General features: G+C 39.6%; 52 protein-coding genes, 4 tRNA genes and 1 rRNA gene (1 of these 57 running past the window's edge). 19 read left to right on the top strand and 38 right to left on the bottom strand.

The genetic code is table 11. The features are described 5' to 3' along the window. Positions 1-413: the 5' portion of a cation diffusion facilitator family transporter gene (locus BQ4443_RS05800; protein ID WP_023951797.1), read on the bottom strand. Its footprint begins 325 nt before the window's first position; 413 of the gene's 738 nt are visible here — the first part of the coding sequence; the start codon lies at positions 411-413; the stop codon falls past the left edge of the window. 81 nt (positions 414-494) lie between these two features. On the opposite strand from BQ4443_RS05800, the gene BQ4443_RS05795 reads away from it, so the two are divergent. From BQ4443_RS05795 to BQ4443_RS05775, 5 genes are all read left to right on the top strand, one after another. Beyond that, positions 495-755: a metal/formaldehyde-sensitive transcriptional repressor gene (locus BQ4443_RS05795; RefSeq protein WP_023951795.1), complete on the top strand. Its 261-nt coding sequence runs from the start codon at positions 495-497 to the stop codon at positions 753-755. A 296-nt stretch (positions 756-1,051) separates the two neighbouring features. Beyond that, positions 1,052-1,127, top strand: a tRNA-Glu gene (locus BQ4443_RS05790). Positions 1,128-1,167: 40 nt separating this feature from the next. After that, positions 1,168-1,244: transfer RNA gene (locus tag BQ4443_RS05785), tRNA-Asp, on the top strand. A gap of 11 nt (positions 1,245-1,255) precedes the next feature. Further along, positions 1,256-1,331: transfer RNA gene (locus tag BQ4443_RS05780), tRNA-Glu, on the top strand. Between the two features lie 40 nt (positions 1,332-1,371). Next, positions 1,372-1,448 (top strand) — tRNA-Asp (locus BQ4443_RS05775). Between the two features lie 179 nt (positions 1,449-1,627). Here BQ4443_RS05775 and BQ4443_RS05770 read toward each other — a convergent pair. The 3 genes from BQ4443_RS05770 to BQ4443_RS05760 form a co-directional block, all read right to left on the bottom strand. Next, positions 1,628-2,884, bottom strand: coding sequence for an MFS transporter (locus BQ4443_RS05770; protein ID WP_071058345.1), 1,257 nt, complete (start codon positions 2,882-2,884; stop codon positions 1,628-1,630). Between the two features lie 148 nt (positions 2,885-3,032). After that, positions 3,033-3,674, bottom strand: coding sequence for a hypothetical protein (locus tag BQ4443_RS05765; protein ID WP_023951791.1), 642 nt, complete (start codon positions 3,672-3,674; stop codon positions 3,033-3,035). Between the two features lie 77 nt (positions 3,675-3,751). After that, positions 3,752-4,432: an SH3 domain-containing protein gene (locus BQ4443_RS05760; RefSeq protein ID WP_071058344.1), complete on the bottom strand. Its 681-nt coding sequence runs from the start codon at positions 4,430-4,432 to the stop codon at positions 3,752-3,754. A gap of 230 nt (positions 4,433-4,662) precedes the next feature. On the opposite strand from BQ4443_RS05760, the gene BQ4443_RS05755 reads away from it, so the two are divergent. Continuing rightward, entirely contained in the window at positions 4,663-5,211 is a 549-nt protein-coding gene (locus BQ4443_RS05755) for an NUDIX hydrolase (protein WP_071058343.1), read from the top strand. 160 nt (positions 5,212-5,371) lie between these two features. On the opposite strand, the gene BQ4443_RS05750 is transcribed toward BQ4443_RS05755, so the two are convergent. Genes BQ4443_RS05750 through BQ4443_RS05740 form a run of 3 tightly spaced genes read right to left on the bottom strand, consistent with a single transcriptional unit; the run spans position 5,372 to position 7,967 of the window. After that, positions 5,372-6,496 carry a succinylglutamate desuccinylase/aspartoacylase family protein gene (locus BQ4443_RS05750; RefSeq protein WP_071058342.1) on the bottom strand — a complete coding sequence of 375 codons (1,125 nt, stop codon included), beginning with the start codon at positions 6,494-6,496 and terminating at the stop codon, positions 5,372-5,374. 57 nt (positions 6,497-6,553) lie between these two features. Next, on the bottom strand, positions 6,554-7,267 hold the full coding sequence (locus BQ4443_RS05745) for an ABC transporter permease (RefSeq protein WP_023951785.1): 714 nt from the start codon (positions 7,265-7,267) through the stop codon (positions 6,554-6,556). Continuing rightward, a complete protein-coding gene (locus BQ4443_RS05740) occupies positions 7,260-7,967 on the bottom strand; it encodes an ABC transporter permease (RefSeq protein ID WP_023951783.1) in 708 nt (235 codons plus the stop codon). The genes BQ4443_RS05745 and BQ4443_RS05740 overlap by 8 nt, the downstream gene beginning before the upstream one ends. 288 nt (positions 7,968-8,255) lie before the next feature. Between BQ4443_RS05740 and BQ4443_RS05735 the strand changes: the two genes are divergently transcribed. Next, complete coding sequence (locus BQ4443_RS05735) at positions 8,256-9,038, top strand: transporter substrate-binding domain-containing protein (RefSeq protein WP_023951781.1); 783 nt, start codon at positions 8,256-8,258, stop codon at positions 9,036-9,038. A 248-nt stretch (positions 9,039-9,286) separates the two neighbouring features. After that, positions 9,287-10,426 (top strand): DUF2827 family protein, encoded by a 1,140-nt coding sequence (locus BQ4443_RS05730; protein WP_071058341.1) that lies wholly within the window; start codon positions 9,287-9,289, stop codon positions 10,424-10,426. 92 nt (positions 10,427-10,518) lie between these two features. On the opposite strand, the gene BQ4443_RS05720 is transcribed toward BQ4443_RS05730, so the two are convergent. From BQ4443_RS05720 to BQ4443_RS05710, 3 genes are all read right to left on the bottom strand, one after another. Further along, a complete protein-coding gene (locus tag BQ4443_RS05720) occupies positions 10,519-13,749 on the bottom strand; it encodes a YadA family autotransporter adhesin (protein ID WP_176752455.1) in 3,231 nt (1,076 codons plus the stop codon). Positions 13,750-14,009: 260 nt separating this feature from the next. Beyond that, the gene (locus BQ4443_RS05715; protein ID WP_083331880.1) at positions 14,010-14,597 is read right to left on the bottom strand and encodes an ESPR-type extended signal peptide-containing protein; all 588 of its coding nucleotides are present in this window, start codon (positions 14,595-14,597) and stop codon (positions 14,010-14,012) included. Positions 14,598-15,048: 451 nt separating this feature from the next. After that, entirely contained in the window at positions 15,049-16,011 is a 963-nt protein-coding gene (locus BQ4443_RS05710; RefSeq protein ID WP_071058338.1) for a YoaK family protein, read from the bottom strand. 181 nt (positions 16,012-16,192) lie between these two features. On the opposite strand from BQ4443_RS05710, the gene bioB reads away from it, so the two are divergent. Continuing rightward, on the top strand, positions 16,193-17,155 hold the full coding sequence (gene bioB / locus BQ4443_RS05705) for a biotin synthase BioB (protein WP_071058337.1): 963 nt from the start codon (positions 16,193-16,195) through the stop codon (positions 17,153-17,155). A gap of 199 nt (positions 17,156-17,354) precedes the next feature. Then, a complete protein-coding gene (locus BQ4443_RS05700) occupies positions 17,355-18,170 on the top strand; it encodes a DMT family transporter (RefSeq protein WP_256330915.1) in 816 nt (271 codons plus the stop codon). A gap of 46 nt (positions 18,171-18,216) precedes the next feature. Here BQ4443_RS05700 and BQ4443_RS05695 read toward each other — a convergent pair whose 3' ends face one another. Next, on the bottom strand, positions 18,217-19,608 hold the full coding sequence (locus BQ4443_RS05695) for an MFS transporter (protein ID WP_071058335.1): 1,392 nt from the start codon (positions 19,606-19,608) through the stop codon (positions 18,217-18,219). Between the two features lie 235 nt (positions 19,609-19,843). Next, positions 19,844-20,311 (bottom strand): universal stress protein, encoded by a 468-nt coding sequence (locus BQ4443_RS05690; RefSeq protein ID WP_023949489.1) that lies wholly within the window; start codon positions 20,309-20,311, stop codon positions 19,844-19,846. 130 nt (positions 20,312-20,441) lie between these two features. Here BQ4443_RS05690 and BQ4443_RS05685 point away from each other — a divergent pair, with 130 nt between their 5' ends. Continuing rightward, positions 20,442-20,996: a GNAT family N-acetyltransferase gene (locus BQ4443_RS05685; RefSeq protein ID WP_071058334.1), complete on the top strand. Its 555-nt coding sequence runs from the start codon at positions 20,442-20,444 to the stop codon at positions 20,994-20,996. 12 nt (positions 20,997-21,008) lie between these two features. Here BQ4443_RS05685 and dnaQ read toward each other — a convergent pair whose 3' ends face one another. The 9 genes from dnaQ to BQ4443_RS05640 all read right to left on the bottom strand — a co-directional run bounded on the left by dnaQ (position 21,009) and on the right by BQ4443_RS05640 (position 30,196). After that, on the bottom strand, positions 21,009-21,728 hold the full coding sequence (gene dnaQ / locus BQ4443_RS05680; RefSeq protein WP_071058333.1) for a DNA polymerase III subunit epsilon: 720 nt from the start codon (positions 21,726-21,728) through the stop codon (positions 21,009-21,011). 16 nt (positions 21,729-21,744) lie between these two features. Next, on the bottom strand, positions 21,745-22,527 hold the full coding sequence (gene fabI / locus BQ4443_RS05675; protein ID WP_071058332.1) for an enoyl-ACP reductase FabI: 783 nt from the start codon (positions 22,525-22,527) through the stop codon (positions 21,745-21,747). Positions 22,528-22,659: 132 nt separating this feature from the next. Beyond that, positions 22,660-24,555 (bottom strand): LTA synthase family protein, encoded by a 1,896-nt coding sequence (locus tag BQ4443_RS05670; protein ID WP_023949497.1) that lies wholly within the window; start codon positions 24,553-24,555, stop codon positions 22,660-22,662. A 62-nt stretch (positions 24,556-24,617) separates the two neighbouring features. Beyond that, positions 24,618-25,820: a sensor histidine kinase gene (locus BQ4443_RS05665; RefSeq protein WP_176752454.1), complete on the bottom strand. Its 1,203-nt coding sequence runs from the start codon at positions 25,818-25,820 to the stop codon at positions 24,618-24,620. A 131-nt stretch (positions 25,821-25,951) separates the two neighbouring features. Then, positions 25,952-26,656 (bottom strand): response regulator transcription factor, encoded by a 705-nt coding sequence (locus BQ4443_RS05660; protein WP_071058330.1) that lies wholly within the window; start codon positions 26,654-26,656, stop codon positions 25,952-25,954. Between the two features lie 129 nt (positions 26,657-26,785). Further along, positions 26,786-28,252, bottom strand: coding sequence for an ArnT family glycosyltransferase (locus tag BQ4443_RS05655; protein ID WP_023949503.1), 1,467 nt, complete (start codon positions 28,250-28,252; stop codon positions 26,786-26,788). Between the two features lie 20 nt (positions 28,253-28,272). Then, complete coding sequence (locus tag BQ4443_RS05650; RefSeq protein ID WP_023949505.1) at positions 28,273-29,325, bottom strand: glycosyltransferase family 2 protein; 1,053 nt, start codon at positions 29,323-29,325, stop codon at positions 28,273-28,275. Continuing rightward, positions 29,315-29,686, bottom strand: a complete 372-nt coding sequence (locus BQ4443_RS05645; RefSeq protein WP_023949507.1) for a GtrA family protein — start codon at positions 29,684-29,686, stop codon at positions 29,315-29,317. The genes BQ4443_RS05650 and BQ4443_RS05645 overlap by 11 nt, the downstream gene beginning before the upstream one ends. A gap of 96 nt (positions 29,687-29,782) precedes the next feature. Then, a complete protein-coding gene (locus tag BQ4443_RS05640) occupies positions 29,783-30,196 on the bottom strand; it encodes a PaaI family thioesterase (protein WP_023949509.1) in 414 nt (137 codons plus the stop codon). A 423-nt stretch (positions 30,197-30,619) separates the two neighbouring features. Between BQ4443_RS05640 and BQ4443_RS12420 the strand changes: the two genes are divergently transcribed. Next, positions 30,620-30,784, top strand: coding sequence for a hypothetical protein (locus tag BQ4443_RS12420; protein WP_023949511.1), 165 nt, complete (start codon positions 30,620-30,622; stop codon positions 30,782-30,784). 139 nt (positions 30,785-30,923) lie between these two features. Here the strand turns inward: BQ4443_RS12420 and tenA are convergent, their stop codons facing one another. From tenA to metH, 9 genes are all read right to left on the bottom strand, one after another. Then, positions 30,924-31,586, bottom strand: coding sequence for a thiaminase II (gene tenA / locus BQ4443_RS05635; RefSeq protein ID WP_031274119.1), 663 nt, complete (start codon positions 31,584-31,586; stop codon positions 30,924-30,926). An 18-nt stretch (positions 31,587-31,604) separates the two neighbouring features. After that, positions 31,605-32,552 carry an ABC transporter substrate-binding protein gene (locus BQ4443_RS05630; RefSeq protein WP_071058328.1) on the bottom strand — a complete coding sequence of 316 codons (948 nt, stop codon included), beginning with the start codon at positions 32,550-32,552 and terminating at the stop codon, positions 31,605-31,607. An 11-nt stretch (positions 32,553-32,563) separates the two neighbouring features. Continuing rightward, positions 32,564-33,316, bottom strand: a complete 753-nt coding sequence (locus BQ4443_RS05625; RefSeq protein WP_071058327.1) for an ABC transporter permease — start codon at positions 33,314-33,316, stop codon at positions 32,564-32,566. Between the two features lie 16 nt (positions 33,317-33,332). Further along, positions 33,333-34,076 carry an ABC transporter ATP-binding protein gene (locus BQ4443_RS05620; protein WP_071058326.1) on the bottom strand — a complete coding sequence of 248 codons (744 nt, stop codon included), beginning with the start codon at positions 34,074-34,076 and terminating at the stop codon, positions 33,333-33,335. 6 nt (positions 34,077-34,082) lie between these two features. After that, complete coding sequence (locus tag BQ4443_RS05615) at positions 34,083-35,561, bottom strand: DASS family sodium-coupled anion symporter (RefSeq protein WP_071058325.1); 1,479 nt, start codon at positions 35,559-35,561, stop codon at positions 34,083-34,085. 288 nt (positions 35,562-35,849) lie between these two features. Next, positions 35,850-36,884: an IS481 family transposase gene (locus tag BQ4443_RS05610; protein WP_071058324.1), complete on the bottom strand. Its 1,035-nt coding sequence runs from the start codon at positions 36,882-36,884 to the stop codon at positions 35,850-35,852. 373 nt (positions 36,885-37,257) lie between these two features. Continuing rightward, positions 37,258-37,890 (bottom strand): YiaD family glycine zipper/OmpA-like lipoprotein, encoded by a 633-nt coding sequence (locus BQ4443_RS05605; protein ID WP_023953160.1) that lies wholly within the window; start codon positions 37,888-37,890, stop codon positions 37,258-37,260. A 140-nt stretch (positions 37,891-38,030) separates the two neighbouring features. Further along, positions 38,031-38,825 carry a helix-turn-helix transcriptional regulator gene (locus tag BQ4443_RS05600; RefSeq protein WP_023953158.1) on the bottom strand — a complete coding sequence of 265 codons (795 nt, stop codon included), beginning with the start codon at positions 38,823-38,825 and terminating at the stop codon, positions 38,031-38,033. Further along, complete coding sequence (metH, locus tag BQ4443_RS05595) at positions 38,826-42,602, bottom strand: methionine synthase (RefSeq protein WP_023953156.1); 3,777 nt, start codon at positions 42,600-42,602, stop codon at positions 38,826-38,828. A gap of 444 nt (positions 42,603-43,046) precedes the next feature. Between metH and BQ4443_RS05590 the strand changes: the two genes are divergently transcribed. Beyond that, positions 43,047-44,900, top strand: a complete 1,854-nt coding sequence (locus tag BQ4443_RS05590; protein WP_023953154.1) for a TonB-dependent receptor domain-containing protein — start codon at positions 43,047-43,049, stop codon at positions 44,898-44,900. Beyond that, a complete protein-coding gene (locus BQ4443_RS05585; RefSeq protein WP_023953152.1) occupies positions 44,900-45,751 on the top strand; it encodes an ABC transporter substrate-binding protein in 852 nt (283 codons plus the stop codon). Before BQ4443_RS05590 ends, BQ4443_RS05585 begins: the two co-directional genes overlap by 1 nt. Positions 45,752-45,794: 43 nt before the next feature. Here the strand turns inward: BQ4443_RS05585 and BQ4443_RS05580 are convergent, their stop codons facing one another. Beyond that, on the bottom strand, positions 45,795-46,697 hold the full coding sequence (locus BQ4443_RS05580) for an NAD(P)/FAD-dependent oxidoreductase (protein WP_023953150.1): 903 nt from the start codon (positions 46,695-46,697) through the stop codon (positions 45,795-45,797). A 107-nt stretch (positions 46,698-46,804) separates the two neighbouring features. Between BQ4443_RS05580 and folB the strand changes: the two genes are divergently transcribed. From folB to queF, 3 genes are read left to right on the top strand one after another with little or no spacing between them, the layout of a single operon-like run. Then, a complete protein-coding gene (folB, locus tag BQ4443_RS05575) occupies positions 46,805-47,164 on the top strand; it encodes a dihydroneopterin aldolase (protein ID WP_071058925.1) in 360 nt (119 codons plus the stop codon). 49 nt (positions 47,165-47,213) lie between these two features. Further along, positions 47,214-48,203, top strand: a complete 990-nt coding sequence (gene ttcA, locus BQ4443_RS05570; RefSeq protein WP_071058323.1) for a tRNA 2-thiocytidine(32) synthetase TtcA — start codon at positions 47,214-47,216, stop codon at positions 48,201-48,203. A gap of 46 nt (positions 48,204-48,249) precedes the next feature. Beyond that, complete coding sequence (queF, locus tag BQ4443_RS05565; RefSeq protein ID WP_023953143.1) at positions 48,250-49,125, top strand: NADPH-dependent 7-cyano-7-deazaguanine reductase QueF; 876 nt, start codon at positions 48,250-48,252, stop codon at positions 49,123-49,125. Positions 49,126-49,231: 106 nt separating this feature from the next. Here queF and dld read toward each other — a convergent pair whose 3' ends face one another. From dld to lldP, 4 genes are all read right to left on the bottom strand, one after another. Continuing rightward, positions 49,232-50,944, bottom strand: a complete 1,713-nt coding sequence (gene dld / locus BQ4443_RS05560; RefSeq protein ID WP_023953141.1) for a D-lactate dehydrogenase — start codon at positions 50,942-50,944, stop codon at positions 49,232-49,234. A 61-nt stretch (positions 50,945-51,005) separates the two neighbouring features. After that, positions 51,006-52,160 (bottom strand): FMN-dependent L-lactate dehydrogenase LldD, encoded by a 1,155-nt coding sequence (gene lldD / locus BQ4443_RS05555; RefSeq protein WP_071058322.1) that lies wholly within the window; start codon positions 52,158-52,160, stop codon positions 51,006-51,008. Positions 52,161-52,168: 8 nt separating this feature from the next. Further along, positions 52,169-52,912, bottom strand: coding sequence for an FCD domain-containing protein (locus BQ4443_RS05550; RefSeq protein ID WP_023953137.1), 744 nt, complete (start codon positions 52,910-52,912; stop codon positions 52,169-52,171). 20 nt (positions 52,913-52,932) lie between these two features. Then, positions 52,933-54,582: an L-lactate permease gene (gene lldP / locus BQ4443_RS05545; protein ID WP_031274879.1), complete on the bottom strand. Its 1,650-nt coding sequence runs from the start codon at positions 54,580-54,582 to the stop codon at positions 52,933-52,935. Between the two features lie 343 nt (positions 54,583-54,925). Between lldP and BQ4443_RS05540 the strand changes: the two genes are divergently transcribed. Beyond that, positions 54,926-55,468 (top strand): transporter substrate-binding domain-containing protein, encoded by a 543-nt coding sequence (locus BQ4443_RS05540; protein WP_071058321.1) that lies wholly within the window; start codon positions 54,926-54,928, stop codon positions 55,466-55,468. On the opposite strand, the gene BQ4443_RS05535 is transcribed toward BQ4443_RS05540, so the two are convergent. Then, entirely contained in the window at positions 55,405-56,478 is a 1,074-nt protein-coding gene (locus tag BQ4443_RS05535) for an IS66 family transposase (protein WP_256330913.1), read from the bottom strand. The genes BQ4443_RS05540 and BQ4443_RS05535 overlap by 64 nt on opposite strands. Positions 56,479-56,564: 86 nt before the next feature. Further along, positions 56,565-56,957 carry an IS66 family insertion sequence element accessory protein TnpB gene (gene tnpB, locus BQ4443_RS05530; RefSeq protein ID WP_083331814.1) on the bottom strand — a complete coding sequence of 131 codons (393 nt, stop codon included), beginning with the start codon at positions 56,955-56,957 and terminating at the stop codon, positions 56,565-56,567. Positions 56,958-57,007: 50 nt separating this feature from the next. On the opposite strand from tnpB, the gene BQ4443_RS12770 reads away from it, so the two are divergent. Continuing rightward, positions 57,008-57,226 (top strand): type 2 periplasmic-binding domain-containing protein, encoded by a 219-nt coding sequence (locus tag BQ4443_RS12770; protein WP_071058272.1) that lies wholly within the window; start codon positions 57,008-57,010, stop codon positions 57,224-57,226. 319 nt (positions 57,227-57,545) lie between these two features. On the opposite strand, the gene rrf is transcribed toward BQ4443_RS12770, so the two are convergent. Further along, a 5S ribosomal RNA gene (rrf, locus tag BQ4443_RS05520) occupies positions 57,546-57,658 on the bottom strand. Between the last annotated feature and the right edge of the window lie 13 nt (positions 57,659-57,671).

The following is a 57,671-nucleotide window of genomic DNA, read 5'->3' as shown; positions in this document are numbered from 1 at the left end:
TGCCATCGTACAACAGCCTCTCTCATTATCATCATAGCCACAACAATTAATGATAAGCCATTTAAACCTGCTAAATAATATTGTTTACGCGTAGATAAAAACAGGGCTAACAAAGCAATTAATAAAGACAAACTATCATTTGCCATATGACCCGCATCAGCTAGTAAAGCTAAACTATTAAAACGCCAGCCTCCCCAAAACTCTACTGCCATAAAAAAAGTAATACACATAAAGCTTACTGTCAGAATCTTTTTATCACTTGGCAATGAATGTTGATGATGATTACCATGTTCATGCCGATGAAAGTCATCCTTATATAACTCACCAGTTTTTTGCTGAGATGCCGACTCAACATTATGGTGATTACACAAAGGATCCAAATGATGTTGGCATTGATGTTTATCCTCAGTCATGTAAAATACTCCCTAGTAGTATATTTAATAATATACTCCCTCCCAGTATATTTAGCAAGAGAAAATTAGTGAGAGATTAGTATGAGTCATTTACAGCACAACAAAAAAATTCTAAATCGCATCAAACGATTACAAGGTCAATTAAATGCCGTTGAAACCACGGTTATAGAAGGTAAATCATCATGTATGGATATACTTCAGCAAGTAGCTGCTATCAAAGGCGCCATTACTGGACTGACAAATGAACTAATTGAGGAACAATTGACTCAACATGTATTACCAGCAGACTACAATGCCCAAGAATTAGAAAAATTCTTAGGATTATTAAAAAAGTATAACTAATGAATCATGATAAGCAACAACGACAACTTATCTGCTATCAACTAATCCATATTTAGGCAGGAGGATAGCATTCTTTAAATACGATTGCTGCTTAAACGATATTTATTGATATTGAGGAGCTATTTATAAGCGTATAAGCCATTTTTAAAAGTATCTTTTACGCAACAAAATGATGTAATCTATTATTTATCCATTCATTAACTATAAATTTAATTTGTAGTTTTATAGTTTTATGTTATAGTTATGTTCTTGATGTCAAAAACCAACCTGATATCAAGGTTTTATAGTACAGTCCTGTCCCCTTCGTCTAGAGGCCTAGGACACCACCCTTTCACGGTGGGTACAGGGGTTCGAATCCCCTAGGGGACGCCACTCTTGACACGAGTGTGTATATCTGTAAAGTTTACCGTGTGGAGCGGTAGTTCAGTTGGTTAGAATACCGGCCTGTCACGCCGGGGGTCGCGGGTTCGAGCCCCGTCCGCTCCGCCACAATTTGTCCTGTCCCCTTCGTCTAGAGGCCTAGGACACCACCCTTTCACGGTGGGTACAGGGGTTCGAATCCCCTAGGGGACGCCACTCTTGACACGAGTGTGTATATCTGTAAAGTTTACCGTGTGGAGCGGTAGTTCAGTTGGTTAGAATACCGGCCTGTCACGCCGGGGGTCGCGGGTTCGAGCCCCGTCCGCTCCGCCAGTTTTAAAAAATTAAATCTATATTGAATACCTCAAATTAGCACTATTGTTAGTTTGAGGTTTTGTTTTTATACTTGCTGTACTGCGTGAAGCGTAACACTCACCACTACTACTAGCATATATTTGCTTACTTTACATTAGCCATTTCCGTTATATTCGTTATATGGCCTTGCTCACTAGTTAGGCATGAATATTTTTTTGATTCTGTACACCAGCTTCCGCAAAGGTATTCACATTAACTAGCGATTTGAATTTTAATTGCATAAAGAAAACAACCGCTAACGTCATTAAACTTCCCGTCACCGCCGTTGGTACAGTACCAATGAAATGCGCCGTACTTCCTGCCCTGAATTCACCTAGCTCATTAGATGAGCTGATAAATAACATATTTACTGCGCTAACACGTCCACGCAAAGAATCTGGGGTCGAAAGCTGAATTAATGAACTTCTGACATTGACACTTACCATATCACAAATTCCAGCAATCATTAACGCAGCCACACTGAGCCAAAACCAAGTCGATAATGCAAATACCAAATTAGCCATCCCAAACAGGGCTACAGCTACTAGCATGACCTTACCAACTGCTTTTTTGATTGGGAAAGCTGTTAAATAAATCCCTGCTAAAATTTCTCCTACCGACATCGAGCTTCTCAATATGCCCAACCCTTGTGCACCAACATGCAATACCTCGCTCGCATAAATTGGCAATAAAGTAACAACCCCTCCAAGTAATACAGCGAATAAATCAAGCGAAATCGCACCTAGCACAATAGGACGTTGTCGAATAAAAAGAATTCCCTCCACAAAGCGTTGCCAAACAGCACTCAATTGAAAAGCCTCCGTCACTGGCGTTTGGTTAGCATACAAAAGCTTTACCCATACTAATGGAATCACCGCTAGCAGGAAGAATAATGTACATGCTAGATAAGAAAACTCACTACTGACACTATACAAAATACCACCACTAACAGGCCCTAGTATAGTGGCCAGCTTCATCAACGTACTGTTTGTGGCAAGTGATTGTGGTAACTTATCCCTAGCAACAATTTGTGGCAATAAACTTTGTAGTACAGGATTAATAAATGAACGTGTCATGCCAAAAATAATCAATATCGCATAGGTCCAATAGATATAATCCTTCCCTTCTATGGCAATTATCATTAATGATGCACTACATAAGCAAGCAATAATTAAGCCAATCGCTAATATAATTTTGCGATTATAACGGTCAGCCACATCACCAGCTATAGGCAAACAAAACACCATGGGAATAAATTGTGCTAACCCAACATATGCCAATGCCATCGGATCACGTAAGGTATCATACAAATGCCATCCCACGATAATGGACTGGATTTGAATCGCAAACATAGTGAATAGACGAGTAATTAAAAAGGGTAAAAATCCAGTTTGCCCAATAATGGTAAAACGCATTGCTGATGGCTCTAAAATAGTATGGAAAAGAGCTATTATCTTACTATTTACCAAGATAGAAAAGCCTAAAATCCATAAATACTCAAGATACTCTACTTATCACGCTATAAACTAAATAGCTACAATGAAGCATATAGATATATATGCCTTACTCTACGATATTTAAGCTATTTTTCATCTCTACAACCTGATCCCCTACTTGCTTTAATAACGCCTCCATTTTCTTTAATTCTTTAACAAAATAGGCACTATTCAAACTCAGTTGCCAAGCTTTTTCCTTCTCACTATTTCCCTCAAAAGTAATAACGGTTGGCTGACCTCCAAATTGCCAATAAATTTCCTCTGCTTTGGGACAATAGGTTTGCAGAAGATCAGGTAATTTATGAAAAATAAGCGTTAACTTCTCATAAGTAGGCTGTGAACTTTGAATAAAAAAATTCATCTTAGGCTGACACCAACTTTCTTTATCAACCTTTTCACCATATACATAAATACCCATACGTTCCTTAGCTGAATACGCAATTCGTATCAGATTATGCTTACCAATTCCTCTCTCAGGCACCAAGAGATTATCTCCTTTACCAGCCAGCTGGTTTACTACCTCCTCCTGATTAACACTATCACTGCTGTTAGCCTGTTTATCATCTCCCTCATCTTGTTGTTCTATCACATTATTCTGCTGCGCTTGTATTGTTTTGGATTGATCTTTAGCTAGAGCGAATACTGATGAGACATAAAATAACCCCACACATAGCCCCATAATATAACGGCGATAATATTTTTGACTCATTTTAGCCTCATACTTATTTTAAATATGAAATAATTTTTATATTGCTTATATTAACCATGGTAATCTTTTCATCCATATCAACCTCCAACACCATCCAAATCAATTTCTCCCCTACCTCCTATCCTATTATCTTTCTCAATAGATAAACGATCCAAGTCGATATAGTTTCTTGTTTGTGTCCCCTCCTCTTTTCTTATAGTAGATTTATCTGCTTGCTGACTAAGACTATGCTGATTCTCTCGTTGCTGTGATTGTTTGGGTTTACCACTTTCTGTAACTTGTGGTGATAAAGTGGCGGTATTTGATACTCTTCCCGCACTACTAACTTTAGTCTGGCTAACTAGGTCAGCAAAAACATAACCAATTACTGCACCGTCTCTCCCTACGGCTATCCATCCTGTACCTGTATGACCCAATGCATAAATACTAGTTCCTCTATTAACATAGCCTAAACTAGCAGATGCTTTGTCTGGTGCTGAACGTAAATGAGCTGTTTTTTTGAGGTAATACGTTTGATTGATGGGGTATAACTCTACCTCATTCACTGCCTGATGAGCAGCATTCTCTTCTGATATGGTGCTACACGCAGATAATACACAGAATAGCCCAATCATAGACAAATAGCGCCCACAATATGACATAAGTGACATTATTGGCGCTATAGTAATTGATGTTTTATGAAGATTTCTATACTGATCACGAGAAGAACGATAATAGTTATTACCTCTATAATCACCTTGTGTTTCGAACATACCCATTGTTAATACCCCACACTAATGTCTCTCTAATAAGAACAGTATAAGGATTTCAACACCCTACCACCCACAATGGATAAAAAAGTCATGGCATGTCGTTTTATGCCATAATAGTTCCTGTGAAATAGGCATGAGTATAGTGAGCGAATAGAATATACATATTAAAATAATTAACCATTCAAAAACCACTATTTCCATAGCCAATAACCTCTTTTACTCGGATATCTATACTTATGCAAAACCAAAACCTTACCGAAAAACTAATTAGCTCAAATCATATTTTTACTGGCAAAGTTATTAGTTTACAAGTGGATACCATTGAACTACCCAATGGCAAATCAGCGACAAGAGAATTAGTTAAACACCCCGGTGCAGTAGCTATTCTAGCGATTACTCAAGATAATACCGTTATATTAGTCGAGCAATATCGTCACCCTTGTGGAAAAATCATGCTTGAGATTCCTGCGGGTAAATTAGATGTTCAAGGGGAGTCTCCCGAGCAATGTGCTTTTCGTGAGTTAGCTGAAGAAACACCATACACGGCCCAACGTATGACACTGCTCTATACTTTTTATACTGCAGCTGGTTTTTGTAACGAAAAAATGTACTTATATCAAGCACATGATTTGCTTAAAAATAGTCAATCAGAGACAGATGAGGATGAGTTTGTTCGTCAAGTCTATCTAAGTAAAGAAGACGTAAAAAAAGCGTTAAAGAATCAAGAAATTCAAGACTCCAAAACGCTTATTGCACTACAACACTGGTTAGCTCAAGAGGATTGACACTTAGTAAGGAAACTTAATAAAGCACTGAGGAAAGCACATACTTTATATTTCAAAGCTACGCTTTCCTCTAGTTATTTACTTATGCATCCTTTATTCAATCGAATATATCAACACAATAACGTTAATCAGTGATGTACCTTTAAAATAACATTAAAGATTAAGGCGATAGGTTATGATTACCAATATCAAATGGTGAAGAAATACTCATTAATTTTCGCTCACCCATCGCTACTCTAGAGCCACTTAATGCAAAAACAAATCCATAATGAGGACTAGTCACCGTTGTACATTCACCTGTGATTGGGTTAAGAATATCAGCTACTTCTTGACCAGCAGACACCCACTCTCCCTCTTTCACGCGATAAACAACTATCCCTGTCGTTGGTGTTGGTAAATAATAGAGTCCTTCAAGAGGGTGCGGCTCATTCACTAGATCAGGCAAAGGCTTTTGATCAGCTAGGTCTATATAGCCACGATAGCCTAGATATTGAATAATACCGTCGGCATCTTTTTGGCCGTTTTCATGACTTAAATCATATTCACCTCGGAATTCCACCGTGCTGCTGATTGTAGCTTGTTCAAGTGCTTCATTTGGATAACGCTGTATCAACGATGCCCATAACGTTGAAAAGATTTCATCAAAAGAATTTGCATTTGAATTTGCCGACAATAACTGACATTCAGACTGTAAATAACGTGCTAATGGCTCCAAAGGCTCCCACGTACTAGGCATAGTGTACATATGTAGTCGCGCAAAATTATCGCAGTGTAGGTCTAATACAATATCCGCATCATGACTTAATGACAATAAGTTTAAATGCATAGAATGCACATTACTACTAGGCTTCATATCATCTAATACACGTTTAATCACCTCTCGCATTTTTTTAGTGTTTTCTTTGGCATCTTTAGAAAACACAAAAGGATTTTTGTCTAACTCTGCAAATAATGCCTCTTTCATTGGCACGGTAAATAAGCGATTAAAATTTTGTCCCGTTGGTAAATGAAAACGACCTATATGCATATAGTTAATACTTTGTGCCAGACCTAAAGGATTACACATAGGCACCAATACGATATGCGCTTTTAGACGTCCTTCTTGTTCTAGTTTTAATAACTTCTTATGCAAATAAAAAGCAGCTACCGAACCAGGCATCTCATCGGCATGTAAACTTGACTGCATATAAATCTTTGGCAACGATTCATCACCAAAATGCAAGGCTGTCACATGGGCTTGCATACCTGGCGTCATATAGTCAATAGGTAATAATTCTGTACGCATTTTTTACTTCCTTTTGTTCCAAGAGGAACTTTTATTTGAGTTGTTTTGTGCTATCACTTAAGTCGCTGACATACGACTCTTTAGATGAACTAAATATTTTTTCTCAATCATTCTAAAGCCTAATACAAGCAGAGTATTCAAAATTAGATATAACACAGCTGCTGCTGCATAGGCGATAAATGGTTCATAATAAGTACTATTAAAAAAGCTAGCTGCTCCCGTAATTTCCATAATTGTCACTGAGGAGGCTAAGGCAGTCGCATGCATAGTCATAATGACCTCATTACTATAGGCAGGTAAGGCTCTTCGTAAACTTGACGGCAAAATAACCCTTCGCATAGCCTTCGCTGGCGACATACCATAAGCATAAGCTGCCTCAATTTCTCCCCTATCGGTATTCTTGATAGCCCCTGAGAAAATGACGGTAGAATAAGCAGCTGTATTTAACGCTAAAGCTGCTAACACATATATATAACTACCTTTAAGAAAACCAAATCCAGGTTGCTGCATTAGATGATTCACAAAATCAAGACTTGGAATACCAAAATAAAAGATATAAAGTTGAATCAATAGTGGTGTACCTGTAAAAAAGTACACAAAACCATTAATTAATCGAGCAACCAGAGTATGCTTTTTTTGAAGAAGGACCGCAAAAGGCACAGCCATTAACAATCCACACAACACTGACACGACAGTTAAGAAAATTGTAATCGGCAAGGCATGTATGCAATCCATGAATGCCGTTAAAAATAAATCCCAAGATTCACTCATAACTTTCCTCTTGTCTAACACCGCGTTGGTAATGTCTTTCTAGCCAAGCAAAAATACGTAAAGAAACAAAGGTAATAAGCAAGAACAAACAGGCTGATACCATGTTAAATAAGAAGGGTAAATGTGTAGCACTACCACCTTGATGCGCAATCCTCGTCATATCATCCAATCCAATGATTGATACCAATGCTGTTGCTTTAGTTAACACTAACCAGTTATTACGAACCCCTGGTAGAGCATAACGCATCATTAACGGAAACGTGATCCTTCTTAACACAGAAAAACTACTAAAACCATACGCATAACCAGCCTCAATTTGCCCATATGGGACAGCTAAAATTGCGCCCCTAAAGGTTTCAGTAAAATAAGCTCCAAAAATAAAACTTAGCGTGAACACTCCCGCCAAAAACGGGCTAATTTCAAACGTAGGCAATCCTAACCATTCTGTCAAAGAGTTAAGTCCTATCTGGGCACTGTAATAAACCATCAACATCCAAATGAGGTCTGGCACACCTCGTACAATCGTAGAGTATGCCGTAGCAACACCAGCTAACACAGGATTCTTAGATAATCGCATTATCGCACCAATTAAACCTATAATGACGGACAATAATAGCGATAATAAAGCAATCTCTAATGTCAATACAGCGCCGCTTAAAATGCGAGGCATATATTCAGCAATAATAGAAATATTAACCATTTTTCTTATTTAAAAATTAACCGTTCGATTTTACCCGAAATTGTCGTTTACAGCCTAGAGAACCATACTCAACAAGAAAGATTGTAGCAGGTACCTGTTGACTCATATATAAGGGTTTTTCTATAATTCACTACCATTCACCCACATAATCCTCTTACGAATCGCTTAATTTGTCTAATTTTTGTCATAAAAAACAAACATTACGGGTATTTATCAGTAGTTTTTTTAAGCTAAACACGTTATAGTAAATTTCCAAGACTACTTTTTATTTCTCAAGGAAGTTTCTCTATGCTATTAAAGAAAAAATTTATCAGCCTTTCGGTTTTAGCAATGATTGCGATGAGTGGTGCTGCAAACGCTGAGGAGCGCTTAATTCGTTTTGGTAACGATGCTACTTACCCTCCATTTGAATATACAACACCATCAGGTGAGATTGTAGGTTTTGATATTGACCTTGCTAAAGCAATGTGTGAAAAACTACAAGCCAAATGTACATTCCAAAACCAAGCATGGGACGGCATTATTCCTGCGCTACGTGCGAAGAAATTTGATGTAATTGCTTCTTCAATGAGCATTACAGAAGAGCGTAAAAAAGCAGTTGCTTTTACCCAAAAAATTTGGACAACACCAAATCCTATTTTTGGTAAAAAAGGAACAAAAGCAGATCCTTCAAAAGAAGGTACAAAAGGTCTTGACCTAGGTGTACAACAAGGTACTATTCAAGACAAATATGCAACAAAATACTTTACTGATGCCAATATCAAACGCTACAAAACATTTGAAGATGCTGTAAAAGACTTGGTAACAGGTCGTGTTCAAATTGTTTTTGCTGATAATGGTGTAACAGATGAATTCTTAAAAAGTGATTCAGGTAAAGATTTTGCTATCTTAGGTGAACCATTACCATCTTCAGCAGATAAAGAAATCTTTGGCGAAGGTACAGGATTTGCTGTTCGCAAAGAAGATAAGCAATTACTTGATGACTTAAATAAAGCCTTTGAAGCAATCCGTGCAGACGGCACTTATGACAAAATTGCTAAGAAATATTTCACGTATGACGTTTATAACTGATAAACATTCTCTTGTGATTTTCAGCGCTATCATTCTAAGATAACGAATAAATAATTACTATCATTCCCTGCCTTCATCATTTTCCATCTATAGCCAGAATTCATGATGAAGGCAGGATGTAGAAATATACCAATACTCTACAGGTATAATAAAACGCTACTCTCTTTATCAAAAACTCTTTCACTCTAGCGCCTGTAACTTAGGTTTAACTTTCCACGCTAACCCTCGTAGGACTCAGGAATTTCCGTATGTGTAAAAAATATAGAATTGGCATTACCTTCAATTTAGAAACTGACAAAGCTGATATTTGGGCGAATGGTGCAAATCAAAACGTAATCTTTCTGTACCAGTTATTTAGACAGGCTGAGATTGTTGAAAGCGTCGTGCTAGTTTCATGGGGGCCAGAAAAACGCAAAGAGCCTCCAGAGGGTTTTATGCTAGACGATTTGGCGTTAAATTTTGCCTATGTAGATGAAGTCCTTGATGAGTTAGATGTACTCATCGAAGGAACTCTGGTGATTGATCATCAATATGCCACTAGAATGCACGAACATGGCGGTAAAATCGTGGCATATAAAATGGGCAATGACTACATCATGGACATGGAATATTTTTTATTTGACCGTCCTGCTGGACGATTACCTAATGGAGTTAAGTTTGATGCTGTGTGGGTAACTCCGCAACATCAAAATACAGGGATGGCATACTACTCAACCATTTATCATGCTCCAGCCTACGTTGTTCCATTTATTTGGGGAACAATATTCTGTGATAAAGTGATTGCTAGAATAAAAAAAGAACATAACCTAGATTTCGGCTATCAGCCTACTAACGATGGCGCAGCAAAACGGGTTGCTTCTTTTGAGCCAAACATCAATGTACTCAAAACTTGCTTTACCCCTATCCTCATCTGTGAGCATGCTTATCGCACAGACCCAAATAAAATTAAGCATTACTATGTTTGCAATACGTATGAAAAACGTAATAATCCCACATTACATAACTTTATTGGCTATACAGATATAGTACGAGATGGAATTTTAACTGTTGAGGGTCGCTATCAAATGCCAGATTTTCTGGCTCGCTATGTGGATATTGTAGTCAGCCATCAATGGGAAAATGGCTTAAACTATGCTTATAATGATGCACTGTACGGCGGATATCCTTTTATTCATAATTCTACATTACTCCCAAAAGGCGTAGGCTACTATTATGATCAGTTTGATGCGTTTGATGGGGCAAACGTATTACTAGATGTTATTGAAAATCATGACAAACATCATAGTGCCTATGTAAAAAGAGCCAACGAATACTTAGATTCATTATTGCCTACAAACCCTGTCAACACTTATTTCTACGAAAAAGAAATCAAACGTTTATTTGAATAAATTTATGTTGTCACACATGGCATATCCTCAATACTAGATATACCTTCTAGCATTGAGGAAACTTGTCGTTATAGCATCCAATCTCTTTTTCTTTAAGGAAAGAAAAATGTTGCTGAGGCAGCTACACCATGCTTAGAACGATTATTGGTTGTGATCGCTCCCTTAAGCATAAACTTACCATTCTCTGAGAGTCGACTACCACCCAGTGCCACCCCTGTTCCACCGTTATAATGTGCTACTCCCATAGAAAGAGAAGATTGACCTGGACGATAAGCTTGGCCTAAGTTAGCCACTGCCATTGCACTAGCAATTCCTGCATTCGCATCCTTATTAAAACTATTAATATTACGTTCAACTCCATCAATACGTTGATTAATCCGAGCTTCACTTTCTCCAACCAAACGTTTCACATCCCCAATATTAGCAGCATTGGTATTAACGCTACCACCACTCGCTACATTAACAATTTGACGTTCATTACCAACAGTACCAACAGATACTGTATTTTCCTGATCAGCTATAGAGCCTTGACCAAGCGCCACTGAGTTTTTTGCCGTTGCTTTTGCGCCTTGACCAACTGCTGTGGCATTTTTCTTCGTCGCCTTTGCACCTTGACCAATAGCTGTGGTATTTTTTGCCGACGCTGTTGATCCGTGACCAACCGCTGTAGCATTTTTCTTCGTCGCCTTTGCCCCACTACCCAAAGCAGAGGCATTCTCAGCTGACGCAACAGAACTCTCACCTGCTGCAGTGGCATTAATACCCGTTGCGCTGGCTGTATTTCCCATACGAAGCGAACCTACCCCTGTATTCTTACCTGCAACATATGAATCAGTAAAGTCATTACCAATTAACATTCGTGTACTTTGAGCAGAACTTTCTGCTAATTTTGCAGAGTTCGCTGCTGCTGACGCACTTGAACCAGCGCTAGAGGCTGAAGTCGAGGCCGATGAGGCACTGCTTGAGGCGGCTGAGGCACTTGAACCAGCACTAGAGGCTGAAGTTGACGCCGATGACGCACTGCTCGACGCGGCTGAGGCACTTGAGCCAGCACTAGACGCTGAAGTCGAGGCCGATGACGCACTCGCTGAGGCGGCTGACGCACTTGAACCAGCACTAGAGGCTGACGTTGACGCCGATGACGCACTCGTTGAGGCAGCTGAGGCACTGCTTGAGGCAGCTGTCGCACTTGAACTAGCACTAGAGGCTGACGTTGACGCCGATGACGCACTCGTTGAGGCAGCTGAGGCACTTGAGCCAGCACTAGAGGCTGACGTTGACGCCGATGACGCACTCGTTGAGGCAGCTGTCGCACTTGAGCCAGCACTAGAGGCTGAAGTTGACGCCGATGACGCACTGCTCGACGCGGCTGAGGCACTTGAGCCAGCACTAGACGCTGACGTTGACGCCGATGAGGCACTGCTTGAGGCGGCTGTCGCACTTGAACTAGCACTAGACGCTGAAGTCGAGGCCGATGACGCACTGCTTGAGGCAGCTGTCGCACTTGAGCCAGCACTAGAGGCTGAAGTTGACGCCGATGACGCACTGCTCGACGCGGCTGAGGCACTTGAGCCAGCACTAGACGCTGAAGTCGAGGCCGATGACGCACTGCTTGAGGCAGCTGTCGCACTTGAGCCAGCACTAGAGGCTGAAGTTGACGCCGATGACGCACTGCTCGACGCGGCTGAGGCACTTGAGCCAGCACTAGACGCTGACGTTGACGCCGATGAGGCACTGCTTGAGGCAGCTGTCGCACTTGAACTAGCACTAGAGGCTGAAGTTGACGCCGATGACGCACTCGTTGAGGCGGCTGAGGCACTTGAGCCAGCACTAGACGCTGAAGTCGATGCAGCTGAGGCACTCGTTGAGGCAGCTGAGGCACTTGAGCCAGCACTAGAGGCTGACGTTGAGGCCGATGACGCACTGCTTGACGCGGCTGAGGCACTTGAGCCAGCACTAGACGCTGAAGTCGAGGCTGATGAAGCACTGCTTGACGCGGCTGAGGCACTTGAGCCAGCACTAGAGGCTGAAGTTGACGCCGATGACGCACTGCTTGACGCGGCTGAGGCACTTGAGCCAGCACTAGACGCTGAAGTTGACGCCGATGACGCACTCGTTGAGGCGGCTGACGCACTTGAACCAGCACTAGAGGCTGACGTTGACGCCGATGACGCACTCGTTGAGGCAGCGGAGGCTCTTGAGCCAGCACTAGAGGCTGACGTTGACGCCGATGACGCACTGCTCGACGCGGATGAGGCACTTGAACCAGCGCTAGAGGCTGAAGTTGACGCCGATGACGCACTGCTTGAGGCGGCTGACGCACTTGAACCGGCGCTAGACGCTGAAGTTGACGCCGATGAGGCACTCGTTGAGGCGGCTGAGGCACTTGAGCCGGCGCTAGACGCTGACGTTGACGCCGATGACGCACTGCTCGACGCGGATGAGGCACTTGAACCAGCGCTAGAGGCTGAAGCTGACGCTGATGACGCACTGCTTGAGGCGGCTGAGGCACTTGAGCCAGCACTAGACGCTGAAGTCGATGCAGCTGAGGCACTCGTTGAGGCAGCTGAGGCACTTGAGCCAGCACTAGAGGCTGACGTTGAGGCCGATGACGCACTGCTTGACGCGGCTGAGGCACTTGAACCAGCGCTAGACGCTGACGTCGAGGCTGATGACGCACTCGCTGAGGCGGCTGAGGCACTTGAACTAGCACTAGACGCTGACGTTGACGCCGATGACGCACTCGTTGAGGCAGCTGTCGCACTTGAACTAGCACTAGAGGCTGACGTTGACGCTGATGACGCACTGCTTGAGGCGGCTGACGCACTCGAACCAGCACTAGACGCTGACGTCGAGGCCGATGACGCACTGCTTGAGGCAGCTGAGGCACTTGAGCCAGCACTAGAGGCTGACGTTGACGCCGATGACGCACTGCTCGACGCAGCTGAGGCACTTGAGCCAGCACTAGAGGCTGACGTTGACGCCGATGACGCACTCGTTGAGGCAGCTGTCGCACTTGAACTAGCACTAGACGCTGACGTTGACGCCGATGAGGCACTGCTTGAGGCAGCTGTCGCACTTGAACTAGCACTAGAGGCTGACGTTGACGCTGATGACGCACTGCTTGACGCGGCTGAGGCACTTGAACCAGCACTAGACGCTGAAGTTGACGCCGATGACGCACTCGCTGAGGCGGCTGTCGCACTCGTTGAGGCACTACTAGCAGCACTTTGTGCGATCAATGCACTAGATATAGCGCTAGAAGATACACTCGAAATTGCATCATGAATCGTCGTCTTACCAGTACCACCAATATTTGTCATGCTAATAGTGCCATCAGAATTAACTCTTGCACCTCCACCCAATAATGAAGCTATACTGGTTGCTGTCTGAGCGACACTTAATGCTACCGCATACAGCTGTGAACCATTAATGGCATCAGTTGATGATACACTAACAGCGCCAGGTGCGACATTTTTGATTTGACGCTCTGCTCCTTGAGCCCCTACACTTACTTGTGAACCAGCAGCAATATTTTGAGCGCCAGCAAAGGTACCATAAGTTAATGACCCTGTTACTGTACCTACTGTACTAGAATTGTTGCATTAGTTATTTTTGTCGCATCAGCATCTGTTTTTGAACCCTTCCCTAAAGCAACACTCCCAGCCTTATCAGCAGAGGCCTTAGTACCCACAGCGATAGAATCTACTCCACTTGCTTTAGCCTCCGAACCAAATGCCACAGCTCCATCAGCACCTGCTGTAGTATCACTACCTATAGCAAGCGCCTTTCCTCCAGTAGCTTTTACATTAACCCCTATAGCAATAGAATTATTTCCTTTGGCAATGGCGTACTCATTTTTATCTGAAATACATCTACCAGAACCGATAGCTAACTCACCCGTAGTTCCTACTTCAATTCTCTGTGCGAGATCTTTACATGCTTGTACTTGCGCCACCACATTATTTTGCATCCCTGCAAACATACCAATAACCGTGACTAATAAACTACTTAAAGTAGAAACGGTAAATTTACCACCCACTGGTATTCTTGAGTCTATTTCACCTGATGAAACGGAGGAACTAGACTTGGCTTGACCTTTTGCTAATTCTGACGTTACAACCAATTGGTTATATCGTTTGCTCCAAATAACTTTAAATATTTTGTTCATATTTTTTATTTAGACTATAAAAAGAAAGAAGAGAGTTATCTTGCTATCTACTGTATAATATCACCTTTTAAAGCAGCGTGATTAATATTAAATAACTATTTTTCTACAGCAACCACTCAAAAGAAATTATTTTCTTTAAATTCAGTGTTCTAACAAATAAGCATCCTTATAAAGCCTATGAATTGACGCCATGCTTGGGGATTTTCTCACTCTTCTAGAAAATTATTTTTTTAAATTCCCCATAACGCTGTTTTAATCAATAAGTGCTAAGAACACAACATTAAGGGTATCATTTTGCCCTCCATCCCCTAATGGTAATATCCTAAATCGCCCATATATCAGACTAATCAATAAACAGCATTGCTGATGCAATGGCTATCCAGAATAATTTTTGATAACAATCATCAGTCCTCGAAAAAAACGCTTTGATAACCTATTCCACTCTTTTGAGCTAACTCAACGATTTATCAGCAGCGGAATGCAACTCCTCAATATCTTGCTGAGTAGCCAATGGTTCAATATGAGCTTGACTCAACTGCCGCTGTTGATCCATCTCTATTTCCTCTGCTTCTGCCAATTCTGCAGATGAAATAACCATTTCTTTTTCATCAGCCAACGTACTTAAGATATTTTGTTCAATAATAACCGCTGGCTCATTGAATCGATGCCATATGGTTTTAATATCATCAAATAACGGACCACTAGATAAGTACGCCAGCACTGAAGCAAGAAAACATGTGAATAAAAAGCCAAAAGTTTTAAACCCATAAGCACCCGCAATGCCACCAAGGAAAAACAAAAACAACACTTGTACTAAAAGTTTTAATTTTTTAATATTGGCATGAACAGGAGGTACATTTATATCTTTTTTACTGGCTCTATTCCAATAAAGCATTTTACCTATTTCCATCCCCATGTCCGTCACCGTACCCGTCACATGTGTGGTCCTTAATGCATATTGCGAGATATCCGTACTAATCGCATTTTGTAGACCCATGATATAACAAAGCGTGGCTACAGTTAAAGAGGTCCATAGCCAGGAGATTTCCCAGCGTATGCCATCTAATAAACCAAAAAACATCAGCGCACATGCTTCAATAAAAATTGGCAACGCATATTCACTTTGTAAATGCAAATGACGCATTAAATTGATAATAACGGCGGTTGTAGCTGATCCTGCAATAAACGCTAATAAAGCACCAAAGCCCCATAACACTAAACTAACTTCACCGAGAGCAATCATATCAGACATATGCGACACAATGCCTGACATATGTGATGTATATTGCTGTACCGCTAAAAATCCTCCTGCATTAATTGCTCCTGCCACAAAGGATAAAAAACAGACTAATTCTGTATTAGCAGAATATGTTCGTGCTTTACCTGTCAAACGCTTTGAATATGCCAACAACATTTTGCTCTCAGTCAAACATTAAATTAAATAAAATTCACTATTTATACGTTAGTTTTCATTAACTTTCAATTAAATGCAGATTAAAAACATTAAAAATTAAAATTGAAAAAGCGATATTCTTTTATTATGATAACTAAATTATTAAGTTTTTATCTTTCTTTAATTTAGTCAAACAAACACCATGGATACTTTAGTCGTTTCACGTAAAAATACCAGCACTTGGTCAACAAAAAAAGTTCTAGAGCTATTTCAGTTACCCTTTATGGACTTATTATACCAAGCACAACAAGTTCATCGCGCGAATCATGATCCAAATAAAATTCAATTATCTAGTCTTTTATCGATCAAAACAGGTGGCTGCCCTGAAGATTGTAAATATTGTCCACAATCAGCACGTTATGAGACTGAGGTTGAGCGTGAACGTTTATTAGCACTACAAGAGGTATTAAAATCAGCTCAAGCAGCCAAGGAAAATGGTGCAACACGATTCTGTATGGGTGCAGCATGGCGAGGCCCTAAAGAGCATCAACTTGAAGATGTCATGGAAATGATTCGCCAGGTCAAAGCAATGGGTATGGAAACCTGTGTCACACTTGGTATGCTAAAAGAGGGGCAAGCAGAAAAATTAAAAGAAGCTGGTCTAGACTACTACAATCATAATTTAGATACCTCACCAGAGTTTTATGGTGAAATTATTACTACCCGTACTTACCAAGATCGTTTAGATACGCTAGAGCGTGTACGTAATGCTGGCATTAATATTTGCTGTGGTGGTATTGTGGGGTTGGGCGAATCACGCGCTCAACGTGCCGGATTATTAAGCCAACTAGCTAACTTAAATCCACCACCAGAATCAGTGCCTATTAATCAATTAGTCAAGGTTTCTGGCACTCCATTAGAAGAAGTAGACGACTTAGATCCTTTTGAGTTTATTCGTACTATTGCCGTAGCAAGAATTATTATGCCCAAGTCTCACGTACGCCTATCAGCAGGTCGTGAACAAATGCCTGAAAGTACGCAAGCATTGTGCTTTATGGCAGGTGCTAACTCTATCTTCTACGGAGAAGAATTACTCACAACAGCCAACCCTAGGATTGAAGCAGATAAAGCCTTGATGAGCAAATTAGACCTAAGTTCAAAATAACATTCTATTCAATTTCAGATAATTAGCTTGCTTTATTTTTTTGACAAGTAGGTTTTCATAATTAATCATAATTTATTGATTGATTTTTATGACATAGATTTAAAACCTACGCGTCAACGATTTTAAGCATTGTTTGGTTAACTTTTTTGTTTAAAACATTATGCACTTTCTAATTTTTAGCATCCTATGTAGCGTTATTGTGTCTGTTTTGTTAAAAATCTCTCGCAAAAACCACGTAGATATTCGACAAGCGATTGCTTTTAACTATCTAACAGCGATTACCCTTACCTGGTTCTTCTTAAAACCTAACTTACCACATCAAGTAGATAATCAACCATGGCTATTATTCATCGCCCTAGGCGTATTATTACCCACCATCTTTATCATGATGTTTAAGTCGGTAGAGGCTGCAGGCATTGTTCGCTCAGATGCCGCACAACGATTATCGCTATTCATCCCGATTCTGGCCTCATTCACCATTTTAGGAGAAGTGGTTTCGACTCCTCGCTTAATTAGTCTGGGCGTCGCCTTTTTAGCCTTATTTTGCTTATTACACAAACCACTTAATAACAATCAATCATCACACAAACAGGCTGCTCTATTTTTAAGCTTGGTATGGGTTGGTTATGGTGTCATAGATATTTTATTTAAACAATTAGCGAAAACAGGCACTGCATTTCCGACGGGTTTATTTATTACATTTGCCTTAGCTGGACTACTAATGTTTGTGTACCTATTACTTAACCGAGTATCGTTCAACAAACAATCGATCATCGCTGGCTTAATTTTAGGATTATTTAATTTTGGTAATATTCTGTTTTATATCCGTGCCCATCAAGCCTTCAAGGAAAACCCAACTCTCGTATTTACCACGATGAATATTGGTGTTATCAGCTTAGGCACCATTATTGGGGCATTAGTATTTAAAGAAAAAATATCACCTATCAATGCCTTGGGGATTCTATTAGCCATCAGTGCTGTTGGATTATTATATTTTTGGGCATTAAAAGCCTAATCCTAAAATCTTAATAAGGTATGTAGAACACAATCCATCTAAACATCTAATTAGACGTTGAATTATCACTAGACTTCCTGTGATTCGTCCACTCAAAATCTTGTTCATCAACCAATAAATTGGGAATGATTGGACTCACAGGATGCTCTGTATTAAGCACCAAATCTTTGACTTGCTCCATCACTTGTGCATCTGTAGAAATATCTTTTTCCACATCAATACGAGGGTCTAACTCATGGACTACAGGAGCGGGAGATACATCCACTGCCATCGGCACATATTGTGCATTTTCAATATTAGGGTGATAGTTAGCATGTGACTTACTTACAAACAATCCCATCACAATTGCGCAGCCCATCACGTAAACAATATACATATTTGCACCACCATAATCCATTAAGCGCCCAGCTACGATAGGTCCTAAAGTAGCTCCGATACTAAATGCTAATAACAAGGCACCACTAAGACCCACCCGCATTGCTTGTGAAACATGCTCATTGGCTAATGCAACAGATAAGGGATAAAAGGTGAATTGTAAACATCCCATACATGCAATAATGACTAGCATCATACCTAAACTTGGTGAGTCTAAGAGTAATAAGGGTGAGCCAGCAAGGGCCAAACCGAACGAACTAACGCGTAACATTCGTAAGCGATTAAAACGATCACTTAAATACCCCATAGGCCATTGCGCTAATAATCCTGCTGTCACACTTACAGATAAAAATAACGCTGACTGATTAGCTGTTAAACCATTTTTGTTGGCATAGACTGCAGCTAAACTATAAAAGGCACTGGTAATACAACCACCAAGAAACAATACCACTAGCGGCACAGGTACCATTCGGATATACATTCGCATATTTAAAGGTGCCTGTGATTGCAATTGAGGAGATGCTCTTTTGGTCAATGCCATAGGGATTAAGCAAAGGGAGCTAGAAATGGCAACAGCATTCAGAACAGAAATCTCTAACTCAGGAAAAAATCTAATCGACATCTGACCAACTACAATCCCTAAGCTACTCATAATCATGTAAAAAGAAAATACTACGCCACGATTATGCACATCAGATTGATCACTCAACCAACTCTCTAGCACCATATACTGTGTTACCATCGCGATACCCACAACCACACGCAATAATAGCCAAACCTCTTTAACAGGAATCAACGATTGGGCTAAAACCATAACCACCACTACTGCCGCACTCGCTACATACGCTCTAATATGTCCAACATTACCAATTAATTTATGTCCAAATCTAACACCTAATACTAGGCCAAAATAATAGGCGGCAATCAGCAACCCCACCCAAGATTGAGATATGCCATCTTGGGTCAATCGCAACGACATATAAGTGTTATATAACCCAGTACCAGAGGATAATAAAAATATGGCAAAATATAATGAGCCAAAAGAGGATAAAATCTTAATCATGGTTATCTAGCTGCTTAATCAATACTCCAATGCTATTTAACAACAGTGAATACCATGTCACTAGAGAATAGCCCTTTCATAGCTACACCACTCTCTATACAGTTAGTATGTCCAAAACATGTGCATTGGATAAATCTTTTGGATAAATAATAATAACCTGATTTAATTGAACTATAAAAAAAATCGGGTAATGACAATATCAAAACCCGATTTTTTCATTGATGTCTAAGAATACTTATGCTGCTGAGCTATCAGGCATACGATATACTAGCACTGAAACAGGAGCTAATGAAATCACTTTGGTTGTTACACTACCTAGCAATAAACGAGACAAACCACTACGTCCATGGGTAGCAATATAAATTAAATCACATCCATGCTCTTTCGCTGCATCAACAACACCGTCAGCCACATTGTAATTTGACACAATCACTGACGTTGCTTTTACACCTGCTGCATTAGCTCTTTCCAATACAGGTTTTAAATATTCTTCGGCTTCTTTTTTAGCCGCCTCTTCATAATCACCATCAGAAATCGCATAAGATGCCGCCATTCCATCAAAACCAATTAACGTAGAAAATGGTTGTGTCACATTAATCGCCACAATTTCAGCACCCACTTGGCGAGCAAAAGTAATACCAGCATTAGCGGCTAAGGCAGAAGTCTCTGAGCCATCAACTGGGAGAAGGATTTTCTTATACATACAAAATAACTCCTAAAAACATTAGTATTCATAAATGGTCGTTTATAATAACGGCTCTACTGCTTATCTTTATTTTAAGCCAATATTTTTAAAATATCATTGATTTACATCACTCTTTCGTGTTTTTTTTATGACTCTTACCGATGTCCCCTCTGCCTTTACTATTCGTAAAGCTACCCTTAATGATGTTCCCAGAATTCTTGAGATATATTCTCATCATGTGTTACGTGGTACAGCTACCTTTGAAGAAGAAGTACCCACGCTAGCAGATATGCAACAGCGTATGCAAAAAACATTGGATGCTGGGTTTCCATATATTGTGGCAATAGACGATCAAGGAAAAGTCTGTGCTTATGCTTATTTAGGTTCTTATCGTCCTCGAAAAGCCTATCGTTTTACCTTAGAGGACTCAATTTATTTAGACAAAGACTATACAGGAAAAGGGTTAGGTTCGATACTATTATCCGAATTACTTAGCCTGGCAGAGCAAGGCCCTTGGCATTTAATCATTGCTGTAATTGGTGATAGTGAAAACCTGCCATCTATCAAGTTACATGAAAAATTAGGCTTTACGCTTGTTGGTATTGAACCTGGAACTGGCTTTAAATTTGGTCGCTGGCTTGATACTGTTATTATGTACAAAGCAATTAACGGGGGAAAAGACTCTCTTCCCGAAACAATATAATCTTACAAACAACTATTCAATGGACTCAGATGGGGACCACAGGGTTGGTCCCCCAGACGCTTTTTCTAAAACACCAACATAGGCGTTATGCTCTGCAAGCTCTTGTTCATTGGCATAAATAATAGGAAGGCTTTTTGCTATGTCCTGATCTACACTGCGTGTAACTTGCTCTGTCGTACTCTCAATATCCTCAAATGACAAGCCAAGACCAAACTGAACACGGGTCATTGCCACGTACACATCAGCCAATAACTCTGCATCCAGTAAGGCGCCATGTAGCACGCGATGTTCGTTAGAGATATCAAAACGTGTACATAGTGCATCTAGACTCAACATACGTACACCGGGCAATAGCTCTTTCGCTAAGGCATAAGTATCGACTACATTAGCAATATATTCCCTTACTGGTTTGTACCCGGCCAAAGCAAATTCGTGATTTAAAAAACCAATATCGAATTCAGCATTATGAGCAACTAACTCAGCCCCTCGAATAAACTCAATAATACTTTCCATCTGAGTTTCAAATGGAGGATATTGAGACAAAAATTCTGTGGTCAAACCATGTACTTCTAGGGCACCAGGCTCACTATCTCGCCCAGGATTGAAATAGAGATGGAGATTATTGCCGGTGACTTTGCGGTCAATAAGCTCCACACCCCCTAATTCAATCACCCGATTACCGTCAGCGACTTTAAGACCTGTCGTTTCGGTATCAAATACGATTTGACGCATAAATAAATGCCTTCAATTAAGCCATACCAGGGACAACCACTGAGAAACCGCCATCGACATGGATAATTTCACCAGTAATACCCGAAGCTAACTGAGATAATAAAAAGGCTGCTGTATTACCTACATCTTCAATCGTTACATTACGACGTAACGGAGCATGCTTTTCAACAAAATTAAAGATTTCCGAAAAATCTTTAATTCCTGCTGCGGCTAATGTTTTGATTGGGCCAGCAGAAATCCCATTTACCCGGATACCTTTACCACCCAAATTACCTGCCAAATAGCGTACACTTGCTTCTAACGAAGCTTTGGCTAGTCCCATTGTGTTGTAATGAGGAACAACTTTTTCTGCCCCTAAATAAGTCAATGTTAATAATGACCCTTGATTTTTCTCTAGCAAAGGTAATGCGGCTTTTGCTAACGCTGGGAAACTATAGGCAGAGATATCATGTGCTATACGGAAATTTTCTCGGCTAATACCATCTAAAAACTCACCTGCAATAGCTTCTCTTGGCGCAAAACCAATTGAATGCACTAGACCGTCTAACCCATCCCAATGCTTGGCTAACTCCGCCACAGCATTTTCGATTTCTTCGTCACTACCCACATCACAAGGTATCACGATATCACTACCAAATTCATTGGCAAACTTAGTCACTCGCTCTTGGAAGCGCTCACCCACATAAGTAAATGCTAATTCAGCACCTTGCTCATGACAGGCTTTGGCAATACCATAAGCAATTGAACGATCAGAAATAACACCCGTAATTAATATTTTTTTGTTTGCTAAAAAACCCATTTTCTCATCCCGTATAACTGTATAAATGACAAGGGCGATACCCTATATCACCCCACTCATTAGCTATCTAATGCTATTCTTAATTGCTGTAATGTTAGCATATTCTTTGTACAAATGCCCTCTCCACACAACTTACTTTTTTAAGGAAGGCAAGGTATATAAGCCTTTTTCATATAAAAGCGTTGGCCAAATCGCATGGGCTTTAGCGATTTCTATCAGTTTTTGGTCTGCATTTGCTATTTCCTGATACGTTTCTGGAACGCTATATTTCAACTGTTTTGCCTCAAGCCCTGGCTGTAAGACCGTTAATACATCACCTTTTAAATAGCCATAATTATCATTATATTGCATCATCGCCCGCCCACCACCTTCAGTATGAGTCAGGTCATGACCAATCATAGGGTGTGCAGCAGTAATACCTGCTAATGAAAGTAAGGTAACGGGTAAATCTAACTGACTCATAATTCGTTCGTCTTCCTTTACTGGCACATCAGCCCCTAAGATTAAGGCAGGGATATGGAAATGTTTGAGAGGTACTAACGTCTGCCCCCAAACTCGAGAATCATGATCAGCTACGATCAAAAATAAAGTATTTTCCCAATAAGGTGATTGTTTAGCTTTTTCAAAAAACTGTCCCATACACCAGTCAACATAACGTACTGAGTTCTCAACGCTAGCCACTTCTCCGACAGGATTAATTCTACCTTCTGGGTATTCCCAAGGCGTATGGTTCGTCACTGTAAATGCCAAAGAAAGTTTAGGTGTTTCTAAATCTTCGCTAAGAATAGTATGTAATTTATTAAACATATCTTCATCAGATACTCCCCAAGTCCCCTCAAAAACAGGATTATCAAAACTAGCACGATCATAGAGCTCGTTGAAACCATTACCTAAAAAGAAAGAACGCATATTATCAAAATGAGCCTCTCCACCGTAGATAAAGCTAGTTCTATAACCCATAGGTTTTAATAATTGTGCAAGCGTAAAAAACTGTGATTGCGATTTTCCCAGTCTCAATACAGCATCAGATAACGTAGGCGCAAATCCACTACTTATAGCCTCTAACCCGCGTACTGACCGAGTTCCTGTGGCATAGCATCGTTTAAATGCCCAACCTTGTTTCATCAACGCATCAAAATGAGGAGACAAATCTTGCCCACCTAAACCTCCAATATATTGAGCACCCAAACTTTCTTGCACAATAAGCACAATATTTTTCGGTCTATTAATTTCTTGAGTCGCTATTTGTGTATGCCAAGACGGAATGTTAGCGTCATTTCTCTCTGCTTGAATACCTGCTGCCTCATTAACCAATTGATATACCTGTTGCTCATCCATTTTGCCATAAGCTTGTTTTGCAGAGCGCTCATTCTTAATGCTGTAAATGGCATAATAGACACTGTAAAATGAATTAAGTGGCAGTGTATTCACCATACTATCTCCAGCATAAGCCACAGTAGCAGGATTAATTGGTCGATGTTGCAAAGTACCTCTAATCATCAGCACAACCACTGCTGCACCAAGTAAAAACTGAATGAGTTGAAATACAAAATGATCACTACCAATATGCGCTTTAGGTCCTTGGAAAAGTAAATAGACTCCAATAACAAGTACAATTACGCCTATAGTGCCACTGATTAAAATCCCCTTGAATCCTTTCCATAACATCCCAAACACCTCTTGTGGATGCTTTAAATAGTCCACGAACAAGCGGTTGGGACGAGTATCATATTCCATGATAAATTGAGCCGTCGATACCTCAGGAATTAATAGTAATAAACTCGCGATACATAACCATATGGCATGAATTTGTTGTGCCACCACACTACCATCAAACCAAGGTGCAAACAGTAAAGAAGGAATCATCAGCATTCCTAGGCTACTCAAATCAATTCTTAACCCTCCAATAAATAATGGCGCGAGAGGATAGTTTTTAACACGAGAAAACTGCCATAATACTAATGCCATGCGAGACAAGGTTAGCAATAACAGAAAAGCCAGAAAAAAGTATAAAAGCTGTAAATACATGAGAAGAAATACTATTAAAAAACTAGGCTTGATGATACACGAAATACTACCGTACTTTTTGTCTAAACAAGTGTTACTGTTACCAGACTTAACCGAAAATCTAATCGCAATATAGTGCCATTAGCATCGGTTTTCACAATGGATAATGGCCAATTCACTCGCTCACTTAATAGACGCACTATATAGAGACCTAACCCATCTAGCCCTGCAATTTGAGTATCTTGTAATAGCCGGTTTTGCTGCTCTTTGCTAAGTCCCTGACCTTCATCCACGATATCAATAGAGTTCTCATTAAGCAAAATAGCAATCTTTCCGCGCGTATGATGAAGGGCGTTTTGTACTAAATTCCTAATTAACATTTTAACCATTGTGATATCACTATTCACAACAATATTTTTATCACCTTGCAATGAAATACGCTCTTCGGGATATATATTGCTCAAATCCTCTTTTACTTGTGCCAATAACTCATTCAATACAAATACCTCATTGACCGTATTGGCTTGATGTTTATTCCTAGCTAGCTTTAAAAGCACATCAATATTCATGCCCATTTCATCACTAGCCGCTCGAATTCTGGCAACAGTAATTTTATCTTTTTCCGTTAATTGGTCTCTAGATTCAATAATATCTAATGCTCCAGCAATAACCGCTATAGGCGTCCTCAACTCATGGCTTGCTAAACTCAGCATAGCGTTCTCACGCTTAACGTAAGCATTAAGCTCCGACGTAAAATGATTAAAATTAACAGCAATTTCATGCAATTCTTTTTCTTCATATGCTTCGTTAATGCTGGGAATTTCTTTCCCAATAGGAGTACTCGCAATGGATTGTGTCATTTGTTGCCATGGCTTCGCCAGACGTCCACTAGCAAGATAAGCAAGGAATGCACTAAAAATAACCATTAGCAAACCAATACCCCATAATAATCTCGCAAATAACGTTTCTTTATTTTCAAAAACAGTAATATTTTTAGCATAAAACAACTGCCCCCCCTCTAGCTGTTGCATACGCCCAATATATGTCTCACCATCAATAACAACTTCTTTAAAAACCCCTTCATCAAAGTCAATAAATAATGTCGGAAAACTCTCTGGACGATCAATACCTGTAGGAATATAGGCAATTTTTTGTAATTTCTCATCCATAATAAAGAGGCCTTTATCCGTGAAATTACTTTGTATTAAGCGATTTTCTTCAATAAAACTAATATCTACAATCGTTTTCTCTAAATCCTCACCGACAAAATGAACAAGTAAAACCATCGTTCCTATCAATAAAACACTCAGTAAAATAATCGTCTTATACAGTTTTGAAGAAAAAGATTGCATAAAAATAATTAGGCGCTACGCACCTCTCCTGTTCATAGCTCTTTGGACATTTTGACGTGCAGGTTTTAAGAGCCCTGCACCTCTCCTTTTCCAAGTAATCGATATCCTTTGCCATGATATGTTTTAATCACACCATAACCAAAGGCTTCTTGAAGTTGTTTGCGTAAGCCATAGACATGAGTTCGTATGGTATTCATATCAACTTCTTTTTCATTCCAAACATTATCGACTAATTGCTCATAGCTTATCATCTTAGGATAATAAGATAACAATTCTTTAAATATATCTGCGGCTAGCCCTATCAAAATAGTAGATCCACCGTCTTCATGCTTCACCATACCAGTATCTACATCAAACAAAAAACCTGCTATTGAGTGAGTCTCACCAAAAGCTATTTTCTGTACTCGTTTGCTTAAAGCATCAATCCGCAACTGAAGCTCTCGTAGATGAAACGGCTTAACCAAATAATCATCTGCTCCAGCAGCAAACCCTTCTTCTTTATCTATAAGTTGGTCTTTAGCTGTCATAAAAATCAATGGCGTAGATTTCCCCAAATCTCTACGTAAACGTTTACACAACTCAACCCCCGAAATACCAGGCAACATCACATCCATCACAATGACATCATAGTCATGAGTACTCATAAGATGCAGTGCGGTAAGGCCATCTGATGCGAAGTCCAACTGATAATGTGTATCATCAAAAAATTCAGCGAGATTATTAGCTAATGCACTATGATCTTCTACAATCAACACTCGTATATATTGCACACTAGAATCCTTTTATCCTCTATTTTTGCCTTTTACAGGCAACCCGTTCTACTCAATTACCTATTGAATCACTACTATATCAATTCAGTATAAAAGCCCATATATCGACAATTCTGACTCTTAATAATATTAATTTACTTTAAATAAAATAAAATGTTTACTACGATATACTTCTTGCAAATTCCCAACAGAAAATTGTTTAAATTCATCGATACTACCTTTATTCACGGCTATATAGGCAGCTTGATTACTTAACGTAGGATTTTTAAAATAATCACTCATCTGCTCATCATCCATAGACTTTACGGTACGCTTAGAATAATAAGTAGCTGAAAAAGGGACTTTTCGAAAATACATAAATGGTAATTGTGGCGAATTTTCCTCTGTATATTGCACAATACCTTTTTCTGTTCGTAGCATAGAAGGATAGACTATAGCGACGCAAGAAAATAGCACCACAAATACAGGCACGAGGAATCCCACTCTTTGCAACCAAGTCAATGAAATCACCATTTGTGGATTATTGCCTTCTGATTGCGCATCAACAAACCATGCCACAATTAAAGCAAACCCTACCATTGACGGTAATAAATAAGTCCACAAAATATTCCCTGAGAAGGTAAAAAATACACCACACCAGAGCGACCATGCCAATACAAAACTAAACAAAGGCTTTTTTTTAATAGTCGCTAGTTTCTGCTCCAGTACATGATTCTTTTTAAACTTAACTAAAAGAACCACCAGTACAGGCCACCAAGGTAATGATGATACTAGCCAATGTAGCCAAATTTTACCGTAGAACTCTTTATGTGCAGTACCATATAAATCACCAGTCCAACCCGGATCAATATAACGAAGAATATGTTCACCAACGATAAAATAGTTTAGAAACCCTGGTGTTTTAATTTCTGCCATGATATACCAGGGCAACACTAAAACTAACATCAGGACAAAACCTTTTTTCCATGGAAAGGATTGTTTAAATACAGTAAATGTTGACCAATTTAAACCTAAATAAATAGCAATAGGTATTCCCACTAAAACAATAACAAGTGGCCCCTTAGATAACAGACCTATTGATAAGCCAATAAAAAATAAGTAACCCCATTTTTTACTCGGGACATCACTACTCATGCACACGATAAAACTACCAAAACATAATGTAGTGCCAAACGTTAAAAAAGGATCTGTCAATACGCCACCAGAGTTTAAATATACTAGTGCAAACGAGGACAATATAAACACAGCCCATTGCGATACTTTTTCATTGTAAACCCGATGAAGTGCTAAACGTAAAACAACTAATCCCAAGCAAGTCACAAGCCACGAAGGTAATCTAACAGCCCATTCAGCTGTCCCAAACATCTTGATAGACAACGCTTGCGCCCAAAAAGAAAGGGGAGGTTTTCCCCAAAAAGGCACACCGGGCTCAAACCATGGCGTAATCCAGTCATTTGTACTCGCCATTAACCTAGAAATTTCGGCATAACGAGGTTCCGTGGTATCTTGAAAAGGTAATAATACCATCGGAATCCAACCAATTAACATGACTACTATAGTCATTAAATCAAGTTGTTTAAATTTAAAGTTATTCATTATCTATCTCAATGTTCTTATTATTCAGAAATTTGTTCTTTTATTAATGTCTGACTATATTTTTCATTAATCATTAGAGGGCGACTTTCCGTTACATCTCGCAAAAGAAAAACAGGACGCTGTTTCGCTTCAAAATACGTTTTACCCACATATTCTCCTAACAATCCTATACTGATTAGTTGCACGCCCCCTAAGACGGTCATTAATGAAATAATTGAAGGATAACCCGGAACAATTTCTCCCAAAAAGATTGTTTTAATAGCAATCCACGCTGCAAATAATAAACCAACTAATGCTGTCAGCACACCGATACCCATTGTTAAGCGCAGAGGAGTAACCGAAAATGAGGTAATCCCCTCAAGAGCTAGTCCAACTAGCCCACCATAATTCCATTTCGTCGTACCCGCCACCCTCGCTTCACGATGATACGTAATTTCTTTTGTCGGTAACCCAATCCAGGCAAACAAGCCTTTCATATAACGTTTTCGTTCACCCAATTGATTAATTGCCTCTACCGCTTTTTTACTCATTAATCGGAAATCACCTGTATCTGCAGGGATATCTACATCACTTACGCGATTAAGTAATCGATAAAAACTATGCGCACTGAATTTTTTGAACCATGTCTCACCTTCACGTGTAATTCTACGCATAGTGACCACATCGTATCCTTCTTTCCATGCGGCTAACATGTCAGGAATTAATTCTGGTGGATCTTGCAAATCTGCATCCATGATAATAGTGGCATCGCCACTTACGTAATGCAGACCGGCTGTTAATGCTGCTTCTTTACCAAAATTACGACTTAAACGAACTACTTTTAAGTAAGGTAGCGTTTTACACATGTCTACCATAGCATCGCCAGAGCTGTCTTTTGAACCATCATCAACCAGTACAATTTCATAGGAAATTGCTAATGGATTAAGTACTTTAACTAAGCGTTTATATAAAATCGTTAATACCTGACGTTCATTGTAAACGGGAATTAATAAAGATAAAGTTGGGCCCTTAGGCTTAGTCTGATTCGCCTCGTACCATGAATAATTTGATAAAGGATTAGCATTAGCGATCATGAAATACAACCTTTTTATAAAGTATAAAATTAATTACTGTCACTACCATTGACGTTAATATCTGTACTACCATTAACTCATTAGGTAATATTTTCTCAAGCCCCATAAAAATTAAGCCATTGAGAAAAAAACTAAATCCAACTGCTATCAAATAAGTAGGTAATGTTTTTATATGTTTCTGCTGGCTTTTAAAAGTGACATAAAACTGTAAATAGTAATTCACAATAGCACCTGTAATCGCACCTATGGTACTAGCAAGAACTGCCACAATGCCTATATGTGCTAATAAAGCAAATACCACCCAATGTATAATTGTCGCTAAGCCACCACTAATTAAAAATCGCACAAACAAAAACGCCACAACCCTTTCCTTACTATAAATGGAGTTGGAATAGGCGCTAGTATAAAATTTTAGTTATCAATAAATTATCAAAAATTTATCAAGCAAATATCAAATTTATCCTTTATTTGATGGGGCAATATATGTCCCAATAGCATGAGCCACAGGATCAGGGTGATGTTCAGAATAAATAAAAACCTCACCATAAAGCAATGTTTTCCCTTGTTTGATTAGTGTTGCCTGAGCCAAGAGATTAGCCTTCGCTATTGGCTTACGTAAAAAATTAATGGTCATTTGTGAAGTAACAGCCAAAGGAACAATTCCTATCTTAGACAATACTGCTACATATAGGGCAACATCGGCTGCAAAAAACATGGCGGGACCAGAGACAGTACCACCAGGTCTTAAGGCATCCTCATTAATGGGATAACGGACCAAACAAAAATCTTCATTAACCTCTAACACTTCACAAGGGTTTTGTGGAAAATCTGTCGCTAAAAAACTTTCTATTTCTTGTTTACTTGCTTCCATATTCTCTCCAAATATGTTAATATGACCTAGTTAAGTCAAGCCTAGCATTATTTTTAATCTAAATTTGTCATATAGTTGACACTAGGTAACTCTTAGTCACTAGCCCTTTTTACATTTTTAGTGGTCGTATTTAATCCGTGCTATTTAAGGTGATTAAGTTGTGTTATTGCGCTTAGCTACTGATTATAGACATTTCATCTCACGAATCGCGTCTATATTTAATTTTTTCTACGTGACTGTAGGAAATAAGCGTTCAGTCATTCCTAACATTATTTACCACTGAACAAATTGCAGTTCTTCATATTTCTGCAATATAAATTGTTTAATCTATTGTCTATAAAACAGTGCTTATCGTGCTACATTTAACCCAATAAACATAGATTAACTATTCCAATAATTATTATTCATAAAAAGGAAAATATCATGAAATTATTAAATCGTTTACGTCATGAATTCTCGACTCAAGTTAGTGTTCGTACTCAAAAACAAGAGTCACGCAAACAATCACACGCTACCAAAGCTGGTTTAGCCTTATTGCCTAAAAAAGACTCAGCTATTATTCCTACTCTAAAAACAAGCTTACGTTAATAAAATTTAGCTCACACTGATTGAATCATTTTTCGTAAGTTTTAATCATAAAAAAAGCCAATGACTTTTTACAGAGAAATCCATTCTATCTCTCAATAACGTAAAATAGTCACTGGCTTTTTGTTTACCTAGTTGTTTTTTACCACAACTGATTTAAACCCATATCCCAAAAAGCAACTTCCATCCGAGTAGCTGTACTAAAGATCTTATTTAATTGCTGACCCTGCTCCTTCGTCATACCAGTAGCTAGCTTTTCAAGGTGTTCTTTGGCATACCCCACTACTTCTCTATATTCAGCGCTAGCGTACATATCAATCCAAGGGCGATAAGGATTACCCTCCAACACTGTAAAAGGTTGAGCTAATAGCCAATCTACCGACTCAGCATACCCTACTAAGCAAGGCATCAGTGCCACGTGCAAGCTCAATAAATCGTTACTTAAGCCACAATCAAGTACATAACGCGTATAGGCAACACAAGCACTTGCTTCTGGCTCCTCTAATAGTGCCTCTTCACTAATTCCCCATTCTCTACAATAATCAATATGTAAGGCAATTTCCGTATCCAACATAGCATTCACACCTGCCTGAGCATAACGCATGTCGGCAAAGTTTTGACTTTTATAAACAGCCAATCCCCACGCACGAGTAAATTGCAACAAAAATAAATAATCTTGTTTTAGATAGTGTTGGAAACTCTCTTTACTTAAGGTTCCCATCGCCAATTGACGCAGAAATTCATGTTGTGTATAGGCTACCCACTCTTTATGAGCTGCATTTTTTAAATTTTCAAAAAAACTCATCTTTGCTTTATTTCTCACTTATTGTTCAATTGCATAATCATCAACATCGCTCTTGTTTTTAATTAATTTTTTATCTAACATAAATTGAGCAAACTCTTCATACCGTTGCTTATTTAGCTTACCCGGCTGCTTTGCTAGATACGGTAAGGTATCTTTCCATGCACGACGATTTAATTCATTATCTAGTTCTTTTGGCTTATAGCTAACAAAATCTGTCCAAGCCTTCTCTGGCTCTGCATTGATATAAGTCACGGCTTTACTTAAGGCTTCATTAAACTTTTTCCACTTTTCGTTATTACGATCCTTATTATTGACCACTAAAATTAACTCATCATAGGAAGGAACACCATGATCCTCAACAAAAAAGGCTTTCCCTTGTTGGTTTTCAAGCTGCATTTGGTTTAATTCAAAATTACGGAAAGCGCCAATAACAGCATCAGTTTTCTTCGTTAATAATGATGGGGATAACGACCAATTGACATTAACCAACTCTACATCTTTTAGACTTAAACCATGATGCTCTAACATCGCGCCTAGTAATACATCTTCAAATCCAGCAACAGAAAAACCCACCTTTTTACCTTTCAGATCCTGAATATCATTAATCCCACTATCCGCTAAAACAACGACTGAATTTAACGGGTTATCTACGATAGAACTTACTCTTGTTAATGGCAAACCTTCATCAATTTGCATATGTAATTGTGGTTGATAAGTTACTGCCATATCTGCTTTACCCGCAGCAACTAGTTTAGGGGGTGTTGACGGGTCAGCAGGCTCCACAATCTCTACCTCTAAGCCTTGCTCCTTAAAATACCCCTTTTGTTGTGCAATGATTACTGATGCATGATCTGGATTAACAAACCAATCTAATACTAAATTTATTTTTTCTTGAGCATTTACTGAACCAACAAATGCCAATGTGAGTAATCCTGCTAAGGTGCTTTTAATCATACTATCTTTCATCTTATCTCCTTTCATTGATAATTTACCCAAGGAAGTATTTTTCTTAACATAACATCAATACCAAAATAAAGCATCAATGCCATTAACGCTAATACAAATAGACTAGCAAACATTAAATCTATTTGCATTCTTGCATTTGCATGCAACATTAAATAACCAAGTCCCTCACTAGAACCAACCCATTCCCCAACTACCGCTCCAATAGGGGCTACCGAGGCTGCCACTCGCAACCCAGATGCTAATGAAGGGAGAGATGCTGGTAAGCGAATATAACGCAATTGCTGCCATGTATTGGCTTGCATCGTTTGTGCCAAGTCTAACCATCCCTGAGGTGTTTGCCTTAAGCCGTCATAACAAGACGCGGCGACAGGAAAAAAAATAATCAAACTCGCCATAATAATTTTGGAGCTCATCCCATAGCCAAACCAAACCATTAACAATGGGGCAACCGCAAAAACAGGGATGGCTTGGCTAATCACCAGTAGAGGTAATAACCAAGGACGTATAGGTTTAAACATTTGTAAGCTTAATGCACTTAAGAATCCTGCCAAGCAACCACATAACATGCCTAATAAAATTTCCAATGCTGTGATGCTAGCATGCTCTGCAATTAAATCAATACGCTGATTAAGCGTTTGAAAAACTTGTAAGGGACTAGGTAAAATAAATTTAGGAAGCCCTGTTATCGTCACAACCAATTGCCACAGCACAATTGTTCCAAATGCAATCAACAATAAACGCCCCAAAAGAGAAATTTTTTGCATTTTTATCTTCCTCTTTTTAAACGGTTGAAAGTTGATTTAATAACACACTCTGCCATTTTAATACGTCAGAATCATCAATTGATCTTGGGGTATCTGATGATAAATTTACCATATGTACTAATGACGCAGGTTGTTGATTTTTGGCTTGCATGACCCAAATATGCTGGCTTAATCGAAGCGCTTCTAATGGATCATGCGTAATTAAGATAACCGTTTTATCTCGAAACAGTTTAATAAACAATGTCTGTAACTGTAGTCTAGTGGCAAAATCTAGTGCTGAAAATGGCTCATCCATCAAGACAATAGGCTTATCTTCCAAGAGTGTTCTAGCCAAGGCTACCCGCTGTCGTTGACCACCCGAAAGTAGATACGGCTTTCTATCCCCCAATCCTGATAGCCCTACTTGATTAAGTAATTGCATTGCAGACTCTTGTACAGATGGTGTTAAATCACCTCTTAACTGGAACCCTAAGCAAATATTTTCCAATACGGATAGCCATGGCATTAATAAATCATCTTGTGCCATCCACGCAATGCGAGAAAATAATGGTAACCCATCATCAGCCATTACCTCACCCTGCCAGGTTTGATGTGAAAGTAGTCCTGCCATTATTTTAATCAGACTACTTTTCCCCACTCCTGAACTACCTAAAATACTATGCCATTGACCTGCCTGAAAATGTGCCGAGACCCCTGTAAACAGGGGGCTTTGATCATAGTCAAAATGAAGGGATTTAATAATAATTCCAGGCGCTTGCATATAGGTCTATAAGATTCCTAACCATTTCCAATAGGTGGCAGCAAATAGCACCATTAATAAATAGCCAATCACAGTAACCACGATACCCACTTTAGCAAATTGTTTTGCATTAAACGTTTCTGTACCAAGACAAACCATATTTTGTGGCGCATTAATCGGTAAAATAAACCCATAACTGACCACAAAGCCTAAAATCATGGTCATACCTAAACGATTAATGTCACCCGGAAGATTTTGCAATAACGCAATCATAATGGGAATCATCGAAGAAGATAAGGCCGTAGCACTCGCAAAACCTAAGTGGATAATAATCAGAAAGGCGGCCAATACAGCAAATATCATTGTTGGACTAAATGTATCTAGCCCTGTATTAGCTACAATCTGTGTTCCTAGCCATTCCCCCGCTTTAGTTTGAAGCAGAGCAGTTCCCAAACTAATACCCACCCCGAAAACAATGACTGTTCCCCAAGGTACTCTAGCTTGAATATCTTTCCAGTTAATCACGCCAATTTTCGGTAGCAATAACACAGCTAAAGCTACTGTAGTCGTCGCTGTTGTATTGAATTTATGTAATTTACCTTCTGTCGCCCAGAAACCGATCAAAATCAATGTTACTAATAACAAACGTTTCTGAGCAGAAGACATTGGACCAAGCTCTTCTTTTTGCTTCCTAACAGTTTCTCGTCCACCTTGTAAACCGTCAACTTCAGCAGGTAATAATTTTAATACCACTACTACCAATACAACAGACATGATTAATGACCATGGTAAGGCAGCGATTAACCAGTCTACCCAAGCGACTCGTTCACCTAGCATCTTTTCCATAAAACCGACTGTTAACAAATTCTGCGCAGCTGCCGTCTGAATACCTATATTCCAGACACTAATACCTTCAGCGACAACAATCATAAGACCCGCCGCTAAATTAGAGCGCTTATCAACGCCAAATGCCGCAATAATCCCCATAATAATGGGTAACATTGCCGCTCCCCTAGCTGTAGCACTTGGTACGACTAGACTTAACACAATAATAACGAGGATAGTTCCGACAAAAATTGATTTCGTACTCGTTCCCACCAAATTTAAGGTGCTCAACGCAATCCGTTTATCTAAGCCAGTAAATGTCATACATGCAGCTAAAAATAATGCTGCCGTCACCAATGCTAACGCAGAATTACCAAACCCAGTTAAAGCGAGATTCATTGATGCAGACGTACCCCAATCCTTTGCAGGATTGTCCATACTTGGTGATAAGCCAACGAGAAAAACAATTAATCCCAAGATAATAATGGAACTAGTTTCATAAGAAACAGCTTCACTCACCCAGACAATAATAGCAAATACCAAGATAGCCAAAACGCGGTGTCCTGCAACAGGCAAGCCTTCTGGCGTAGGTATTAATAAAATACCTATCAGCGCCAACACACCAATAATTAATCCGAGTGGGAATTTCCCTGGTGCCAAAAAACTCTCTTTTGTAGGCATAATAAAACCCCTTTTTGCAACTCCAAACAACTACATTACCTTAGTGTGCCAAATCAATCTGTTAAATCAGATGATATAAAACACCTATATATCCACTATTATAAAACACAAACTATTATTCCAATATGAACTCGTTTGAATTTATTGGAGAGATTAATTAGATAAAAAAATCCCAATCACACTTTTCAAGTGGATTGGGATTAGATGTATTATGATTAGTTAATCTGTAGAAGTTCAGACTTCATCTGACAGTTCCCCGTTTGACAAGCGGTGTCTGTCAGATTAGATTTAGCTCAGCTTTTTGCTGTTCCAAATCTGTTTACCATCAATCAATGTTTCTATGGGTGTTCGCCCACAGCACATCTTTCCTTGATGAGTTCGTTCATTATTATAGAAATCAAGCCATTCGTCTAGGTCTTTTTGCAAACTATCTAAATCAGCATAGAGTTTTTTGCGGAACGTTACTTGATAAAACTCCTGCAAAATGGTCTTATGGAAGCGCTCGCAAATACCATTGGTTTGAGGTGATCGAGCCTTAGTCTTTGTATGCTCAATTTCATTAATAACTAGATAAAGCTCATAATCATGATGCTCTACCTTACCGCAGAACTCTGTTCCTCTATCTGTCAGAATGCGTAATACAGGTAAATCATGCTCTGCATAAAAAGGTAATACACGATCATTAAGTAAGTCTGCAGAAGTAATAGGGGTTTTAGAGGTGTATAGCTTACAATGCGCTACTTTACTGTAAGTATCGACATATGTTTGCTGATAAATACGTCCTACCCCTTTTAAATGCCCCACATAAAAGGTATCTTGTGAACCCAAATAGCCAGGATGCGCGGTTTCAATCTCACCCATGGCTTGCTCTTCATCTTTCTTGCGTTCAAGAGCTTGTATTTGTTGCTCATTCAGAATAATTCCTTCTTGCTGTACTTTCGCCTCTAAGGCGTTTAGACGTTTGGTAAAGTTCTCCAAGTTGTGCCGCAACCAAACGGAACGAACACCACTAGGTGATACAAATATTCCCTGTTTACGCAACTCATTGCTAATTCTTAGTTGACCATAGGCAGGATAATGAATCGCCTTCTCTATCACCGCTAACTCAGTGGCTTCGTCCACTCTATTTTTAAGGTTAGGCACCCGTCTATTACGATCAATGAGTGCCTCTATACCGCCTTCTTCAACCAATTCTTTATAGCGATAAAATGTATCCCTCGATACGCCCATAATTTTGCATGCTTGCGACACATTTTTTAATTGCTCTGCTAAATTAAGCAGTCCTGCTTTATGTTTAATCACATTATTGGTAGTATGTAACATGAGAGTTTCCTTTTGTTTGTTTAAAAGATTCGCACCTCTTATTCAAACGGGAAACTCTCTTTTTTGCAACTCATTTGTCAGATTTGGTCTGAACTTCTACAGTTAATCTTCAAATAAAGATTCACTAATCTTCAAATAAAGATTAACTAATCTTCAAATAAAGATTAACTAATCTTCTTTTGATTTTGACGTGCAGGTTTTTTCAAATTAATTCTCCAAAATATATCTATGTAGAACTCATGATAAAACCTGCACGCCGAAAGTACCTCTGTATCTACAAACTAAAATCCCAATCACACTTTTCAAGTGGATTGGGATTAGATGTATTATGCTGTGAGTTTAGAAATGTTTCTCACAACTTTTACAAAAAAAATTATTGTTGTACTGCGTATAAGTACACTTCGACTCGGCGATTTTGTGCACGACCTTCTTCTGTACCATTATCAGCGATTGGGTCATTGAAACCACGGCCTTCTGTCATTGCACGTGAGCCATCAACACCTTTAGTAGCTAAATAACTAACAACACTTTGAGCACGGCTTTCAGATAATTTTTGGTTAAGTTTAGCTGTGCCTTTATTATCTGTATGACCAATTACTTTTACACGTAATGTTGGCGCTGCAGTCATTTCTGATGCTAAAGCGTCTAACACAGGATACGCTGTAGATTTCAATTGTGCGCTACCTGTATCAAATGTTGCACCCTCTGGGAAATTAACTTTTAGGCTACCGTCAGGCATTTTTGTAGTTGAAACACCAATTTTTGAACCTGTTTCATCCACTTTTCCTACGATACGATCCCAGTTATAACCAGTGATTGCACCAGCTACAGCACCAATACCAGCGCCGATAGCAGCTGATTTCGAGTTATCACCAATTAATGCACCAACACCAGCTCCAAGAGCAGCACCGATACCAGTTCCTGCGGCAGTATTACCTGCAGTAGAAGCACAACCAGCAAATACAGAACCTGCTAAAACAACAGCGGCTAAACGAGTATATTTCATAAATGACTCCTAATAGATATTTAACGGAGATTAACCAAATTAATCATTAATCCTATTCTAAAAACAATTTCGCTAGATGACTAGCTCTATTATTGCCTTTTTTAACATTATTAACGATTAGTTTGTAAAACATTGTAAAACTATGGCGCTTTAGCTAACAGCATTACCAGCTTATAGTCTAAATGGGTTGCTAATCGAAACGTTATCTGCTCAAACTCAATATAACCTTGTTGAGGGTGATTAAATTCTCGTACCCCTCCCTCACGAGCGAGTACTGTTTGTCTATCCCAACAAAGTTTAAATAGCTCACTTTTTGACGATAAGTCTTCGACAAAACTTGCCATTTCTAATTGCTCAATACTAGCAGCCACATCAGCACGAAACTCTGCTACAGCACGAACAGCTCTATTTTCCCATCCTATCACGATATCACGTGCTTTAGGCTCTTGGAAAATAAATTGTAATAAATTTGGTGATGTTGTCTTTGCTATCCAACCATCGAATAATTCATTAATTAAGTTATTGAAATACAATATATTCCACGATTTATCAAGTATATAAGCAGGGCTAGCAATTGCATCAACACACTCTTGTAAATAACTTGATAAACTACCATGCTCAGCCTTAGTCACGTCAGGATCAATAGCATCAGCCAGCTCAAATAAATAAGCTCTCTCAGCAGAGTTTAAGTGTAGTGCATCAGCCAGTTTCGACCATACTTGCGCTGATACAGAAACATCTCTACCTTGTTCAATCCATGTGTACCACGTCACACTAATATCACACAATAAGGCAACTTCCTCTCGGCGTAAGCCGGGCGTGCGTCGCCTCAGACCAGGTGATATACCTGCTACTTGTGGACTGACTCTAGATCTAGCTTCCCGGACAAACTCACCGAGAAGCTGTTTTTTACGTGACGGTGATTTACTCTGCATCTATTCTATTACCGAATGTAAGGCTTTTTTGGCTTTAGCCTCTTCAAACCCTGTGCGTCTACGATAATCATCAAATTGGTCTTGACCAATATTACCAATACTAAAATAATCCGCTAAAGGATGACTAAAATAAAAGCCTGAGACACTTGATGCCGGATACATCGCATAACTTTCAGTAAGCTTCATGCCAATATCTTCAGGTTTCATCACACGGAACATATCTGCTTTGACGGTATGCTCTGGACAAGATGGATAGCCAGGAGCAGGACGAATACCGACATATTTTTCCTCAATGATTTCTTCATTGCTGAGGTTTTCCTCATGTACATACCCCCATAAGTCTGTACGAACACGATGATGCAAACATTCAGCAAATCCTTCTGCCAAACGATCAGCAATTGCTTTAATCATAATCAAGGAATAGTCATCCAACTCTTTTTCAAAATGCTCTTCATGCACTTCAATCCCTAAACCATTGGTGACAGCAAACATACCAATATAATCTTTAACCCCAGAGGATTTAGGCGCAATATAATCTGCTAAACATTTGTTACGAACATCTTCTCGTTTTTTATTTTGCTGACGTACCAGATGCCACGTAAAAAGCACTTCTTCTCGTGACTCATCTGCATACACCTCGATATCTTCTTCATTCACACTATTTGCTGGATAAAACGCTACCACACCACTCGCTGTTAGCCATCTTCCCTCAATAATTTTGTGCAACATCTCTTGACCGTCAGCATATAGTTTTCGTGCTTGCTCACCCACTATTTCATCGTCTAAAATTTTTGGGAAACCACCTGCTAAACCCCATGTCATAAAGAATGGACCCCAGTCAAAAAATTTCACAATTTCTTTTAAATCATAGGATTCAAATAAGCGTCGGCCAATAAATTTTGGTTTAGGAGGAGTATAGTGTTGCCAATCTATCTGTTCTTTATTTGCTCGAGCTTCCTCTAGAGGAATAACGGGATTCGCTCGTCTATTAGCATGACGTACTCGCACTTGCTCATATTCTTCCGCTAAATCTCTTAAAAAGGCGTCTTTGTTATCCGACACTAAATGAGTACAAACACCCACAGAACGACTAGCATCAGGGACATAGATGACTGGACCTTCATAATTAGGAGCAATCTTAACAGCAGTATGCACGCGACTTGTTGTGGCTCCACCAATCATCAGTGGTATTTTTTTCTCTCTAAAATAAGGATCACGTTGCATTTCAGACGCCACATAGGCCATTTCTTCTAAACTCGGTGTAATTAAGCCTGACAAGCCAATAATATCGGCATTTTCTTCTTTTGCTTTAGCCAAAATATCCGCACATGGAACCATTACACCCATATTAACGACTTCAAAGTTATTACACTGTAATACTACGGATACAATATTTTTCCCAATATCGTGTACATCCCCTTTAACAGTAGCAATAACTATCTTCCCTTTAGCTCGCACATCCCCACCTGCTGCCTCAATTTGACGCTTTTCTTCTTCAATAAACGGCACCAAATGTGCGACCGCTTGTTTCATTACCCTAGCAGACTTAACTACTTGTGGTAGGAACATTTTACCTTCACCAAATAAGTCACCCACCACATTCATACCATCCATCAAGGGTCCTTCAATCACCTCAATTGGACGACCACCTTTAGACGCAATAATTTGCCTAATTTCTTCCGTATCCTCAACAATAAATTGTGTAATACCATTAACTAAGCCATGTGTTAAACGTTGCTCTACAGGTAAATTACGCCATTCCAAGTTTTCTTCTTTTTTCTGTCCAGAACCTTTAACTTGTTCTGCAAACTCAACTAAACGTTCAGTGGATGTTCGCTCATCATTTTCATCTGTTTTGCCTACGGGATACTGACGATTTAGAATTACATCTTCTACCAAGTCACGTGTTTTTGGATCTAAATCTGCATATACCCCTAACATCCCAGCATTAACGATCCCCATCGTTAAACCTTCTTTAATTGCGTAGTATAAAAAGACCGTATGGATCGCTTCACGCATCACCTCATTGCCACGGAATGAGAAACTGACGTTAGAAATACCGCCTGACATACGTGCATAAGGCAAATTCTCATGAATCCATTTAACCCCTTGGATAAAGTCAAGGGCATAGTTGTCATGTTCCTCAATCCCTGTAGCGACAGCAAATACGTTAGGGTCAAAAATAATATCTTCTGGAGGGAAATTTAATTCATTCACTAAAAGATGATAGGCTTTACCACAAATTTCTTTACGGCGCTCTAAATTATCAGCCTGCCCTAACTCATCAAAAGCCATTACAACAATAGCTGCACCATATTTACGGCATAACCGTGCATGAGCTAAAAATGGTTCAACACCCTCTTTCATAGAGATAGAATTAACGACTGGCTTGCCTTGTACACATTTAAGACCTTCCTCTATGACTTCCCATTTAGATGAGTCAATCATGATAGGTACGCGCGAAATATCAGGTTCAGAGGCAATCAAATTCAAGAAACGACGCATACTAGCTTTTGCATCTAGCATAGCCTCATCCATATTCACGTCAATTATTTGTGCCCCATTCTCCACTTGTTGACGGGCAACAGCGAGTGCCTCATCAAATTTTTCCTCTTTAATCAAGCGCAAGAACATTTTCGAGCCGGTGACATTAGTTCTTTCACCGACATTAATAAATAAGGTACTGTCATCAATATTTAGTGGCTCTAACCCTGATAAGCGAGTTTTTACGTCTACTTCTGGTACTACACGTGCAGGCAATGCATGTACGGCTTCTGCTATTGCTTTTATATGTTCAGGGGTAGTTCCACAACACCCCCCCACCATATTGACAAAACCTGCTTGAGCAAATTCTTTGAGCAAAGAGGACGTATCTGTAGGCGTTTCATCAAAACCAGTATCACTCATAGGATTCGGTAGTCCAGCATTCGGATACACACATAAGTAGGTGTCACAGATTTTTGATAACTCTGCCACATAAGGACGCATGAGTGCTGCCCCTAAAGCGCAATTTAACCCTATCGTAATGGGTCGCGCATGGCGAATTGAATTCCAAAAAGCTTCCACTGTTTGCCCAGACAAAATCCTACCTGAAGCATCCGTAACCGTCCCTGAAATCATGACAGGTAGACGAATACCTCTTTGTTCAAAGACTGTTTCAACAGCAAAAATCGCTGCTTTAGCATTTAAGGTGTCAAAAATGGTTTCAATCAATACAATATCAATGCCACCATCTAACAAGCCATTTAATTGCTCAGTATACGTCGCCACCAACTCATCAAAGGTAATATTACGAGCACCTGGGTCGTTCACGTCAGGCGAAATGGAAGCTGTTTTGGGTTGTGGACCAAGAGCACCTGCGACAAAGCGAGGATGTGTCGGTGTGGAATATTTCTCACAAGCTTGTCTGGCTAACTTCGCTGACGCAAGGTTCAATTCATAAGCAAGATGGGGTAAATCATAATCACTTTGAGCTACTGATGTCGCACCAAAGGTATTCGTTTCAATCACATCAGCACCCGCTGCCAAATATTTCTCATGAATTTCTAAAATAATATCAGGGCGAACTAAGCTTAAAAGCTCATTGTCCCCTTTTACATCCTGAGCATGATCAATAAAACGACTACCTCTAAAATCTTCCTCAGTTAATTTATACTGCTGAATCATCGTCCCCATAGCTCCGTCAAGAATCAGAATTTTTCCCTTGCTAAGTTGACGTGCAAAATCTGCTCCATGAGTATATGCCTCAATAGGGTAAGGTAATGTTGGGTATGCCACTGTAGACCTTTAAAAAAATGATAATCAAAGAAGCAAATTTTAACACTTCCAGACTCGTAAAAAACCTATCTTTTAAGGAATGATAATTTTCCAAACAGACAAAATTGTTAATTTCCTGATACCTCCATAGTCTATTGATTACTTTTTTATCCCTATAATGTTTACTTTAAACATGAAATTTATTTAAAAAAACAACAATTTTCATTAATTATTTTCATAAACAAACAACTTATCGTAAAATAACGTTAGCTTTTATCAAGGTGCTTTTGGCATTTCTCCCTTGCAGAAATGAGGCAAAAGTAAATGGGAAACAGTAGATAAATTGAACTTATCCAAGCTGTGCTGCCCCCGCAACGGTACCACTCTTTAGTCAAGCCCGATCTCAGCCTTTTTAAACATCCCTTAATTTTTGTGCGGGGACGCACACTTTTTAGGCTCATTCACATGAAATTTTCTCCTTTGAAAACAGCTCTTGCGGTTGCTTTTTTTCCTGCTGCTGTACTCGCACAAGAGTCCAGCGTTCCTTCTTTAGAACCTATCGTTGTAACAGCTTCTCGTACGCCCCAACCTATCAGTAATGTCATAGGTGATATAACGGTGATCGATAGTGCCCAATTAAAACGCGAAACTAGTCCGACATTACTTGACCTATTCGCTCGTACACCCGGATTACAAGTGTACGACTCAGGCGGACCACAAACTGTTAGTGGCATTTACACACGAGGAGCAAATCCACAAGCTACCTTAGTTATGTTCAATGGTTTACGTATTAACGATACGACGGCTGGCAGCACTTTCTGGAATCTTATTAACCCAGCCTTATTCAACCGCATAGAAATTATTCGTGGCGCAGCAAGTGGCTTATATGGTTCAAACGCAATGGGTGGAGTGATAAATCTTATGACAACACCAACAGAGACGGGACCTCGCGATTTAAGCTTAATCGCTAATATAGGTGGAGGCTCTAACGGTACCTTCCGTACTAATGCAGCGATTTCTGGTGCGACAGAAAAATTTGATTATTACTTAGCAGGAGCATATGCTACAAGCGAAGGCTTTAATGCAAGCAATACAAAAAACACTTATGTCTATAACCCCGATAGAGATGGTTATAACCAAGCATCTATGACAGGTAGTTTAGGCTATACATTTGCTCCCGGTCATCGCCTCGGGGTGAACTTCTTAAATGCGGTAAGCCGTAATGAGTTTGATGCGGGTAATGACCCTTGGAGCGTACAAAATGCTTATGGCTATTCACGTCAGAAAGCCTATAGTATCACTAGCAATAATCAAATAAGCCATTGGTGGGAAAGCGTTGTACAACTTTCTTATGGAAAATTGCATTCAGATGATCGTGCTTACGGATCAACTTTTGACTCTCGCACTAATTTCTACAGCTGGCAGAATAATTTTAGTCTAGATGAGAATCAAACATTATCTGTTGTATACGAACATACCAAAGAGCGTGCGTTTAATAGTAATGGCTTAACCCAACAAAAACGCCATACAAATTCAATAGCTGCTCTTTATAAGGGTGATTTTGATCGTCATCATATTCAAGCAAATATCCGTAGAGATAAAGTCTCAGGAGTCAAAGGTAGTACAACGGGTGGTTTAACTTACGCATTTGATATGACGCCAGAGTTCCAAGTAGGCGCTGGTTATAGCACAGGCTTCCGAGTGGGGACTTTTGCAGACATGTTCTCGCCTCTAGCATGGGGCTTCCAAGGCAACCCGGATCTTCTCCCAGAAAAATCTCGTCATGTTGAGCTAAACTTACGTTATAACAGCAATGATACTCAAGCAAGTCTTACTCTTTTTCAGACAAAATATAAAGACTTAATCAATGCATATGACTGCAGTACATACCCATGCTCTACAAGCAATGTTGACAAAGCAACTATCAGAGGGCTAAGCGTAGATGCTAGCCAACGCCTAGGCTATACAACTCTCTCTCTTGGTGCAGATTTCTTAAATGCCAAAGATGATAGCACTGGTAAGCGTCTCGTACGTCGAGCCAACCAAATATACCGTGCCAGTATCAGTCATGAATTTGAACGTATTAATTTAGCCGCTGACTACTTATTTGTAGGACACCGCTATGATGATGCCTCTAATACCAAAGAAAAACGTTTGGGTGGCTATGGCTTGGTAAATTTACGCACTGACTATAAAGTAGCGAAGAATTTCCAAATCCAAGCCAGTGTTAACAATGTATTTAATAAGAAATATGCCCCAGCTTATGGCTACAATGCTCAAGGCACTAATTTCTTCTTAAATCTAGCTTATCAACACTAATGATGAATAAAAAAGGGACTTCACTTCGCTCTATAGGATTGTTGTACCTCTTGACTGGGGCAGCTATTTCAAATACTGCCCTGTCATTTGAAACACCAACAGTGATTAGTCTATCACCCGCGGCCACAGAACTTATTTACGAGCTAAAATTAGAGAATCACCTTATTGCCGTTGATAAAAATAGTAATTTTCCTGATCAAGCAAAACAGCTCCCAAATATTGGTGATGCCTTTAATCCTAATCTTGAATTATTAGCTCACTATAATCCAGATTTTGTTATACATTTCTCGAAAAGCCAAACCCTAGATGCGGCTCAACAGTCTCTCAAATTAACTCTTGTTCCCATGCAGCCAAAAAATATGGAGGAGTTATTTAAACACGCAGAAGAATTGGCAAGTAGATTGCAGCATTCCCGCACAGAGCAAGTTAATCAATGGCGGCAGCAATGGCAAACGCTGAATAAACACTATCAATCAAATAGTGTTTCGAAAAAAATTTTTATCTATCTTGGCTTTAACCCTATCTATACACTAGGCAAAAATGCTTTTCTCTCTCAAAGCCTACATAGCTGTGGCACACAGGGGTTATTTGATGATCAAAACGTGGCTTCACTAATGATTTCAAAAGAACAATTATTGGTAAGTCCTCCTGATAAAGTCTTAGTAGGCATTTCAATTCATGAGAGCATACCAAAACGCACACAACAAATCATTGATGAACTTAAAGCATTGGGCATTACCTTAACAACAAACCAAATCGTTTTTGCTAATCAAGATATTCTCTTTCGTCCCACCATACGTTTTTTAGACTATTTACCTACTTTATGTCAGCAGTTACAACGTGAAAACTAATTGCCATATTCATCAAACTAACCTCACTGAAGCCAAGGCTATACTAGGGAGCCTCTAAAGAGGCTTGTATCGCTTTAGCAGCTACGACTCCGTCAGCCATTGAAGTAACCACACAGGGATGCATACGATTAGCCACCTCACCAATAGCATAAATACCAGGCACACTAGTTTGTGCTGTCCGTTGATCCGTCCAAATATGTCCTGTTTCCATCAAGGCAAGATTTAAACTGGCTATTCCATCCAGCTGTGGTTCATAACCATAAAACACCATCACAGTATCATAGTGCTCACCATTAACAGTCATTTCTTCTGGATTAAAATTATAGTCCCCGATATGTAAATGTTCGGGATTAATAATAGATAACCATTTCTTTTGTGCTCGTAAAGTTCGAGCAAAAATATCAATTTGTTTAACCCCTCTATCCAAGGCATAAACAGCATTTTCTAGGGCATTATCACCGCCACCTAGCACAGCCACCTTTTTCATGATGAAGTCATGCATATACACATGTTTACCAGGCCCCAACAATATTTCAGGATAATATTTTCCAGCAGGCATTTGTGGCGGGCGTTTATGTTTAACACCACTAGCAAGTACGACATTCTTACCCATTAAAGCATTATTTTCCCCAAAAAAGACCTTGAAAAGAGGAAATTCACTCTCTGCATGCTCCACACGTTGGATACTAGTGACTGTTTGCTTTAATAAAACAGGAACTTTAGCCGCCTCTAGACTCTTTTGTATTTGCAAGGAGACCTCTTCACCTGTTAAATCAGGAGCGGTCACATTCCAAACATCTTGGAAAGGATTAAGTGCACTTAATCCACCCACTACACTAGCCTTATCCAATACCACGGGCTTATAACCCAATAAAGATAACCATACAGCACAAGAGGCGCCCGCTGGACCTGCCCCAACAATCACCGCATCATAAACAGTAGACATAGAGAATTCATCATTGTGTTTTTAAACATATCACCCTATTGTAGCCAATTTACCTATAGAAAACATTACAATTTAGACTTATTGATTTAGCATTAAAATAGCTTATGATACCCGCCCATAAAATTTTTTTTAATCGTCTGCGTTTAGATGCTCGTATAGGTATACTCGAGCATGAGTTACGAGCCACTCAAATTATTTATATTGACGTAGAATTAGACGTACAACCTAAACAAAAAGCGAATGATTTAGATATTCGCTCAGTATTGGACTATCGCAAAATACGTGAAGCCATTATTGAGGAAACCTCTCGTACACATGTTCACCTTGTCGAAGTGTTGGGAGATACTATTACGACCCGTTTATTAAAAGACTTCCCTGAAGTAAGCCAAGTCAAATTGCGCATCAGCAAACCCGCTGCTTTCTCTGACTGCGATGCTGTTGGTATTGAATTCCTAGTACATCGTTAATTTGATTTTTTATCCACTCTATCCTTGTTGCTTATCATAACACCTTACCATGCAAGAAATTGATTCAAATTTAAAAGAAAAACTTCGTATAGATAATAACAAACTTAGTAAACGTATTATTCGAGAAACAGGTAAAGCCATTGTTGATTACAATATGATTGAGGATGGCGATAAGGTTATGGTGTGCTTATCTGGTGGTAAAGATTCGTATGCAATGCTTGATGTATTAATGACCTTACAAAAAAGAGCACCCATACATTTTGATATAGTTGCAGTCAATTTGGACCAAAAACAGCCAGGCTTCCCTGAGGAGGTATTACCGACTTATTTGAGTAGTATTGGCGTTGATTTTCACATAGAGAATCAAGATACTTATTCGATTGTAAAAAGAGTCATTCCTGAGGGAAAAACGACTTGCTCTCTTTGTTCGCGTCTACGTCGAGGAATTCTATATCGAGTTGCTAATGAATTAGGTTGTACCAAAATTGCGCTAGGACATCATCGTGACGATATTTTGGCAACGTTTTTTCTAAATCTTTTTTATGCGGCAAAACTCAAAACAATGCCTCCTAAATTAGTTAGTGACGATGGCAAACATACTGTTATACGTCCTCTTGCTTATGTCACTGAAAAAGACCTGATTGCTTACGCTAAACTCAAAGAATTTCCTATCATTCCATGTAATTTATGCGGTTCACAAGAAAACTTAAAACGCAAACAAGTGGCGCAAATGCTGAGAGACTGGGAAAAAGAAAGTCCTAAAAAAGTCTGGAATATTTTTAAAGCGATGGCTGCTGTTGCACCATCTCATTTAATGGATAAAAATCTTTTTGATTTTGTGAACCTAAAGCCTACTGGTATTGCCGATGAAGATGGTGATAAAGCATTTGATCAAGACAATTTTGCTGATTATTCGCCATTAATGGATGATGATGAAGACACACACGATGATAACAGCACAACAAGTCCTGATAATGCTCTCAATGCAGCACCCAAAAATAAGTTAAGCAAAACAATTAGCATTCAAAAACTCTTTTAATTCTAAAATTTTTTAGACTTTTGTTTTTTAATTGATATTTACCACTATGCAAACTGTTGAAAAAAACTTACTACATGCACCCCTAGGTAAAAGTAGTGACTACCCTACTCAATACGATCCAAGTCTACTTTTTCCGATTTCTCGACAAATTGGACGTGACCATTTGAGTATTAAACCTTATCCAGAGTGGTACGGAGAGGATGTCTGGAGAGCATTTGAGGTATCTTGGCTTAACCCAAAAGGTAAGCCTGAGATTGCTATCTTACGCTTTACTATTCCAGCTACCTCTAGCCACATCATTGAGTCTAAATCGTTTAAATTATATTTAAATTCGTTTAACCAAGAAAAATTATCTTGGGATAATTTATACGCTCATCTAGTTCAAGACTTAAGTCAAGCGGCTGGAGGTACTGTTAATATCATCAGAGAAAACGCTCATACTCTCTTAATGAGTGATAAACATTCCCCTTATCCTGACTCTACCGTTATAGCCCCTCTTGAGGCAATTAATATTGATAATCTAGACATCGAATGCTCTATTTATGAGCCAACAGCAAGTTTACTCAAAGCCGATACTGATAGCATTCGTAAAGAAGTATTAGTCTCTGATCTATTAAAAAGCAATTGTCCAGTCACTTCTCAGCCAGATTGGGGAAGTGTCGTCATTAGCTATGAAGGTCCTGCGATTGATCATGCATCACTTCTAGAATATATTGTTTCTTATCGTACACATAATGGATTTCATGAACAATGTGTAGAGCAAATTTACTGCGATATATGGCAACAGTGCCAACCAACATTCTTAGAGGTGTACGCCCGCTATACACGCCGCGGTGGATTAGATATTAGCCCTAGACGTGCAAGTAGCTCCGCTACACTCGACAAAAACTATCCACAAATTATTCGAACACCTAGACAATAACTTACCTATAACCCCCCGTTATGGATAGTATCCAATCGACGGGGGAATCGTTTATTTTTGAGAATCAATTTAGTGACAGAAAGAGTTTAACGGTAATGGCACGTCATTACTCAGCTACAGATTTGTGATCCCCCCAAAAACGGCGTCGACTTGTATGTCCAATACCGACATTAAAACTATTTGTTGGATCTAAGCGCTTATAATGATTTTGTAAGGCAGCTTTTGCTAAATATAGATGACCCACATTATGTTCAGCAGGGTATTCTGCGCCTCTACCATCAAGCAAAACCCACATTTTATGCTCCATTTCTAAGGGATCAACGCCTTTGCGAATAATATAGTCTTGATGGAAAACATGGCAGAAGAAATGTCCATAATAAAGTTTATGAATGATGTCTTTATTTAATTCATCGGATAACTCTTCTTCCCACTCTCGATCATTCCGACGTAAGGCAATATCCAAGGCCACAATATCTTCCACTTCATCACGATGACTATCTCTATAACGAATTGCCGCACCAGCAATCGCAAAGCGATGTAAAAATGCTTTGCGCCCCTCTTCTGCGGTGCATAAGAAATAGTTGCCTGTGGTGTGTTCCTTAAAATAGTCTTCTAAATAACGCTGAACTAAATCAACATCTTGTTTTTCAATACGGATAATAAGGTGATGCTGATATAAATCCCTGAAGTCATTCATTCGCTTAGGTAAATGGTTGGGAAAAAATTTCATCATAAATTGAAGACATTTATCACTCCAACCTTTTAAACCGATTTTTTCTAATTTAATATCAATCTGAGTCTTAGTAGCAAACATCTTCGGTACTTTGTTCGTACCAAATTTCTCAATAAATAAGAAGACATCCTTACCATATTCCGCACCAATATCATAGGCAGTACGATGAATATACTCCCCAGCAATAGGTAAGCGAGGTAACTCTTTCAATAAATAGCGACGGATATTCGTCAAGTCATCTTGTGTCTGACTGCCAATATAAAATACCTCACTAGCGACTTTAGGGAATGTATCTAATCTCACCGCAAAAACACATACCTTACCTGCAGACCCAGATGCCTCAAACAAACGATTGGGATTATTATTAAATCTAGCAGGCGTATCCTCATCTACCTGCGCGACATCAAATGCATAATTTTTATCAGAAGCATGTTTTCTGTCATCATTATCAATATCTTCTGGACGATAAGTACCATTCTCCAACGCATTTAAAATTTCTTCTGGCGATTCACCCAAATTAATACCGAGATGATTAATCAACTCCAATTGATTTTCTTCGTTCAACCGTGCATATAAAGCGAGCTCGGTATAAGCGGGTCCCCTACGAACTAATGCCCCACCAGAGTTATTACAAATCCCTCCTAGCACAGAAGCTCCAATGCATGATGAACCAATAACGGAATGAGGCTCTCTAGAATGCGGTGCAAGGGCTTTTTCTAATTCATCTAAGGTAGCACCGGGCAAACAAACAACTTGCTCTGCTTTGTTAATAAGCTGAATCCCTTTTAGTCTCGTCGTATTCAAAATCACCACTGGACGATCATAGTCATCACCAAATGGGGTTGAACCACCTGTCAACCCCGTATTAGCGGCTTGCATAATTACAATACAATCAGGCAAGACCGTATTTAATACCTTCCATTGCTCAATCAATGTTCCAGGTGTGACAACAGCTAATACACTACCAGAACCATAACGTTTTCCTTCTCGATATAACTTTGTCTGAGCTGCATCAATTAAAACGTTTTTATCGCCAACTATTTTTCTTAAAGAAGTAATTAACTCATTATGTTCATTTGCCACCATGTCTCTCCTCCTCTAAGGATGAATCAATGAAATACTCATCCTTAGCATATTCAATTAAGGTTTACCCCTTAATTTCTTGCTCAATTTTTACCAGGCAATCTGAGGTAATCTCTGCTACTGTTTTTGCCCCAGTCAGCGTCATTGCAACACGCATCTCTTTTTTCATAATTTCTAAGAGATTTTCAACACCAGCCTGACCCTCTGCTGCTAAGGCATAAGCAAACGCTCGCCCAATTAGACATGCATCTGCACCTAGAGCAATCATACGTACAATATCTAGACCATTACGAACACCAGAGTCAGCAAGAATCTTTAGTTTTCCTTTAACAGCATCTGCTATCATCGGTAAGGCTTTCGCACTAGATAAAACACCATCTAATTGACGACCGCCATGGTTAGAAACCACTATGCCATCAGCACCAAATGTGACAGCATCACGAGCATCATCTGGATCCAGAATACCTTTGATAACCATAGGTCCATCCCAGAATTCTCTAATCCATTCGAGATCTTTCCATGAAATAGAAGGATCAAAATTCGCTCCTAGCCAACCAATATAGTCCTCTAATCCTGTGGGTTTACCTAAATACTTAGAAATATTACCTAAATCATGTGGACGACCATTGAGCCCTACATGCCAAGCCCAATGAGGATATAGTGTTGATTGAGCATAGCGTCTAATAGCAGCATTAGGACCGCTCATGCCTGAATGTGCATCACGATATCGAGCACCCGGCACTGGCATATCTACCGTAAAGACTAATGTACTGCAACCAGCTGCTTTAGCACGCTCTAATACATTTTTCATAAAGCCACGATCACGCAACACATACAACTGAAACCACATTGGTCGTCTAATAGCAGGTACTACTTCTTCGATAGGACAAACTGATACAGTCGATAAGGTGAATGGAATGCCTTTATTATCCGCTGCTTTTGCCGCTTGTACCTCACCACGTTTAGCATACATACCTGTTAAACCCACTGGTGCAAGAGCCAATGGCATAGCAAGCTTTTCACCGAATAATTCGGTTTCGGTACTTAGCTCTGCCATATTACGTAAAATACGTTGACGCAGAGCAATTTTAGAGAGGTCATCTACATTGTGTTTTAACGTTGCCTCATCATATGCTCCTCCATCAATATAATGGAATAAAAAAGGAGGTAAGCGTCTTTGTGCCGCTTTACGATAATCTTTTGATGATGAAATAATCATGATTTTTCCTAAAATTTCTTTAAACGACTCGTACGCTCACGTCTTGCTTCCGACTCGTTAATCTCTTTTACTTTATCAATAACATAGTGAATATGCCCTTGAACAATATTTAGTGCGTTCTGTGCGTCACCTTTTTCAATCGCTTCTACCAATTCTTTGTGCTGTTCATTAAGATTATCAACCATCTCAGCATCACTATACATTTTGTGACGAGCAAGCACGACATTATGATGTAATAGTTCAAAAACATTACGCATCAATTGAATCAATACAGCATTATGACTAGCTTCAGCAATAACCAAATGAAAATTAGCATCTGCATCGGACGCTAAGATTAGATTTCCTTGTTGTTGGTACTCTAATAACTGCTCATAAGCTTGACGAATTTCTCGTTTTTCTTCAGCGGTTGCCCGTAGACTGGCATACCATGCTGTACCACCTTCTAGCACAGCTCTTGCTTCTTGTACATCAAAACGATAATTAGGATCCTCAGAAACCAATTTACTTAATTGATTTAAGTTTGAATCAATCCTCCACATTGTAGGCGACTGTTTTAAATAAGTTCCAGAACCCACTCGCGTTTCGAGTAAATCTTGTGCAATTAATTGCTTAAACAATTCTCGTAAGCGAGTTCTGGAAATGGAAAGAATTTCACAGAGTTTTCTCTCGGCTGGTAGTCGCTCTCCAATTTGTATACTTTGACTTTCAATAAAATCAGCTAATACTTGAGTGAGAGGATTACTAACAGCCATTTGAAAACTCTTATACTTAATTAATGGGGTACTGGAATCATGCCAGGCAACCAATATGCCTGCATAGTGACAATAATACCAATAATTACAGCAAAAATTAAGCTATGTTTAACCGTAAAGCGGAATAGATCCGACTCTTTACCAACTAAACCAACCGCGGCGCAAGCAATCGCTATTGATTGAGGTGAAATCATCTTACCAGTTACACCACCACTCGTATTTGCCGCCACTAACAATATATCAGAGACACCAATTTGATGTGCTGTTGTTGCTTGTAACGCAGCGAATAATGCATTAGCAGACGTATCTGATCCTGTTAAAAACACCCCTAACCATCCCAAGAATGGAGAAAAGAATGGGAAAGCATCTCCTGTATGGGCTAACGCTAATGCTAATGTAGCTGATAAACCAGAATAATTAGCAATAAAAGCAAAGGCTAATACCATACCGATTGAGGCAACAGGAATTCGTAACTCTTTTAAAGTTTCACCAAAAGTAGATACCGCTTGACCTGGTTTCATACGTAAATAAATAATAGTGATGATAGCGGCAATAAAAATAGCTGTGCCGGTTGCCGATAACCAATCAAATTTATAAATAGCAGCATAATTCGTTGCTTCACTAACGACAGGAGGCAGTTTTTGTACCAGATTATGCAAACCAGGCACTGGAATAGAAATAGCAAAGTGTTCTAATGGACCGCCCGCTTTAAATAAATCCTTGAATGGCTTAATACTCCACAACGTAACCATTGCCGTCAAAATAGCAAATGGCATCCATGCTCTAACAATTTGACCTGTTGTATATGTGTGTTTTTCTACCGTTTTATTCTCATCATTATTAAATCTGAATGTTGTTTTAGGTTGCCAGTATTTACATAGCACGGTCAATGCTATCAATGTCATAATAGCTGCCGTAATATCTGGTAATTCTGGGCCAATAAAGTTTGATGTTGCCCATTGTGTGATAGAAAATGCTAAGCTACCTACTAAGATAGCAGGCCACATTTCTTTAATACCGCGCCATCCATCCATAATGGCCATTAACCAAATTAAGACAATTGGTACTACAAATGGTAATTGACGACCCACCATTTGACTAATATGGAAAGGATCTAGATTGGATACCTGACCTGCCACAAGAATTGGAATACCCATTGCACCAAAAGCAACTGGTGCCGTATTTGCAATTAAACAAAGACCTGCCGCATATAATGGCTTAAATCCTAACCCAACTAGTAATGCTGCAGTAATCGCCACTGGTGCACCGAAACCTGCTGCACCTTCCAAGAAGGTACCAAATGCAAAGCCTACAAGTAACATTTGCATACGTTGGTCTTCTGTCAAAGAAATAATACTTGAGCGAATAATATCAAATTGCCCTGTTTTCACAGAAATTTTGTAAAGGAATACTGCACCGATAATAATCCATGCGATAGGCCATAGACCATAGAAAAAGCCATAAAGCACTGATGATAATGCCATGCCAATTGGCATACCATACGCTAATATTGCTACTAAAAAAGCTAGTATGACTGTTACAGAACCAGCAACGATTCCTTTTAAACGAAATACCGTTAGCGCTAAAAAGAAAAAGATAATGGGAATTAAGGCGACTAGACTGGATAGCCATATATTCCCCAATGGATCATATAGTTGTTGCCATTGCATTGGTTTACCCTCCTTTGGGAAGAAATTATACATTCATCCTCTTTAAATTGGTATTACCAATAATATACTGGATATACCGATTTAAAGAAGATGACATAATAAGCAAATTATTCAATCTTGATAATTAGGGTTTTTACTGGATTTAGGCGAAATAATATGGGCTATTTAACGATTTTTAGAGGAAATTTAAATTAGCAGAGACTTTTTAAACTAAATAAATCTAGATCATAGAATATGAGCGTAAATAGCGAATAAGCACTTCTAATATCTAGTCATTTAATTTAATATTAATCAGTATGTAAAAAATTTAGCGATCATTTTTCATTATTTAAGGAAGCAAATCATGCAAGATCTTGTTAGACAGATACTCACCCCTACAGGCTTATTACGTGTCTGCATTAACCTAGGCAATGCTGTTCTTGCCCAACAAGAAAAAGGAGAACTAAAAGGAATATCTGTTGATTTAGCTAAGAAACTTGCAGAACAGCTTCAAGTGGAGCACCAATTTATCATTGTAAAAAATGCTTCAGCATCTGTTAAAGCTATTTCTAGTGGAGAGGCAGATATTGGTTTCTTTGCGATTGATCCTCAACGTGCTGAAGTGATTCAATTTAGTCAACCTTATTTGAGCATTTATGGTTCTTATCTTGTTCATCGTCATTCTTCTATTCAGCACATAAATGAAGTGGATAATACAGCGCATCGTATTGTTGTAGCGAGAGGAAGTGCTTATGATTTATACCTAAGCCGACATCTTAACCATGCTCAATTAATCCATACTCAAACCTCACAAGAAGTAGTCGATGTATTTTTAGCAGGTTACTATGAANCATGCGCCCAACATCCCCCCTCAATCACTTGCTCATCGGCAAAGAGGGCTTTATAACCGGCGTAATCATCACACATCAGACTACCGCGCCAATCGCCTAAGAATTCGCGGGCATGAGCGCCTGAGCGACCTGGCTTAAAGTCATAAATCACCGCTTTCATCTGCTCATAAGCACCCGGGGCATAGACCCAGAAATAACCACGTTGCGTTTTGCCCTTTTTATGGTGCATGTAAGTGATGGGGGTCTCATCGGCATGCAATACCGAATGCGAGAGCACCTCTTGGCGTAAAGCATCAACGAGCGGTTGTAACTGTGCGCCACAGGTGCCTACCCAATCCGCCAGCGTAGAACGGGCAATGCGTACACCGCTGCGCTCAAAGATGGCTTCTTGACGGTGCAACGGCAGATGGTCAGCATACTTCATGATCAGTACTGTCGCCAGCAGTCCGGTCGTTGCCAACCCCTTATCAATGATGTGAGGAGGTACCGGCGCTTGATTGAGGGTCTTGCAACAATCACACACGTATTTCGGACGAATGTGATTCTCCACGCTAAAAGTACCGGGCACATAATCCAGTTTCTGACTCACCTCATCCCCAAGATGACGCATCTCAGCACCACAACCACAGGTCGTGCTTTCCAACGTATAATGAATATCCACCGAGGGCAATTCCGCCGGCAAACGCATACGAGACGGTGTGCGAGGTGTGTGCTCTTGACCACTCATGGACGTTAATTGCTGACCGATGTTGTCTAACATCGTTTCTAGCTCAGCCAAATCCTCATGGGCGTCATCTTCAAAAAGTTTCGCTTGTAGGTCAGGGAGCTGTTCGCTACGTTTAGCAAAGTTGATACGTCTTAAGATCGCCAACTCCATCTTCACTTGTTCGTAAGCGCTCAGAACACGACGATAGGCCAGATCCTTTTCTTCCACCTGTGCTGCTTTTTTTACAATCAATGCGTCTTGTTGAGCAATTAAGGCTTGTTGTTGCAGCACGAGTTCGCGCAACTGCTCAGCAGTTAACTGGGATAAATCAGAGGAAAGAAAAGCAAAAGAATTCGGCATAAGACGTAGTATGCCTTATGCCGATAAAATAAGCGATACCGAGAATACCTAATTGACAAGATCGCCCCACTTAGCTCACGATCAAACTAACAATAACGATAGATACCGGCTTCACCTAAACGATGCCAAGGCAGCCCCAAGGCTAAGGCCTGCAGTTGTTCTGCCGACAGTGCCGGATTCATCCGTGAGCCTGCACCGTGAAAGCGTCCTTCATGTAGTCGACGAACACATAGCCACGACCCCATCGCATCGTGCATGAGTAATTTAAGAAGCGTGTGCGTGCGATTCATAAACACATAGGCTTCGTGAGGTGCCACCTGACCAAAGCGCTGAATTGCCTTAGTGCGCAAGGTATCCATCCCCGCTCGTAAATCTGTCGCCTCACTCACCAGGATGATTTTATCTAGTGCCAGTAGGCTAGACGCTTGCTCTTGAATTCCCACTCGTTGGGCGGTCTCGATACGCATTAAAGACGGCATTGATTTCTCCTAACATACACAAAACCATAGTGTCGCGCAATTTAGCAGGAATGAATACATGTGTTCACCGGACGCTTACCTATGAAGTCGCTGCCGGCGTGCATCAACAACTTTTAGCAGATGCCCAACGTGTCAAAGATGTCCGATTATTACCTGGACATTTTATGGAGATTCAGCAGGCTATGGGCGTTGCAAAACAGGCGGTCTCAAGAGTGATTGACTATTTAAATCAATTCTTAGCTCAGCACAGGGGACTAATTAAGTCTTAAACGAACAAGCTAGTTGGATGGGATGAGAGCAAAAGGAATTAAGCCTCACGTAACTTTTTCTTCCTAGGTTTTCGATAAAATAATAGTCGCTATCTAAAAGTAGTCCTTGATCACTCTATTAGTCTCTTGCGTATGAGGTTAGCAAAGGATAATATCAGGTAGGAATAGCGAGCGAGAATTGTCTGAAGGGGTGGTGATGGTTGTAGGGGGTTATTTTAATGGCGATGAGTTTAAACCGTGGAGGGGGAGCTAGTTTGTTATGGTCGCTAGACGTAAAAAACCCTCTAGAGGGAGGTCTAGAGGGTTTAGCGAATAAGAAGCTTGACGATGCCCTACTTTCACAGGTGTCCACCCACTATCATCGGCGCAAAGGTGTTTCACTGTCCTGTTCGGGATGGGAAGGAGTGGGACCACCTTGCTATGGTCGTCAAGCGTAAAACGGTTA

It is taken from the genome of Pelistega sp. MC2, from assembly GCF_900099475.1.
GTDB classification, from domain to species: Bacteria; Pseudomonadota; Gammaproteobacteria; order Burkholderiales; family Burkholderiaceae_B; genus Taylorella; species Taylorella indica.
The sequence above is the reverse complement of the archived record's forward strand: the minus strand, read 5'-3'. Positions and strand labels throughout refer to the sequence as shown.

What these genes read in the sequence shown, in the direction of transcription:
- BQ4443_RS05795 (WP_023951795.1), top strand. Translation starts at nt 495, where the DNA reads ATGAGTCATTTACAGCACAACAAAAAAATTCTAAATCGCATCAAACGA.
- BQ4443_RS05770 (WP_071058345.1), bottom strand. Translation starts at nt 2,884, where the DNA reads ATGCGTTTTACCATTATTGGGCAAACTGGATTTTTACCCTTTTTAATT.
- BQ4443_RS05765 (WP_023951791.1), bottom strand. Translation starts at nt 3,674, where the DNA reads ATGAGTCAAAAATATTATCGCCGTTATATTATGGGGCTATGTGTGGGG.
- BQ4443_RS05760 (WP_071058344.1), bottom strand. Translation starts at nt 4,432, where the DNA reads ATGGGTATGTTCGAAACACAAGGTGATTATAGAGGTAATAACTATTAT.
- BQ4443_RS05755 (WP_071058343.1), top strand. Translation starts at nt 4,663, where the DNA reads ATGCAAAACCAAAACCTTACCGAAAAACTAATTAGCTCAAATCATATT.
- BQ4443_RS05750 (WP_071058342.1), bottom strand. Translation starts at nt 6,496, where the DNA reads ATGCGTACAGAATTATTACCTATTGACTATATGACGCCAGGTATGCAA.
- BQ4443_RS05745 (WP_023951785.1), bottom strand. Translation starts at nt 7,267, where the DNA reads ATGAGTGAATCTTGGGATTTATTTTTAACGGCATTCATGGATTGCATA.
- BQ4443_RS05740 (WP_023951783.1), bottom strand. Translation starts at nt 7,967, where the DNA reads ATGGTTAATATTTCTATTATTGCTGAATATATGCCTCGCATTTTAAGC.
- BQ4443_RS05735 (WP_023951781.1), top strand. Translation starts at nt 8,256, where the DNA reads ATGCTATTAAAGAAAAAATTTATCAGCCTTTCGGTTTTAGCAATGATT.
- BQ4443_RS05730 (WP_071058341.1), top strand. Translation starts at nt 9,287, where the DNA reads ATGTGTAAAAAATATAGAATTGGCATTACCTTCAATTTAGAAACTGAC.
- BQ4443_RS05720 (WP_176752455.1), bottom strand. Translation starts at nt 13,749, where the DNA reads ATGACAAATATTGGTGGTACTGGTAAGACGACGATTCATGATGCAATT.
- BQ4443_RS05715 (WP_083331880.1), bottom strand. Translation starts at nt 14,597, where the DNA reads ATGAACAAAATATTTAAAGTTATTTGGAGCAAACGATATAACCAATTG.
- BQ4443_RS05710 (WP_071058338.1), bottom strand. Translation starts at nt 16,011, where the DNA reads ATGTTGTTGGCATATTCAAAGCGTTTGACAGGTAAAGCACGAACATAT.
- bioB (WP_071058337.1), top strand. Translation starts at nt 16,193, where the DNA reads ATGGATACTTTAGTCGTTTCACGTAAAAATACCAGCACTTGGTCAACA.
- BQ4443_RS05695 (WP_071058335.1), bottom strand. Translation starts at nt 19,608, where the DNA reads ATGATTAAGATTTTATCCTCTTTTGGCTCATTATATTTTGCCATATTT.
- BQ4443_RS05690 (WP_023949489.1), bottom strand. Translation starts at nt 20,311, where the DNA reads ATGTATAAGAAAATCCTTCTCCCAGTTGATGGCTCAGAGACTTCTGCC.
- BQ4443_RS05685 (WP_071058334.1), top strand. Translation starts at nt 20,442, where the DNA reads ATGACTCTTACCGATGTCCCCTCTGCCTTTACTATTCGTAAAGCTACC.
- dnaQ (WP_071058333.1), bottom strand. Translation starts at nt 21,728, where the DNA reads ATGCGTCAAATCGTATTTGATACCGAAACGACAGGTCTTAAAGTCGCT.
- fabI (WP_071058332.1), bottom strand. Translation starts at nt 22,527, where the DNA reads ATGGGTTTTTTAGCAAACAAAAAAATATTAATTACGGGTGTTATTTCT.
- BQ4443_RS05670 (WP_023949497.1), bottom strand. Translation starts at nt 24,555, where the DNA reads ATGTATTTACAGCTTTTATACTTTTTTCTGGCTTTTCTGTTATTGCTA.
- BQ4443_RS05665 (WP_176752454.1), bottom strand. Translation starts at nt 25,820, where the DNA reads ATGGTTTTACTTGTTCATTTTGTCGGTGAGGATTTAGAGAAAACGATT.
- BQ4443_RS05655 (WP_023949503.1), bottom strand. Translation starts at nt 28,252, where the DNA reads ATGAATAACTTTAAATTTAAACAACTTGATTTAATGACTATAGTAGTC.
- BQ4443_RS05650 (WP_023949505.1), bottom strand. Translation starts at nt 29,325, where the DNA reads ATGATCGCTAATGCTAATCCTTTATCAAATTATTCATGGTACGAGGCG.
- BQ4443_RS05640 (WP_023949509.1), bottom strand. Translation starts at nt 30,196, where the DNA reads ATGGAAGCAAGTAAACAAGAAATAGAAAGTTTTTTAGCGACAGATTTT.
- BQ4443_RS12420 (WP_023949511.1), top strand. Translation starts at nt 30,620, where the DNA reads ATGAAATTATTAAATCGTTTACGTCATGAATTCTCGACTCAAGTTAGT.
- tenA (WP_031274119.1), bottom strand. Translation starts at nt 31,586, where the DNA reads ATGAGTTTTTTTGAAAATTTAAAAAATGCAGCTCATAAAGAGTGGGTA.
- BQ4443_RS05630 (WP_071058328.1), bottom strand. Translation starts at nt 32,552, where the DNA reads ATGAAAGATAGTATGATTAAAAGCACCTTAGCAGGATTACTCACATTG.
- BQ4443_RS05625 (WP_071058327.1), bottom strand. Translation starts at nt 33,316, where the DNA reads ATGCAAAAAATTTCTCTTTTGGGGCGTTTATTGTTGATTGCATTTGGA.
- BQ4443_RS05620 (WP_071058326.1), bottom strand. Translation starts at nt 34,076, where the DNA reads ATGCAAGCGCCTGGAATTATTATTAAATCCCTTCATTTTGACTATGAT.
- BQ4443_RS05615 (WP_071058325.1), bottom strand. Translation starts at nt 35,561, where the DNA reads ATGCCTACAAAAGAGAGTTTTTTGGCACCAGGGAAATTCCCACTCGGA.
- BQ4443_RS05610 (WP_071058324.1), bottom strand. Translation starts at nt 36,884, where the DNA reads ATGTTACATACTACCAATAATGTGATTAAACATAAAGCAGGACTGCTT.
- BQ4443_RS05605 (WP_023953160.1), bottom strand. Translation starts at nt 37,890, where the DNA reads ATGAAATATACTCGTTTAGCCGCTGTTGTTTTAGCAGGTTCTGTATTT.
- BQ4443_RS05600 (WP_023953158.1), bottom strand. Translation starts at nt 38,825, where the DNA reads ATGCAGAGTAAATCACCGTCACGTAAAAAACAGCTTCTCGGTGAGTTT.
- BQ4443_RS05590 (WP_023953154.1), top strand. Translation starts at nt 43,047, where the DNA reads ATGAAATTTTCTCCTTTGAAAACAGCTCTTGCGGTTGCTTTTTTTCCT.
- BQ4443_RS05585 (WP_023953152.1), top strand. Translation starts at nt 44,900, where the DNA reads ATGATGAATAAAAAAGGGACTTCACTTCGCTCTATAGGATTGTTGTAC.
- BQ4443_RS05580 (WP_023953150.1), bottom strand. Translation starts at nt 46,697, where the DNA reads ATGTCTACTGTTTATGATGCGGTGATTGTTGGGGCAGGTCCAGCGGGC.
- ttcA (WP_071058323.1), top strand. Translation starts at nt 47,214, where the DNA reads ATGCAAGAAATTGATTCAAATTTAAAAGAAAAACTTCGTATAGATAAT.
- queF (WP_023953143.1), top strand. Translation starts at nt 48,250, where the DNA reads ATGCAAACTGTTGAAAAAAACTTACTACATGCACCCCTAGGTAAAAGT.
- dld (WP_023953141.1), bottom strand. Translation starts at nt 50,944, where the DNA reads ATGGTGGCAAATGAACATAATGAGTTAATTACTTCTTTAAGAAAAATA.
- lldD (WP_071058322.1), bottom strand. Translation starts at nt 52,160, where the DNA reads ATGATTATTTCATCATCAAAAGATTATCGTAAAGCGGCACAAAGACGC.
- BQ4443_RS05550 (WP_023953137.1), bottom strand. Translation starts at nt 52,912, where the DNA reads ATGGCTGTTAGTAATCCTCTCACTCAAGTATTAGCTGATTTTATTGAA.
- lldP (WP_031274879.1), bottom strand. Translation starts at nt 54,582, where the DNA reads ATGCAATGGCAACAACTATATGATCCATTGGGGAATATATGGCTATCC.
- tnpB (WP_083331814.1), bottom strand. Translation starts at nt 56,957, where the DNA reads ATGCCGTCTTTAATGCGTATCGAGACCGCCCAACGAGTGGGAATTCAA.
- BQ4443_RS12770 (WP_071058272.1), top strand. Translation starts at nt 57,008, where the DNA reads ATGAATACATGTGTTCACCGGACGCTTACCTATGAAGTCGCTGCCGGC.